At 63.2% G+C, this 45,836-nt stretch carries 58 protein-coding genes and 1 pseudogene (1 of these 59 running past the window's edge); 25 read left to right on the top strand and 34 right to left on the bottom strand.

Translation table 11 applies throughout. The annotated features are described in order from the left end of the window. The coding region (locus tag OXQ95_RS10755; protein WP_267381548.1) for a DUF736 domain-containing protein at positions 1 to 361 on the bottom strand (361 nt) is incomplete at its 3' end. A gap of 835 nt (positions 362 to 1,196) precedes the next feature. Further along, positions 1,197 to 2,912, bottom strand: coding sequence for a hypothetical protein (locus tag OXQ95_RS10750; RefSeq protein ID WP_267381547.1), 1,716 nt, complete (start codon positions 2,910 to 2,912; stop codon positions 1,197 to 1,199). 121 nt (positions 2,913 to 3,033) lie between these two features. On the opposite strand from OXQ95_RS10750, the gene OXQ95_RS10745 reads away from it, so the two are divergent. The 4 genes from OXQ95_RS10745 (at position 3,034) to OXQ95_RS10725 (ending at position 6,765) form a co-directional block, all read left to right on the top strand. Further along, positions 3,034 to 4,023 (top strand): serine protease, encoded by a 990-nt coding sequence (locus OXQ95_RS10745; protein ID WP_267381546.1) that lies wholly within the window; start codon positions 3,034 to 3,036, stop codon positions 4,021 to 4,023. A gap of 234 nt (positions 4,024 to 4,257) precedes the next feature. Further along, entirely contained in the window at positions 4,258 to 4,716 is a 459-nt protein-coding gene (locus OXQ95_RS10740; protein ID WP_267381545.1) for a hypothetical protein, read from the top strand. A 400-nt stretch (positions 4,717 to 5,116) separates the two neighbouring features. Continuing rightward, positions 5,117 to 6,304 carry a hypothetical protein gene (locus OXQ95_RS10730; protein WP_267381544.1) on the top strand — a complete coding sequence of 396 codons (1,188 nt, stop codon included), beginning with the start codon at positions 5,117 to 5,119 and terminating at the stop codon, positions 6,302 to 6,304. Further along, positions 6,304 to 6,765, top strand: a complete 462-nt coding sequence (locus OXQ95_RS10725) for a hypothetical protein (RefSeq protein WP_267381543.1) — start codon at positions 6,304 to 6,306, stop codon at positions 6,763 to 6,765. The genes OXQ95_RS10730 and OXQ95_RS10725 overlap by 1 nt, the downstream gene beginning before the upstream one ends. A gap of 117 nt (positions 6,766 to 6,882) precedes the next feature. Here the strand turns inward: OXQ95_RS10725 and OXQ95_RS10720 are convergent, their stop codons facing one another. The 7 genes from OXQ95_RS10720 to OXQ95_RS10690 all read right to left on the bottom strand — a co-directional run bounded on the left by OXQ95_RS10720 (position 6,883) and on the right by OXQ95_RS10690 (position 9,716). Next, complete coding sequence (locus OXQ95_RS10720; protein WP_267381542.1) at positions 6,883 to 7,374, bottom strand: GNAT family N-acetyltransferase; 492 nt, start codon at positions 7,372 to 7,374, stop codon at positions 6,883 to 6,885. Next, positions 7,371 to 7,661 (bottom strand): DUF1778 domain-containing protein, encoded by a 291-nt coding sequence (locus OXQ95_RS10715; RefSeq protein WP_267381541.1) that lies wholly within the window; start codon positions 7,659 to 7,661, stop codon positions 7,371 to 7,373. Before OXQ95_RS10715 ends, OXQ95_RS10720 begins: the two co-directional genes overlap by 4 nt. Positions 7,662 to 7,686: 25 nt before the next feature. Beyond that, positions 7,687 to 8,250 carry a hypothetical protein gene (locus tag OXQ95_RS10710; RefSeq protein WP_267381540.1) on the bottom strand — a complete coding sequence of 188 codons (564 nt, stop codon included), beginning with the start codon at positions 8,248 to 8,250 and terminating at the stop codon, positions 7,687 to 7,689. Continuing rightward, positions 8,247 to 8,441 (bottom strand): hypothetical protein, encoded by a 195-nt coding sequence (locus tag OXQ95_RS10705; RefSeq protein WP_267381539.1) that lies wholly within the window; start codon positions 8,439 to 8,441, stop codon positions 8,247 to 8,249. The genes OXQ95_RS10710 and OXQ95_RS10705 overlap by 4 nt, the downstream gene beginning before the upstream one ends. 388 nt (positions 8,442 to 8,829) lie before the next feature. Then, positions 8,830 to 9,009: a hypothetical protein gene (locus OXQ95_RS10700; RefSeq protein WP_267381538.1), complete on the bottom strand. Its 180-nt coding sequence runs from the start codon at positions 9,007 to 9,009 to the stop codon at positions 8,830 to 8,832. 112 nt (positions 9,010 to 9,121) lie between these two features. Then, positions 9,122 to 9,352, bottom strand: a complete 231-nt coding sequence (locus tag OXQ95_RS10695) for a hypothetical protein (protein WP_267381537.1) — start codon at positions 9,350 to 9,352, stop codon at positions 9,122 to 9,124. Between the two features lies 1 nt (position 9,353). Continuing rightward, entirely contained in the window at positions 9,354 to 9,716 is a 363-nt protein-coding gene (locus OXQ95_RS10690) for a DUF3768 domain-containing protein (protein ID WP_267381536.1), read from the bottom strand. 174 nt (positions 9,717 to 9,890) lie between these two features. Between OXQ95_RS10690 and OXQ95_RS10685 the strand changes: the two genes are divergently transcribed. Together OXQ95_RS10685 and OXQ95_RS10680 are read left to right on the top strand one after the other, a co-directional pair. Next, entirely contained in the window at positions 9,891 to 10,136 is a 246-nt protein-coding gene (locus tag OXQ95_RS10685; protein WP_267381535.1) for a hypothetical protein, read from the top strand. A 21-nt stretch (positions 10,137 to 10,157) separates the two neighbouring features. Further along, complete coding sequence (locus OXQ95_RS10680; protein ID WP_267381534.1) at positions 10,158 to 10,583, top strand: CPBP family intramembrane glutamic endopeptidase; 426 nt, start codon at positions 10,158 to 10,160, stop codon at positions 10,581 to 10,583. 177 nt (positions 10,584 to 10,760) lie between these two features. On the opposite strand, the gene OXQ95_RS10675 is transcribed toward OXQ95_RS10680, so the two are convergent. Further along, a complete protein-coding gene (locus OXQ95_RS10675; protein ID WP_346731931.1) occupies positions 10,761 to 11,168 on the bottom strand; it encodes an Rrf2 family transcriptional regulator in 408 nt (135 codons plus the stop codon). Positions 11,169 to 11,280: 112 nt separating this feature from the next. On the opposite strand from OXQ95_RS10675, the gene OXQ95_RS10670 reads away from it, so the two are divergent. Then, positions 11,281 to 12,060 (top strand): class I SAM-dependent methyltransferase, encoded by a 780-nt coding sequence (locus tag OXQ95_RS10670; RefSeq protein ID WP_267381533.1) that lies wholly within the window; start codon positions 11,281 to 11,283, stop codon positions 12,058 to 12,060. A gap of 119 nt (positions 12,061 to 12,179) precedes the next feature. On the opposite strand, the gene OXQ95_RS10665 is transcribed toward OXQ95_RS10670, so the two are convergent. Continuing rightward, positions 12,180 to 12,995 carry a helix-turn-helix transcriptional regulator gene (locus OXQ95_RS10665; protein ID WP_267381532.1) on the bottom strand — a complete coding sequence of 272 codons (816 nt, stop codon included), beginning with the start codon at positions 12,993 to 12,995 and terminating at the stop codon, positions 12,180 to 12,182. Positions 12,996 to 13,092: 97 nt separating this feature from the next. On the opposite strand from OXQ95_RS10665, the gene OXQ95_RS10660 reads away from it, so the two are divergent. Together OXQ95_RS10660 and OXQ95_RS10655 are read left to right on the top strand one after the other, a co-directional pair. Continuing rightward, the gene (locus OXQ95_RS10660) at positions 13,093 to 13,983 is read left to right on the top strand and encodes an SDR family oxidoreductase (protein ID WP_267381531.1); all 891 of its coding nucleotides are present in this window, start codon (positions 13,093 to 13,095) and stop codon (positions 13,981 to 13,983) included. Beyond that, positions 13,980 to 14,735, top strand: a complete 756-nt coding sequence (locus OXQ95_RS10655; RefSeq protein WP_267381530.1) for a siderophore-interacting protein — start codon at positions 13,980 to 13,982, stop codon at positions 14,733 to 14,735. Before OXQ95_RS10660 ends, OXQ95_RS10655 begins: the two co-directional genes overlap by 4 nt. A 20-nt stretch (positions 14,736 to 14,755) precedes the next feature. On the opposite strand, the gene OXQ95_RS10650 is transcribed toward OXQ95_RS10655, so the two are convergent. The 5 genes from OXQ95_RS10650 to OXQ95_RS10630 all read right to left on the bottom strand — a co-directional run bounded on the left by OXQ95_RS10650 (position 14,756) and on the right by OXQ95_RS10630 (position 19,163). Beyond that, positions 14,756 to 15,280, bottom strand: a complete 525-nt coding sequence (locus tag OXQ95_RS10650; RefSeq protein WP_267381555.1) for a hypothetical protein — start codon at positions 15,278 to 15,280, stop codon at positions 14,756 to 14,758. Between the two features lie 71 nt (positions 15,281 to 15,351). After that, the gene (locus OXQ95_RS10645) at positions 15,352 to 15,774 is read right to left on the bottom strand and encodes a hypothetical protein (RefSeq protein ID WP_267381529.1); all 423 of its coding nucleotides are present in this window, start codon (positions 15,772 to 15,774) and stop codon (positions 15,352 to 15,354) included. Between the two features lie 28 nt (positions 15,775 to 15,802). Continuing rightward, positions 15,803 to 16,300 (bottom strand): nuclear transport factor 2 family protein, encoded by a 498-nt coding sequence (locus OXQ95_RS10640; RefSeq protein ID WP_267381528.1) that lies wholly within the window; start codon positions 16,298 to 16,300, stop codon positions 15,803 to 15,805. A gap of 4 nt (positions 16,301 to 16,304) precedes the next feature. Beyond that, on the bottom strand, positions 16,305 to 17,840 hold the full coding sequence (locus tag OXQ95_RS10635) for an FAD-dependent monooxygenase (RefSeq protein ID WP_267381527.1): 1,536 nt from the start codon (positions 17,838 to 17,840) through the stop codon (positions 16,305 to 16,307). A gap of 378 nt (positions 17,841 to 18,218) precedes the next feature. Continuing rightward, the gene (locus tag OXQ95_RS10630; RefSeq protein WP_267381526.1) at positions 18,219 to 19,163 is read right to left on the bottom strand and encodes a helix-turn-helix domain-containing protein; all 945 of its coding nucleotides are present in this window, start codon (positions 19,161 to 19,163) and stop codon (positions 18,219 to 18,221) included. Positions 19,164 to 19,237: 74 nt separating this feature from the next. Here OXQ95_RS10630 and OXQ95_RS10625 point away from each other — a divergent pair, with 74 nt between their 5' ends. The 3 genes and pseudogenes from OXQ95_RS10625 (at position 19,238) to OXQ95_RS10615 (ending at position 20,796) form a co-directional block, all read left to right on the top strand. Next, entirely contained in the window at positions 19,238 to 19,444 is a 207-nt protein-coding gene (locus OXQ95_RS10625; protein WP_267381525.1) for a hypothetical protein, read from the top strand. 313 nt (positions 19,445 to 19,757) lie between these two features. Next, positions 19,758 to 19,868: pseudogene (locus OXQ95_RS18815) on the top strand (ClpX C4-type zinc finger protein); the annotation flags it as partial. Between the two features lie 475 nt (positions 19,869 to 20,343). After that, positions 20,344 to 20,796, top strand: coding sequence for a VOC family protein (locus OXQ95_RS10615; RefSeq protein ID WP_267381524.1), 453 nt, complete (start codon positions 20,344 to 20,346; stop codon positions 20,794 to 20,796). Between the two features lie 125 nt (positions 20,797 to 20,921). Here the strand turns inward: OXQ95_RS10615 and OXQ95_RS10610 are convergent, their stop codons facing one another. From OXQ95_RS10610 to OXQ95_RS10595, 4 genes are all read right to left on the bottom strand, one after another. Then, entirely contained in the window at positions 20,922 to 22,382 is a 1,461-nt protein-coding gene (locus OXQ95_RS10610) for an efflux transporter outer membrane subunit (RefSeq protein WP_267381523.1), read from the bottom strand. Beyond that, the gene (locus OXQ95_RS10605) at positions 22,382 to 23,926 is read right to left on the bottom strand and encodes a DHA2 family efflux MFS transporter permease subunit (protein ID WP_267381522.1); all 1,545 of its coding nucleotides are present in this window, start codon (positions 23,924 to 23,926) and stop codon (positions 22,382 to 22,384) included. Before OXQ95_RS10605 ends, OXQ95_RS10610 begins: the two co-directional genes overlap by 1 nt. Position 23,927: 1 nt before the next feature. Continuing rightward, entirely contained in the window at positions 23,928 to 25,175 is a 1,248-nt protein-coding gene (locus tag OXQ95_RS10600; protein ID WP_346731947.1) for an HlyD family secretion protein, read from the bottom strand. Positions 25,176 to 25,266: 91 nt separating this feature from the next. Next, positions 25,267 to 25,893: a sigma-70 family RNA polymerase sigma factor gene (locus OXQ95_RS10595; protein ID WP_267381521.1), complete on the bottom strand. Its 627-nt coding sequence runs from the start codon at positions 25,891 to 25,893 to the stop codon at positions 25,267 to 25,269. A 313-nt stretch (positions 25,894 to 26,206) separates the two neighbouring features. Between OXQ95_RS10595 and OXQ95_RS10590 the strand changes: the two genes are divergently transcribed. The 5 genes from OXQ95_RS10590 to OXQ95_RS10570 all read left to right on the top strand — a co-directional run bounded on the left by OXQ95_RS10590 (position 26,207) and on the right by OXQ95_RS10570 (position 29,956). Then, the gene (locus OXQ95_RS10590; RefSeq protein ID WP_267381520.1) at positions 26,207 to 26,878 is read left to right on the top strand and encodes a TetR/AcrR family transcriptional regulator; all 672 of its coding nucleotides are present in this window, start codon (positions 26,207 to 26,209) and stop codon (positions 26,876 to 26,878) included. 602 nt (positions 26,879 to 27,480) lie between these two features. Further along, complete coding sequence (locus tag OXQ95_RS10585; RefSeq protein ID WP_267381519.1) at positions 27,481 to 27,864, top strand: PadR family transcriptional regulator; 384 nt, start codon at positions 27,481 to 27,483, stop codon at positions 27,862 to 27,864. Then, entirely contained in the window at positions 27,861 to 28,469 is a 609-nt protein-coding gene (locus OXQ95_RS10580; protein ID WP_267381518.1) for a hypothetical protein, read from the top strand. Before OXQ95_RS10585 ends, OXQ95_RS10580 begins: the two co-directional genes overlap by 4 nt. A gap of 13 nt (positions 28,470 to 28,482) precedes the next feature. Continuing rightward, positions 28,483 to 29,358, top strand: coding sequence for a CPBP family intramembrane glutamic endopeptidase (locus tag OXQ95_RS10575; RefSeq protein WP_267381517.1), 876 nt, complete (start codon positions 28,483 to 28,485; stop codon positions 29,356 to 29,358). Positions 29,359 to 29,389: 31 nt separating this feature from the next. After that, complete coding sequence (locus OXQ95_RS10570; protein ID WP_267381516.1) at positions 29,390 to 29,956, top strand: recombinase family protein; 567 nt, start codon at positions 29,390 to 29,392, stop codon at positions 29,954 to 29,956. Between the two features lie 60 nt (positions 29,957 to 30,016). On the opposite strand, the gene OXQ95_RS10565 is transcribed toward OXQ95_RS10570, so the two are convergent. The 4 genes from OXQ95_RS10565 to OXQ95_RS10550 form a co-directional block, all read right to left on the bottom strand. Continuing rightward, complete coding sequence (locus OXQ95_RS10565) at positions 30,017 to 30,352, bottom strand: VOC family protein (RefSeq protein ID WP_267381515.1); 336 nt, start codon at positions 30,350 to 30,352, stop codon at positions 30,017 to 30,019. 10 nt (positions 30,353 to 30,362) lie between these two features. Next, positions 30,363 to 30,710, bottom strand: coding sequence for a TfoX/Sxy family protein (locus OXQ95_RS10560; RefSeq protein ID WP_267381514.1), 348 nt, complete (start codon positions 30,708 to 30,710; stop codon positions 30,363 to 30,365). A gap of 24 nt (positions 30,711 to 30,734) precedes the next feature. Next, on the bottom strand, positions 30,735 to 31,691 hold the full coding sequence (locus tag OXQ95_RS10555; RefSeq protein ID WP_267381513.1) for a YafY family protein: 957 nt from the start codon (positions 31,689 to 31,691) through the stop codon (positions 30,735 to 30,737). A gap of 65 nt (positions 31,692 to 31,756) precedes the next feature. Further along, positions 31,757 to 32,236: a MarR family transcriptional regulator gene (locus OXQ95_RS10550; protein WP_267381512.1), complete on the bottom strand. Its 480-nt coding sequence runs from the start codon at positions 32,234 to 32,236 to the stop codon at positions 31,757 to 31,759. A gap of 22 nt (positions 32,237 to 32,258) precedes the next feature. Between OXQ95_RS10550 and OXQ95_RS10545 the strand changes: the two genes are divergently transcribed. From OXQ95_RS10545 to OXQ95_RS10535, 3 genes are read left to right on the top strand one after another with little or no spacing between them, the layout of a single operon-like run. Continuing rightward, positions 32,259 to 33,356 carry a hypothetical protein gene (locus OXQ95_RS10545; protein ID WP_267381511.1) on the top strand — a complete coding sequence of 366 codons (1,098 nt, stop codon included), beginning with the start codon at positions 32,259 to 32,261 and terminating at the stop codon, positions 33,354 to 33,356. 3 nt (positions 33,357 to 33,359) lie between these two features. After that, complete coding sequence (locus tag OXQ95_RS10540) at positions 33,360 to 34,349, top strand: amidohydrolase family protein (protein ID WP_267381510.1); 990 nt, start codon at positions 33,360 to 33,362, stop codon at positions 34,347 to 34,349. Between the two features lie 11 nt (positions 34,350 to 34,360). Beyond that, positions 34,361 to 35,356 (top strand): hypothetical protein, encoded by a 996-nt coding sequence (locus tag OXQ95_RS10535; protein WP_267381509.1) that lies wholly within the window; start codon positions 34,361 to 34,363, stop codon positions 35,354 to 35,356. Positions 35,357 to 35,650: 294 nt separating this feature from the next. Here the strand turns inward: OXQ95_RS10535 and OXQ95_RS10530 are convergent, their stop codons facing one another. From OXQ95_RS10530 to OXQ95_RS10510, 5 genes are all read right to left on the bottom strand, one after another. Further along, positions 35,651 to 36,055: a hypothetical protein gene (locus OXQ95_RS10530; RefSeq protein ID WP_267381508.1), complete on the bottom strand. Its 405-nt coding sequence runs from the start codon at positions 36,053 to 36,055 to the stop codon at positions 35,651 to 35,653. A 38-nt stretch (positions 36,056 to 36,093) separates the two neighbouring features. Continuing rightward, positions 36,094 to 36,315, bottom strand: a complete 222-nt coding sequence (locus tag OXQ95_RS10525) for a helix-turn-helix transcriptional regulator (protein WP_267381507.1) — start codon at positions 36,313 to 36,315, stop codon at positions 36,094 to 36,096. Between the two features lie 2 nt (positions 36,316 to 36,317). Next, on the bottom strand, positions 36,318 to 36,839 hold the full coding sequence (locus OXQ95_RS10520; RefSeq protein ID WP_267381506.1) for a DUF2975 domain-containing protein: 522 nt from the start codon (positions 36,837 to 36,839) through the stop codon (positions 36,318 to 36,320). A gap of 165 nt (positions 36,840 to 37,004) precedes the next feature. Further along, positions 37,005 to 37,535, bottom strand: a complete 531-nt coding sequence (locus OXQ95_RS10515; protein WP_267381553.1) for a GNAT family N-acetyltransferase — start codon at positions 37,533 to 37,535, stop codon at positions 37,005 to 37,007. An 835-nt stretch (positions 37,536 to 38,370) separates the two neighbouring features. After that, complete coding sequence (locus tag OXQ95_RS10510; protein WP_267381505.1) at positions 38,371 to 39,198, bottom strand: IS5 family transposase; 828 nt, start codon at positions 39,196 to 39,198, stop codon at positions 38,371 to 38,373. 128 nt (positions 39,199 to 39,326) lie between these two features. On the opposite strand from OXQ95_RS10510, the gene OXQ95_RS10505 reads away from it, so the two are divergent. Then, positions 39,327 to 39,710 (top strand): hypothetical protein, encoded by a 384-nt coding sequence (locus OXQ95_RS10505; RefSeq protein ID WP_267381504.1) that lies wholly within the window; start codon positions 39,327 to 39,329, stop codon positions 39,708 to 39,710. A 196-nt stretch (positions 39,711 to 39,906) separates the two neighbouring features. After that, positions 39,907 to 40,329, top strand: coding sequence for a hypothetical protein (locus OXQ95_RS10500; RefSeq protein ID WP_267381503.1), 423 nt, complete (start codon positions 39,907 to 39,909; stop codon positions 40,327 to 40,329). Positions 40,330 to 40,442: 113 nt separating this feature from the next. Here OXQ95_RS10500 and OXQ95_RS10495 read toward each other — a convergent pair whose 3' ends face one another. Beyond that, positions 40,443 to 40,769, bottom strand: coding sequence for a putative quinol monooxygenase (locus OXQ95_RS10495; protein ID WP_267381502.1), 327 nt, complete (start codon positions 40,767 to 40,769; stop codon positions 40,443 to 40,445). 120 nt (positions 40,770 to 40,889) lie between these two features. On the opposite strand from OXQ95_RS10495, the gene OXQ95_RS10490 reads away from it, so the two are divergent. Beyond that, positions 40,890 to 41,246, top strand: coding sequence for a helix-turn-helix domain-containing protein (locus tag OXQ95_RS10490; protein WP_267381501.1), 357 nt, complete (start codon positions 40,890 to 40,892; stop codon positions 41,244 to 41,246). Positions 41,247 to 41,393: 147 nt separating this feature from the next. Here OXQ95_RS10490 and OXQ95_RS10485 read toward each other — a convergent pair whose 3' ends face one another. Together OXQ95_RS10485 and OXQ95_RS10480 are read right to left on the bottom strand one after the other, a co-directional pair. Further along, a complete protein-coding gene (locus OXQ95_RS10485; protein WP_267381500.1) occupies positions 41,394 to 41,792 on the bottom strand; it encodes a lysozyme inhibitor LprI family protein in 399 nt (132 codons plus the stop codon). Positions 41,793 to 42,007: 215 nt separating this feature from the next. After that, a complete protein-coding gene (locus tag OXQ95_RS10480; RefSeq protein ID WP_267381499.1) occupies positions 42,008 to 42,208 on the bottom strand; it encodes a hypothetical protein in 201 nt (66 codons plus the stop codon). Between the two features lie 243 nt (positions 42,209 to 42,451). Between OXQ95_RS10480 and OXQ95_RS10475 the strand changes: the two genes are divergently transcribed. Next, positions 42,452 to 42,679 (top strand): hypothetical protein, encoded by a 228-nt coding sequence (locus tag OXQ95_RS10475; protein WP_267381498.1) that lies wholly within the window; start codon positions 42,452 to 42,454, stop codon positions 42,677 to 42,679. 301 nt (positions 42,680 to 42,980) lie between these two features. Here the strand turns inward: OXQ95_RS10475 and OXQ95_RS10470 are convergent, their stop codons facing one another. Both OXQ95_RS10470 and OXQ95_RS10465 read right to left on the bottom strand, forming a co-directional pair. Further along, positions 42,981 to 43,832, bottom strand: a complete 852-nt coding sequence (locus OXQ95_RS10470) for an alpha/beta hydrolase (RefSeq protein ID WP_267381497.1) — start codon at positions 43,830 to 43,832, stop codon at positions 42,981 to 42,983. 572 nt (positions 43,833 to 44,404) lie between these two features. Beyond that, positions 44,405 to 45,004, bottom strand: coding sequence for a TetR/AcrR family transcriptional regulator (locus OXQ95_RS10465; protein WP_267381496.1), 600 nt, complete (start codon positions 45,002 to 45,004; stop codon positions 44,405 to 44,407). A gap of 127 nt (positions 45,005 to 45,131) precedes the next feature. On the opposite strand from OXQ95_RS10465, the gene OXQ95_RS10460 reads away from it, so the two are divergent. After that, a protein-coding gene (locus tag OXQ95_RS10460; protein ID WP_267381495.1) for an FAD-dependent oxidoreductase crosses the window boundary here: on the top strand, positions 45,132 to 45,836 show its 5' end (the start). 918 nt of this gene lie beyond the right edge of the window; 705 of the gene's 1,623 nt are visible here — the first part of the coding sequence; it begins with the start codon at positions 45,132 to 45,134; the stop codon falls past the right edge of the window.

The following is a 45,836-nucleotide window of genomic DNA, read 5'->3' as shown; positions in this document are numbered from 1 at the left end:
TGCGGCTCGCCTTGCCACGGCTGCCGTCGAGGTTTTCGCGGCGGGCAACCGGCCGGTTCCACGCCACCCGATAGCCTTCCTCGGCGTCACCAAAGAGCATGATCGGCAGCGGCTCGGGCAGGCTCGGGTCGTCCAGCTTGCCCTGATAGAAAACCTCGCCGGTCGAGTTGCTGGTCTGCTCCCAAAGCGCGCCGATCTGTACCCAGCGGCGGGCGGGGTTCAGCGTCATGATCTCGAACGCGGGGGCCTTGTCGTTGGTGCTCTGGATCGGGCGGAGGCCCAAGCGGGGGAGGTCGATCGTCGCCGTCGCAACCGAACCGATCAGCTGGCCATTGGTGCTCTTGAAGGAACCGATGTTCATGGTCGTTACTCCGTCTAGGTGGGGGCCTGTCCCCCTCTTGTCTGGGCTCGGGGCCTATCCCCTCCCGACAAGTCTGTTCTACTCTCTCCCCTCTAGGTATTGAAGCGCATTGATTTCTTGACAGTATTTCATCGTACCTGGTGAGTCCGAGCAAAGAAAAGAGCCCCGACTAGGGGCGTAAACAAACAACAAACAACGCATTGACCGCCCAAGCGGTCAATTCTTTACAGCCGCAGCGTTAAGCGCGGCTCGCCCTCGATTTCATCGCACCCGGAGCCGTCCTCGCAGGGTCGCAAGTGGCGGGCACGTTCGGCGCGGGCAACATGAATGACGGAGGCTCCGCCCCGCTTGCGGGGTGGAAACCGTAGGGCTCGCTTGCGAGCCCGGCATTCTTGTTGAGGCATCCCAAGAACAAACAAGCGCTCGGCCGCGGTAGCGGCCGATCCACAGCGGGATGCCGACCGCGGCGGGCGGGTCTGGCACGCAGGGACACTGAGAGGCGGCGAAGGGGGCGATGAAATCGCGGGCTTACAAGCAGCCATCCTGCGCGATAGCGCAGGATTCATCAGCCGTAGGCTGCATGCGATGGTTGCGGTGCCAGGCGTGACGCTGGGGGAGGGGAGTGTCGCTCGCTGCCGGCCTCTTCCACCCTTCCACCCGCGAGAATGCCCGCCAAGGGCTCGTGGAGCGGCGTGCATAGCTTGGGCAAGGGATCGTCACCCGGTAGGGCGGAGACCCGCCTTGGCGGGGCTCCGGGAGGCTTTAGCCGACTAGAGCCCGGTCCCGCCCGAAGGTCGGGATGCCGCGTCATCCTCCCCTCGATCGGTCGAGTTCGCTACACTGACGCGATTGCGACCGTTGCTGTCGCCGTCGCCGGAGACATCGGCAGGCCTGCCAGGGCGGTTTGTCGCGCTAGGTGCGCATGGGTCATCGCGGCCGCGGCCATCAGCGCTACAAATAGGCGTTCCAGCTCGATCTGATCGTCTTCCGGGAGCGGGACGTGTACCGCACCCCGCAGGCGATGAGCGGTCACGAGCGTCGCCGCCACGGCGTGGGACTCGCCGCCAGCCGCCAGGGCGGCGATCTGCACCTTCAGGGCAGGCCAGTCGTGCATCAGCGCGGCGTTGCGCGCGAGCTGAGCGTTCTTCTTAAGCAGCGGTTCGACGTCGGTCCCGGCCCACAGCTGCTTGAACATCTCGTAGAGTTGATCCTGGCTGCCCCCCATCGCCCGGACGACATGCTCGACCGCGACCGCCATGCCTTGCAGGTCGCTTGCCATGCCTGTCATTGGCGATGGCGCATCGCTGTCGAAGGCATTGCTCTCGAAGGAGGCAAGCCGCAGGAAGAACGCGTCCTGCCGCTCGTCTTCCAGAAATTGAGCAAACGCCGCCAGCTCAGCGTCCGAAACCGCGCCCGGACCGTTCGTCGGGAGGGACGGCCGCAATGTCATCGTCACGCGATCGCGCTGCTCAGCCGCCCAGTCTGGCCAGACCTCCCGCAGAAGGCTGACGTCCACCCGCTGGCCCTCACCGACGGCTGCCGCCACCTGCTCGAAGGACAGGTCGAGGGCGAGTTGGAGCAAGCGCACGGCTGCTGTGAGATGGATCCGATAACCCTCGGCGATGAGCGGTCGGCCGTCCCGGTCCCAAGCGACCCACCGTTCGGCGAGGAAACGGCACAGCGCCACGATCTCGCCTTGAGAGACGCGGTAGCGGATGAGGGCGGTCTTGGCGGCCGCTATACGGTCCTCATGATACTGCGCTGCGGCGGCCTCACCGAGCCGCACGCGACCGCCGCCAAGCCCTCGCGCTGCGCGCACGAGTGCGATTTGGCCCTCCTCCGACGCCCAGATCGTCGCATCCAGAGCCGGGCGATGCTCTCGCAGCCCGTTCAGCGCCTCGGTCGGGGCGAACAGCTCGAAGGCCGGCCCGTCCGGAGCGCGGCCGTCGGTAAGCGCGTCGTGCGCACCGTAACGGACGTCGTCGTCGGTCATGTCCAATCGGATCAAAACCCCCATCTCGGCGATCTCCGCCGCCGCAAGCACCTGCCAGGCCGAATAATAGTCGCGCACATGCCCGCGATCGTAGAGTATCGGGTCGCGCGCGTTGCCTACCGGGTAACGTCGATCCGCTCGGCGGACATAGACCTGATCGGCCTCAAGCTGGACGAAGGCCTCCCATTCCGGCTCGGGATCGTCCAAAGGATGCGGGGCATCCCCATGTGCGCCACGAATGCCGACGCGACCGAGGTTCCGGGCGAGCGCCACGGCGGCGTCGAGACGCGCGCCGTCCGGCTCGACCGGGTCGTTCATGGCTCCGGCATAGTCGTGACCGTCATGCCACCACCGACGCGCGATCGGCTCGGGCCAGGTCACCCGCACGGCCGGTCGCACCAGTCCGGTGCGCTCCCACCAATCGAATAGATCGTCACCGAGGTAGTTGCCGCGATAGACCTTGAGCTGCAGCAGCTCGCGGCGGAACTCCACCTCGGTCAGATAGCGGCGGAGGTTGAGGTTGACGCGGTCCTTCATGCCGCGAATGTAGGTCGGCACCGGTCGACCTGCGAGCAATCCTGCGGCGGCACCGTCCTAAGTCGGGGGGCCCTCTCCCTCGCCATCGCCGACGCAGGGGACCGGCAAGGTGCGGCGCCATGGATCATCGCGGGAGGTAGGCGTGGATGCGAACGAAACGATAGCTCTCCACGACGCGGATGGCGTCCTGGTTGAGGGGTATATTCCGTCGCAGCCCTTCTCCTTCGTGGAGGGTACCAAGTTGTCGCACCAGACGATCGGCCTTCCCCCGGCGACCGCGCCGGAGCTTCGACTGCTGACGCGAGACGGGGAGTTCAAGGGCGCGCTGCTCGGGCTTTGGTCGACTAAGCCCGAAGGCGGCGTCGTTCAAGGCACGGCCTTCCTCGTAGCGCCGGGCCTGGCGCTCACCGCGGCTCACGTGATCGACGAATATATCGACCAGCATGGGCTTGCCGACGGAAAGTCGAGCCTGATGGCGGTCGGCACGAACGACGGCGAGATCGTGGCCTGGGTGGTAGATGAGGTGGTCAAGGCGGAGAACAGCGACGTCGCGATCCTGTCGATGACGCTGTATGCGCAGCCGACCGACCATCTTGTTATCGCGCACTTCCAGATCGGCACCCGGCTACCGGTCGCGGGGGAGTTCGTCCGGCTGCTCGGGACGCACTCGCCAACGGCGGGGGGTCGGATCACGGTGTCCGAGGAGCGGGATCGGGTGGGCAGGGTCGAGCTTGCCACCGTGCTTAGCTCCGGTCCGGTGCTGGAAGCGATGCCGCACGGACGCGGCTTCATGCTGCCGAACCCGGGCTTCGTCGCCGACCTCACGGTTTTGGGAGGCATGAGCGGCGGCCCAGTTTTCGATCAGACAGGACGTGTAATAGGATTACTGACGGCTGGGCACTTCAACGCTGAGGCACCCGCCGACAAGTACGCCCTCGTATCGCTGTTCTGGGCTTCTCTTTGGGCGGACTTCAATTGTTCATGGCCACCCAAATTCTATCCGCAGCCGTCCAAGCTCCTCGACGTAATCGAGCCCTATGAAGCGGCGCGCGTGCAGCCGGATGGCCAAGGGCGATTGGCCTATCACGATTTCGCAATGAACGATCCTTTGCCCGGTGCGCCACCGGCGTAGTGCTTAGCCGCGGCGACATAGGCCACAAGCGGCCCCAGGCGCACGATCCACTCCGGCAACCGCGCCATCGATCGGCGCAGCGCCTTGTTCAGTAAGATGTACGACGGACATACGGATGATCCAGTGTTCTATCCGCGGTTCCCAAGGAACTCCTTCTGCATGAGCAGGCCGGTCGCACAAAAAGCCTTGCCTGGCCCGTTCGCGTTATGTTCAATGCTCGCGAGGAGAAAGACGATGAAGCTGGCCGACGCCATGAAGAGCTACGATTACGACCTGCCGCTGCTGGATGCGCTCAACGATCGCGCGCTCTCGCCTGATCGCCGGGTGCTAGCCGGTGCGCTGATCGGCGAAGCTTTGGACAAGGCGTACCTGTCCGTGGGTGAGATGGAGGAAGCGTTTGCGACGCTCGCCAACGAACTCGCGCGCAACGTGCGCGATGGAGAGGGCAGGGCGATGATCGAGGCGATCCTTAGCGATCGGGTGCCGCTACAGATGCGCCTCTGGTATGTGCTGCATGAAACGGAGCTGACGCAAGCTGCGCAGGATCTCGCCTGGCTCAAAGCGTTGTCCTACCGGCGTGGGCGGATGACCGCGGTGATGCAGCAGGCGAGCCTGCCGCCGCGGTACTGGACGACGGCTGAAGGGCGCAGCGGTCCGACTGCGGCGGAGATCGTCGAGACAGCCGCCGTGTAAACGCGTTCGTCACGCGACGAGCGCCAGGACCTCCTCCGGATGGCCGGGTTCCTGGCGCGAGACGCGGAAGGGTTGGATGCTATTGCCCGTCCGGATCACTAGTTGCTCGGCGCCGGTCGCTTCGCGAAGTTGGACGGCTACTGCATAGGCGTGATCGAACGAGGCAAGGGCACCCCGCCGGCTGGATAGGCGCATCGAAACCACGGCGGGTCCTTTCGGGGTGCGTTCATGGAATGGGAAGAAGTTTTCGCCTATCTGGATGGGCACCGGTCGAATGTACGAGCGTTCGGCAGGTAGATCCCATCAAGTTGGGGTTTCCTTCAAGGGTTGGGGTCGGCGCCGCTGCTACGGGGCCGGCCCCGATTTCGTTTAGACCTGCTCGTCCTTGAGAGCAGGGCCGTTGACCGTGCCCGTCGAGGATACGGAGGCGAGTTTTGCGTTGGCGAGCTGGTCCGGCCGCTCTACATCGGGCGGAGCCATGGCTGACGATAAGACCTTCACGCTACGATATGTCGGTGCCCGCTATGCAGGTGCGCGGCTGCCGGTGAATGTGCTGTCAGATCTTCCGGCCTTTCGTGACCTCTTGGTTTCGTTCGCGAAGGACGAGTGGAAAGCGCGTCATCCCGACCGGCAGAGGGTGCCAAAGGGCTTCGATGCGAGCCTGACCCTCGACCTCACCCAGATCGAGGAAGGCAGCGCGCGGCCGAACTTGGTCTGGAGCCGGGAGGTTGCCCAGCAGACGTTGCCCGGGTTTGAGGACGAACTCGCGGAGATCGTCGAGGCCTCCTACACCGATATCGTATCGCTGTTTGACGGGGTGGCTGCCGACCGACCGGTTCCTGATCTCAGCCCTGAGAAGGTGCGCGCTCTCGACAAGTTCGGTGCGAGCCTTCGACCCGACGAGCAGATCGAGCTGACTCCAGTGGCGGGCGGGAACGTCGTGTTCCTCGATGTCGCTCGCCGTAAACGACTGATTACGTCGGTCCGTGAGACCTACAACGTTCGCCTCACAGGCGTGGGAACGCTGGCGTCCAACTCCGTCTACGGCCAGATCATCATCCGCACCGAGAGTGGCGACATTTCGATCCCGATCGATCCCGATGAGATCAAGGAAAACTTCGACGGTAGCCTCGACCAGGCAGTTCAATACGACGTTCTCGTTGAGATGGACGGCAACGAACACATCCGGAAGGTGCTGGACGTATTCGACGTGGCGGTCGTCGATGCCAGCATCGAGGCGGGGATGATCCGATCCTACCAGCGGCTCGACGAGCTTTCCAAGCTCCGGCCAGGGTGGCTCGACGGCCGAGGCGACGCCGTCGAGGACGTGGCGCTGCGCTCTGCACAGCAATTTGTCGATGCCAGAGTCGTTTTAGCCGGAGCGATGAGGATATACCCGAACGAAGGGGCTGGCGTTCTTATCGAGCTCGAGGCGGGGCGCTGGGACATGTCGCTTGAGTTCGGCTCGGACGGATCTGTGGAGCTGTATGGCATCGAGCTCGACGGTGATGGCGAGATGGAGCCGGAGCGTTTCGAGGACGTCGGCGAGCAGCTTCTGACCGCCTTCGATGCGAAGGTGCGTGCCTGATGGGCGCTAAGTTGGTGGACGGCCAGGAAGTCCTCTTTCGTCAAATCCATCCCGACCTCGTGCAGGATGGCGAGCCCTCAAGTAGTAGCTTCCGACCCAAGGAGGCCGACGAAAACAAGCTTAGTGTTGACCGCGGCTCGATGACGACGCCGGCAGACGCCTTCGCGCTTTACACCAGCAACGGCTTCAAGTCGGTCGCTGTATACGGCGTCAGCGTTCGCGGGTTCGGTGACAATGGCGTTCCTTGCGAGGAAGATGCGCTGCTCGCTACCGAGACATTGGCCGCGAACCCGGCGCACGCGCTTGCGAGCTTCGATGCCTATAACACGAGCAAGCAGAAGGTCGTGGCCAAGCGCATCAAGAAGGTCGCGATCGCGCGCGGCATACTCCACAATCCATCAGCGCCTGCCGCACTATCAGCTGACGACGACAATGGCGCCTCAAGCAGCTCGACCGAATGACGTAACGCGCACGCATGCTAAGTCGTTGATTTTACATAAGATATATTATCGATCCGGAGCCGTAACGACCCGGAACCGGCTAGTGGTCACGCGTCGGTCGGCCGAAAGCGACCTGTCTCACAAGCTGGCTCGAAGGTCGTCTAGGGTCACGAACAACATCATCGGGTCGATCGAGGATGGCTCGAAGCCGAGGCGTTCGTAGAACGCCTTGGCCTCGTCCGAGAGCGCGTGAACGAGCATGCCACGGATGCCGATCGTATCGGCCGCTTGGATGACACGCATGGCCGCGTCCCTGACCAGTGCGCGGCCGAGGCCCTTGGCCTGTTGCTCCCGATCAACCGCAAGCCTCCCGAGCACAACCAACGGGATCGGGTCGGGCATGTTGCGGCGAAACCGGCCAGGTGCCTGTGCTACCGTCACAGCGCTCGACGCCAACGCGTAATAGGCGATGACCGTGCGGTCCTCGCACGCGACGAAGGTGCGTGACGCGCCGGTTGTCTGGTTCTTCAGCGCCCTGCGCTTCAGCCAGGCATCCAGCCCATCCACGCCCGACACGAAGGCTTCGACCTCATGCTCCGCTGTCAGGGGCACGGGCGCGGAGATGGTCATGCCGGTTTCCAAGGTGGCGACGTCCGCATCGTCTCCAGGAGGCGATCGTTCGGTTGGGGCGGCAGGTCGAGGCGCGCCAAGAACGAGGCGTAGGCATCGGGATCGACGGCGATCAGACGCTGGTCGAGCACAACCTCCTCGGCTGCGAGGCGGGCGGCTTCGAGCACGAAGTCGGTGCGCGTCTTCCCACGCACGCTGGCGGCCCGGTCGATCAGGTTGCGCTCTTCGGGCTTGATCCGGATGTTGAGGGTGTCGCGTTTGGGCGAAGCGGTAGCAGGCGTGGGCATCGTGATCTCCGTCGGTCGCACCACCTTAGCAGTTCGTAGTGCCAATGTCATTACAAGGAAGCAGGATGCGTCGAAACCGCTCCTCCCGGAGACGCTCCACGAGCCCTGCATCAGGGTGGCTCTGGATCAGTCGATCGAGAGCTTGCTGGGGAAGGCGGGCGATATCGAAGCGTGCTCCCTTGGCCTTGGGCGCGGCGCGACCGAGCTCCAGCAGCCGGCGTCGGTTGCGCACCTCCACCAGCAATTCCCCCCTCTCCGCTCGCGTGAAGGCTCGGTCCAAACCGTAAAGCCTGCCAGAGCGTGCTTCGATCAGCATTTGCTCGACGCGCGCGAGATCGTCGTCGTGGCGACATTCGCGGACGCGAGCGACGGTCAACTCGCGGGCGGTCTCGCGGGAGCGGCGATAATGGTCGCTGCTCGGCGCCTCGAGGGCGAAGAGCCGGTGCATCAGGCGGACCCAAGCCCCCATGCTCTCCCATGCGAAGGCCTTGGGCGTCGACCATGTCGCTGGACGATACGCGCGGTCTGGCCTGAGCGTCCGCTGCGGCTGCTTCTCGCCGCAAAAGAGGTCCGGTTGCCGCCAGCTCATCGGAGTGGCTCCAGGTCGCGCAGCTCCACGAACTCGACTTTGGCGGTCCGCTCGCCGCCCACGGGATCGAAGAAGACGTAGCAGTGATCCGAGAAGGATCGGCACAGGCGCCAGACGACGCCCTCTCGACCGAGGAACCGCTGGATGCCGTAGGCGGGGTCGACGGCGCCGGGGGCGTCGACCAGGCGCACCCGCTGCCTGACGCGGAGCCAGTTGGCGGCACGGGCGACGATGTCCGCCCGCTGCTCCTTGGTCAGGATGGCCGGACGATCGGACCTGGGCGACCCGAAGGTGGCGAAGGGGTCGCCGACGATGCGTTCCAGCTTCGCCTCGATTGTCTCGGGCGGTTTGTGATCCCACGATGGTGCCGGTCGGTGACGGTGATAATGGGTGACCGCCTTGGCGGCGAACAGGTCCTGCTGGTAGCCGACGACGCGGCGCTGTCCTGCTCGGCTTGGTAGTCCCGACGCCAGCGATCATCCTCGCTGAGAGGACGGTCGCTTTCCGGTGTCGGCCGGAGGATCGCCATCAGCTCGTCAAACTCGCGGGCCGACACGGTCGCGATGCGCGGATCGTAGATCATCGCAGCACGCGGGCGAGATGGCCGGCATAGACCGAGACCGCCTTCCAGTAGGCCGCCATCGGCGCCTTGTGCCGGCGCCAGCTGTCCTCGGCGCGCGTCCGGGCGTCCATGGCGAGATCGAGCAGCACGCCGCGGAGCAGTTCCCGCGTGTGCGGGTCGAGCTGGAGCAGCCGCATCGTAGCCGGCAGCGCGAGGATAGGGTTACGTACCTCGGGCGACGCATGGCGTGTCCCGTTACGGTCATGTCGGCCCAGTGGGGCATCTCCGTGGAAATGGTCGCCTGTCGCGTCAGAGCATCAGGCGCTCGGGATCGGGGGACCGGGCGGCCGCGTCGAAGCCGCGTTGCCAGGCAATCCGGAGGCGTGACCCGCGACGATAGGATGGCTGGTGGATACCCATGACGAAGCACCGCCAGCCGGCCTTCTCTGCCCCCCAGAGCGGGTCCGGTCTGGTCGGACCCAGAAGCACGGTGAGGTCGAGCTTCACGGGCAGGCGATCGGACGATCGGCGCGCGATCATGTCACAGGTCCTGCGCCAGCATGATCGTCAGCACGCGGGTGGTGACGCTGGCGTCGGCCGGATCCTGGGAGCCATATTCGAGCGCCAGGTCGTAAGCGTCGATCTTGAAGTAGACCGCCTTGCCGCGGAACATGAACTCGCCCGCTTCCCGCAGGGCGGCGTCGGCGCCGACGAAGACATGCGCCCCGACCGCCCTGACCAGCTGAACCTGTGCTGCCAGGCCGTCGGCGGTTGACCCGTTGGCGAACTCGGCGAGGCAGCTCCGGGTAATCAGCATGCGCGCTGTCGGATCGCGGCCCAACCGGCAGAGATCATTCAGGCGGGCGATCGCCTCGGCGCGCGTCTCGCTGCTGGTGTCGGGCATGGCCTGCCTCCTCGAGTTACGTGGTCGCTCTCCCCTGCCCTCTCTCCTCCTGGTCGTGGCGTGCGCCTCGTTCGCGTCGATCGGACTGGACGTGTGCGAGCGGGTTGGCATGATCGTCGTTTGAAAGGACGGTCACATGAGCAGCGCCGCCACGAGATTGTGAGGGTCGGTTCCGTGTCGGCCGCACGCAGGGCGGGCGTGCCGTCGCCTTGGTTGGTGGCCGGCCTCCTGCTGCTGCATCAGCTTGTGCTGACGCTCATCCACTACGGCGTCGCGCCCGCGCTCGGGATCGGCCTATTGTCGCCCGCATCGGTCATCGTCACCATCGTCGGGGCGGCGGCGATCACGTTGGCGATTGCCGCCGTGGATCTTCGCAGGCCCAATCGAGCGCGAGCGGTGCTGGTCACGATCCCGCGATGAAATCGCGGCACGTTTGGAGTGATGCTGCTTGCGTTGGTGATCGCGCAGCTGCCGCTCGTCTACCTTGCGGCCTCGGGCAAGACGGTCTGGCAGTCCGGTGCGGGCAGTCACCTTGCCGCCGGTGAGGCGCTGCGCGCATCGCTCTCAACCGTGAGCGGCCTCGGGCTGCTGGTCGCGACGGTCGTGGTAGCGCCCTTGGTCGAGGAGCTGCTCTACCGGGGTTACCTGCTCGGCGGTCTCGTCGCGCGTACCCCGACAGCGGTCGCGGTGATCGTCTCGGCCCTGCTGTTCGTGACGTTGCACGACGAAGCTGCAAACTTCGTCGCGGCGTTGTGCCTGGGCCTGGCGACGGCGATCTGCGCGGTGCGCACGCGTTCGATCCTGCCCGGGCTCATCGTCCACGTCGCCAGCAATTCGTTCGGGATGTGGTATGCGACCCTCGGGTAGGCCGCATTCTCGAAATGCTTACCAGTACGTCCCGCTTTCCCATGTCGGATGCCGAGTTTCGGGAAAAGGCAATCGGGAACAGATTACGGGAAAGTAGGGCTTCGCGCTCCCGCCCGGCACTGCGTGACCGCCTTAGCCGTCCCGCTGGCCGCTCCCAATCGGGAGGAACTATTCCGGTCAGACGTTGACAGAGCCGCGCCGTTCATCAAACGTCCGGATGAGTGCAGCGAGGCTGATTGACTCCAGACGTTCGACCAGGAGGCGCTCGGCTTCTTCCAGCGCGTCGCTCACCGCCTCGTTGACAACCGTAGCAATCTGGCAACCCGGCTCGGGACGATCGATCCCGATCGCGGACAGGCGGGGGCTGCCGACGGCCCGATGCACGTCCAGCAGCGTCACCGTCTTCAAATCGGCCGAGATAGCCCAACCACCGCCATGCCCCTTCTCCGACCGGACATAACCCGCATCGCGCAAGCCGGCCATCGTGCGGCGGATCAGGGTTGGATTGGTGCCGAGCATCCGGGCAATCGCTTCGGAGGTCATCGGCCCATCGTGCCGTGCCATGTGGATCAGCACGTGCAGCATACGCGAGAGGCGACCATCATTCCGCATGGCACCACTTTCATCGGATGCATCCTCTTGGCAAGTTTGCACCATCACGATACCTGACAGGTTGCATGATTCGGGAGCATGGCCGGTGCGTGACTTCAACAATGCCGATCACTGGGACAACGCGGCGGAGCGGTACGAGAAGGCGGCACATCCTTACACCGCCCGCTATGTCGATGCCGCGCTCGCCCACGTGCCGCTAACGCCCGCGTCCCGCGTGCTGGACGTGGCTGCCGGAACCGGCGCGCTTGCGCTCGCCGCCGCGGCGTCCGGAACCAAGGTCCTGGCGACCGACTTCTCGCCGGGCATGGTCGCGCGCATCGCCGCCCGGGGGCTACCGAACGTTGAGGCGCGAGTGATGGATGGCCAGGCGCTTGATCTGCCCGATGCCAGCTTCGACGCGGTATTCTCGATTTTCGGCGTGTTCATGTTCCCCGACTGGCGCAAGGGGCTGGCCGAGATGGCGCGGGTTACGCGACCCGGTGGCTATGGCGTCGTGGCTGTCTGGCAAGACCGCGGTGCCGGTGCCTTCCTGTTGCTTGGCCGATTGATCCGCCAGCTGTTTCCAGAGCGCGAGCTTGCGGACATGCCGCAGGCGATGGCGATCCTCAGCACGGCCGATAACCTTGCAGCGGAGCTGGTCCAAGCAGGCTATCGTGAGCCTCACATCGAGCATGTGACCCGCGACTTCGATCTCGACATGGCGGCGCTGGACGACCTTGATGGGCTGTTTGGCCCATCACCCGATTGGGCGAGCCTGGATGACATGCAGAAGGGCAGGATCATCGCCGAACTGCGCTCAATGGCTGGCGAGCGATCGCGTCTTCCTATCCCCTCCACTGCGCTGATCGGTGTGGCACGGCGGTGAACATCCTCAACCGCGAATAAAAGGCAGGCTGCCAATTTCCCGAAACTCGTTCCCAATCGGGAAAGTACGGCACTGCTTGGCAGGCCTACACCCGCAGAAAGATTTTACCACGTCAGATGCTACACCATTGATACTATTCGAGCGATAACAGAGGGATCGACCGGGTTGTAGACGATCATCCCGAGATCAGGCCGGCCATCGACGGCAAAGCCCGAGTATTCGAGCTCGATCCGGCCCAGAACAGGATGGAGCAGGCGCTTGCTGCCCTCGCCATGGAAGCGCACGTCATTGTCCGCCCACAATGCCGCAAATTCCGGACTGGTGGCGCAGAGTTCGGCGACCAGTTGGCTGACCTCCGACACCGCACCGGCGCGCGCCGCGTCGGCCCGGAAGGCACCGACGACGAAGCGCGCCGTGCTTTCCCAATCCTCCTGTGAGCCGCGCACCCGATCGTTGCGGAAGACAAGCCGCAGGATGTTGCGCTCGTGCGGGGCCAGCAGACCATAGTCGGTGAGGACGAGAGCCGCCGCCCGGTTCCAGGCGAGAACGTCCCAGGTTGCGGTCTTGATGATCGCCGGACTCGCCAGCATCGCGTCGAGCAGGCGTTGCAGCCGCGGTGTCACGCTGTCGGCCGCCTTGTACCGCACCTCGGGCGGACGACCGAGCGCGAGCATGAACAGGTGCTCGCGCTCAGCGTCGGTCAGCATCAGCCCACCAGCTATCCGGTTCAGCACGTCCGGCGATGGTGCCCCGCCGCGCCCCTGTTCGAGCCAGGTGTACCAGGTGGGACTGATATTGGCGCGCTGCGCCACTTCCTCGCGGCGAAGACCCGGCGTGCGACGGCGTTGCGCGGGATAACCGAACGCGGCCGGATCGAGGCGGCCGCGGCGGTCACGCAGGTAGGCGCCGAGCGGAGACTCCGGGGTAGTGGCCATCTCTGTTCCTGTTAGTGCTGGTACTAGGAAAAGGTCACTACTTTTCCACGATCCGGTGTTCCCCGATTGAGACGGCATCTGCAATGGAGAATGATCGATGCGTGTCTTCCTCACTGGTGCCAATGGGTTCATCGGCTCCAACATCGTCCAGGATCTGCAATGGCACGGCCATCAGGTCGTCGGCCTGACCCGTTCCGACGACGGCGCCGGTGCCTTGGTCAAGGCTGGTGCCGAAGCGTTCCGGGGTGATATCGAGGATTTTGAAGGCCTCGCTCGTGGTGCCTCGTCCTGCGACGGCGTGATCCACACCGCCTTCGATCACGACTTCTCAAAGTTCGTCGAGAATTGCCAGAAGGACGCACGTGCGATCGAAGCGCTCGGTTCGGCGCTCGTCGGAACGGACAAGCCGCTCGTTATCACCTCCAGCACCGCGATGGGGTCAGCCCGGCCGGGTCAGACCGCCACCGAGGATTGCTTCAACGCCGACAGCCCGAACCCGCGTGTGGCATCCGAGCTGGCAGGACGCGCCTTGTCGGATCGTGGCGTCAACGTCTCGGTGATGCGCAACTCGCAAATCCATGATCGCTACAAGCAGGGTCTCGTGACGAACGTGATCGAGCTTGCCCGGCAGAAGGGCGTCTCCGCCTATCTCGACGATGGCGTAAACGCCTGGTCGGCCGCGCACGTCCTCGACACCGCGGCTCTCTATCGGCTTGCCCTCGAACGGCATGAAGCGGGCGCGCGCTACCATGCGACTGCCGAAGAGGCGATCGGCTTCCGCGAGATCGCAGAGATGATCGGAAAGACCTTCGGCCTTCCCGTCCAGTCGATCGGTGCCGACGATGCCGGCGCGCATTTCGGGTGGCTCGCGGCATTCGTGGGCAAAGACATGTCAGCATCCAATACGCTGACGCTGGAGCGGTCGGGCTGGAGACCAGCCGGCGCCGGCTTGCTTGCCGACGTCCAGGCGATGGCTAAAGCGGCATGACCATGCGCGAGCGCCGGATCGAGCGCGTCCGCCACGATACTCGCCGACGTTCGCTCACCGTCGAAACCGTCGTGAGGCTGACCCCGCACATGCTGCGGATCGGCTTCACGTCGGACGACCTCGACGGATTCATCAGCCTGTCCTTCGACGATCATATCAAGCTGTTCCTCCCTGTCGAGGATGGCGGACCGAGCCAAATGCGCGACTATACCCCGCGCCGGTTCGACGTGGCGACGGGCCGTGTCACCATCGACTTCGCCCTGCACGATGCGGGTGTGGCCACGAGCTGGGCGCGGGCCGCTCGGCCGGGCGAGCGGGTGGATATCGGCGGCCCCCGCGGGTCCGCCATCATACCAGCCGACCTGGACTGGTATTGGCTGATCGGCGACGAGACCGCCTTGCCGGCGATCGGTCGCTGGGTGGAAGAGGCGGCATCAAGGCAAGCAGTCACGACTTTCGTGGTCGTCGAGCAGGACGCGGATCGGCAGGTGCTCCAAACTCAAGCCGAGTGGACCGGCCGATGGGTGGTCCGGACCGGCGACCAGGGCGACGCGGCCCTGCTAAGAGCCCTGCTCGCTGCGCACCACCTTCCGGTGGGTGACGGCTTCGTCTGGATCGCGGCCGAGGCAAGCGTCGCGCGAATTCTTCGTGACTGGCTCGTCGCCGAGCTCGGTTACCCGCGCGAACGGATCAAAGCGGGTGGCTACTGGATCAGAGGCAGGGCCGACGCTCACGACAGGCTCAGGGACTGAACCGTCCTGCCGCCAGCTTCCTATGCGGTGGTGAACTGGAACAAGGGAAGCGTGTGATGCACGATGAAGCCAATGGTCAACGCGTACAGCACGGTGCCCAGACCCACTGAACCGCCGAGGGTCCAGCCGACCGCGACTACGGTCAATTCGATCATGGTCCGTACAAGCTTGATCGGAAAGCCTGTTTGTCGGCAGAAGCCCGTCATCAATCCATCGCGCGGCCCTGGTCCAAGGCCTGCGGCGATGTATGCGCCGCCCGCGATGCCGTTGATGCCAATTCCCAGGACGAGCAGTGTCAGGCGGACGACATAGCTCTGGGGCGCAGGGATCAGCGCCAGCGCAATGTCCGTGACCGTCCCGATGATCACGATGTTGAGCACCGTCCCCAAGCCGGGCCGTTCGCGTAGCGGGAACCAGAGTGCGAGGATTGCAACGCCAACGGCGTTGACCGTGAGCCCGAAGCTGAGTCCCAGTCGAGGAGCAAGCCCCTGATGCAACACGTCCCAGGGATCGAGCCCGAGATGGGCGCGGACCATCATGGCCATTGAGATACCATATAAAATCAGACCCACGACGAGCTGGGTTACTCGCCTCGGATAGCGGGTCGGCACTACGATTATCTGTCCTTTTCGATAAGCCAAAGTCTCGCCTCTTCAAGGGTGGCAAAGGTTCTGCGGTTGTCTGACCCAAGACGTTTCACTTGTAGCGTCTGCAAACTCGAATTTACGACAACAGCAATCTTTGTAGTTTTCGGGTTGAGGCCACTCAAAAGCCCTTGGATGGCATTGATGGTCTCAGCCGACTGAACATCGGAAGCCCGACGATCAACAAGGATTTTTAACATAAAAGGAGAGCGTACAGCTGCTGCTGCGGCAAACTCCCGCTTAAAAGAATCGGTTGCCGCTCTGTCCCAAAACCCATTTACGGTGATGGACAATATGCCTAAAGCATTATCAAACGAGAATGTATACCTGTCTTCCATCGATCCTGAGCCATGAATTGTGAGCGAATATTGAGAGGTAGGCTTGACCACCCGCATTGTTCATCCGACGGCTAAGAAAAGATTGTTAGATGCTGTTTAGGGCCGACGCTTTGGCCACGCTCGCCGTTTGTGCAAGTGGGACTGTTCCGCCAATGGATAGCGTTACTTCCGCGATACGCCAGTCGGAGGTTTGTCGGATACAAATCACATGCAGGCGCCCAAGCACAAGGCGTGTTTCACCTTGCCGCTCGGAGACGATCCACATCTTCCAATCGCTGGTCGCCTCGTCGCCGTCGATTACGATCACTGGATCGGCCAGCGAGTGTTGGGAGAAGGTAAGGTCGGACGTTTCGGCAATCAGGCTGGCCTTGATCGCGTCCAGACCCTCGACCCTGACGCCTAAAGCCGGCAGATCGTAGGTCGCATTAGGCATAAAGATACTGTCGAAGGCATCGGGATCGAACGTGTCGGGAAGCCAGCCCCTATCGATGCAGGCGACGTAGCGGGCCACCAGCAGACGAACGTCCTCCTTGTCTACGAGATGGGAGATGTCTGTCGATGAAGGCGTTAGGGGCTGGTCCATAATTTCAGTAGCTCGCCGCGATCAGCTGGGCGATCCAGGCTTCCTCCTTCGGGTGTGGCATCGCTTGCGAGCGCCAGGCGACGATGCCGTCCGGCCGGATCAGCGACGCGCCTTCCGCACGGACCCCGAAGCCGATCGCGAACGACGGAGTTTCCGGGAACACGAAATCGCAGCCGATGAGCACGGGCTGAACCTTCAGCCGGTGTGCCGTGTCGATCCACTCGGGATTGGCCGAGAGCAGCACGTAGTCCGACCCGAACAGGTCCAGCGTCGACCGCCCTCCTTCTACGCCGTCTTCCCAGACGTGCGGTGCACGGGTGCCGGGCTGACCTGCCCATACCATTGGCGTCGCTGCTGCCGGCAGGTTCAGACCGGCACCGATGACCGCCGACGACCGATAGAGCTGGCCGAACTCCATCGCATCGTTACCGATCAAGGGCTCTGGTGCGAACGAGGCCGGCGCCCATTGGGCGTAATCCGGACGCGAGAAGGTCTGCTGGTGTCGGAGCCAGCCGATCGGGCGACGTTCGTCATCATAGGTGTCGAGAAGCGCTGGCTGCGCCCGACCGCTGACCACGGCCCCCAGCTTCCAAGCGAGATTCCAGGCGTCGTCGATGCCGGTGTTCGCGCCGAAGCCGCCGCGGGTCGGCGGGAGCTGGTGAGCGGCATCGCCAGCGAGGAACACACGCCCCTTACGGTATCGGTCGGCGATCCGACCGGCCAGCTCCCATCGACCGGTCGTGATGATCTCGAACGGCAGCTCTCGCCCCAGTCCTTGCAACACGGCCGCCCGCAATTCGCCGGTGTCGCGCTCGCGGTCGTCGTCGAACATCAGCACCCAACGGCCATCGCCATAGGTGGTGAGGAACGCCTTGAAGCCGGTCTGTTCTATCTCGAACTGCTGCGCGCCGCGGTCCAGCACGACATCGGCGTCGGGGCAGCGGAACAGCACGCTGCGCAGCGTGCGAAGGTGACCGACACCGCTTCGGGTGATGCCGAGCCCTTCGCGGATCGTACTGTCAGCCCCGTCGCAAGCGATCACCCAATCCGCTGAAATGGTTTCTTCCAAACCACTATCGCGGTTGCGCACTCTGGCGGTCGCGCAGATTTCGTCCTGATCAAGCGCGACCAGCTCCACGCCCAAGTCCATTTCGGCACCAGCTTCGACCGCCGCTGTTCGCAAGATCGGCTCCAGCTTGTCCTGTGCGATCGCAGCGCCGGTACAGGGTGACAAAGCCGCGCTACGGTCGGCGGGTTCGCCGGGCGTCCATTCGCTCTCGGCGATCCAGTCGCTGAACAGGCTATCGACGCGAACGCGGCGTAATCGGGCGCTGGGATCGGCCTGCGGGATGCGGTCCGCAATCCCGCAGGCACGGTAATGCTCCATGGTGGTCTCAGTGAACCCCATGGCGCGTGGATGAGGGGCGCTGCCCCGATGTTTGTCGATAAGCAGATGCGGAACGCCATGGTGGCGCAAGAAGACGGAGGCAGAAAGGCCGACGAGGCTTCCGCCGACGACGAGTACAGGCACATGGCGCATGGTGAGCGTCCTTGGTCACGATGCCGCGGGCACGGCGTGAGGACGATTGCCGAACCAGTCCACAAGCTATGGCAGCAGGCTCAACACCTGCTTGACCGAACCTGCGGGGAAGGAAGGCAAGCGTCCACCCCGTCGTGGTCCGCGGCCCTTCGGGCTGGAATTGTACCCAACGTCACACGCTGAGTTGACCGGGGCTCACCACGCCGGTCCACCTTTCTCGACCTCTATGAGGTACAGCGAGCAGAACGATCTTGCAACGGACGTTCGCTTCTCGACCTGCCACCTTACCTGCTTTTCCCGATTTACCATCCCAAACGAGCCCGCTCGCGCCGTCCCTCTGCTCGCTCGCCGGGGACGGTACAGCAGCCTAGCAGGCAGCTATTCCTGTCCCCGGCGAGCGATGCGCCGGAGCGCCTGCGGCGGCAGGCCATATAGCCGAACATAGGCTCGGCGCATCCGCTCGGGATCGCCGAAGCCGACAGACCGGGCCACCTCTTCGATCGGTTCGACGCCCTCTTCAATCCGGCTGCGTGTCGCCTCGACCCGGAGCCGTTCGACTGCCTTGGCTGGCGTTTCGCCGGTTTCCCGCCGGAACGCACGCCCGAACTGGCGAAGGCTGAGGCAGGCGGCCTCCGCTAGCCGCTCCGCCGGCAGCGGCTCGGAAAGATGGTCGCGGGCGAAGCGCAGGGCGTCGCGAATGCGATCGGTTTCACCGTCAAGCTCAGAGAGGGTGGAGAATTGCGACTGACCGCCGCTGCGGCGATGATAGACGACCAACTCTCGCGCCACTGCACGCGATGCCGCCAGGCCCAGATCGTCTTCGATAAGGGCAAGCGACAGGTCGATGCCAGCGCTAATCCCTGCCGAGGTCCAGACCGTCCCGTCGTTCACGAAGATGCGATCGGGCTCGACGATCGTGCGGGGATAGTCGCTCTGCATCTTCGCCGCGAGTCGCCAGTGTGTCGTCGCTTGGCGTCCATCGAGCATCCCTGCCGCCGCCAGCATGAAGGCGCCTGTGCAGACGCTCGCCACGCGCCTCACCCGCGCCGCAGCCGCGGTGAACGCGCTGAGTTGCTCCTGTTCCAACATCGGCGCGATGTCGCCCCCGACCATCACCAGCGTGTCGAGCGTCACGCTTGCCACATCGCCCGCCGTGACGCCGATACCCGAGTTACCGACAATCAAGCCGCCCCCTGCCGACAGGGCATGAACGCGGTAGGCAGGAGCACCGTCGTCCCTTGCGGCAGTTTGGAACGCGCAAAGCGGCCCAGCAAGATCAAGCATCTGGTGTCCGGGGCATACAAAAAAACCGATGGTGCGCATGTGGCGCATTATGAGGGAACAATGTCGTTCACGCCACACCGCGCTTACGGCATCGTGGCAGAAAGGAGATTGCAATGGCCGACCTCACCACGATCCTGATCCCGATCTACGACGGCGTGACGCAGCTCGACTTCACCGGGCCACACCAGTTCCTCGTTCGCACCCCCGACACCCAGATCATCGTGGCGTCGGTTGCGGGTAAGCCGATCACTTCACACGGGCTCGTTTTCGCCGAGTTGGCGGACTTGGCGAAGGTTGAGCACTGCGACGTGCAGAGGTAGCACAGTCCATCCAGCTCGCCCTCGAATATGCGCCCGCTCCCCCGTTCGATGCAGGCCGACCGGACCTCGCCCCGGCGTCGGTCCTCACAGCGGTCACGGCGCAGTTGGCCGCAAGCAGGGACATGAACCGTCCACGGGTCGCAAAAATCGCAGAACGCGTCATTGCACGGACGTGATTGGTTTTCCCGTAATTCGATCGATTCCGAGAACGCCCGCGCCGTCTCGCTGGCCGTTCCAATCGGGCACGCCCAAGCCACTTGACTCCCGTCAGGCCAGACCTGACAGTCAGGGTGAACCTGACAGGAGAGTCGATGTGGACGCGATCGTATGCTGCTCTTTCTGCGGCAAGTCAGAACAGGAGATTATCAAACTCATTGAGGGGCCAGGTGGCGTCCACATATGCAACGAGTGCGTCGAGCTATGTCGTTCCGCGATGGGCGACCAAACCGCCGCACCGCCCGATTTCCATCCGGCCATGTGGCCAACCGAACGCCTCCTGGCCGCCCTTGGACCGCTTAACGCGACGGCAGAAGCGCACCGGCGTCATTTAGGCGACGTGGTGGATGTGCTTCGGACGCGCAACGTAAGCTGGGCAAAGATAGCTCATCCCCTCGGAGTGTCGCGGCAAACAGCCCATGAGCGATTTGGGTAGGCGTTCCCGATCAACGATCCCTTACGAGACGGGTGGGGGTAGGGCTCCCGTCCTTTTTCAACAGCCCCAGGCGTTTCCGGCCAAGTCGGGTAGCTAGCCAAGGGCCGATCCGATTGGCGTCCAAGCTCGCGTCCCTTTTTCAACAGCCCCGATCGTTGATCGGGAAAGGCCAGCATTGGTGAAAGCGGAAGTTGCAGACGGCCGCGTTTCCGCGCACCTTGGCGGAAAGGGGAACAGGAGGATGGGTATGCTCAAGATGTTCGCCCGCTTCGTGGCGGCGGTCGCGCTCACCTTCACTTGTCAGGGATACGTCATGGCTGAGCAGGCAGGTCACGTCACCGGTGTCGGCGGCGTCTTCGTCAAGAGCAAAGACCCGAAGGTGCTCGCGCAGTGGTATCGCGAAGTGCTTGGCCTTGATGTCAAACCATGGGGCGGAGCGGCATTGCCGTTCGATGCTCCGGGCCACCCTCCGAAAGTGTCCTGGACGGCCTTTCCAGACTCCAGCGACTACATGAGCCCTTCAAACCGGGAGTTCATGATCAACTTCGCGGTCGACGACATGGATGCAATGATCGCGCGGCTGACCGCGCACGGCGTTCCAATACTGAAACGTGATGACGAGGACGCTTTCGGTCGGTTCGCCTGGATACAGGACCCGGATGGCACCAAGATCGAACTCTGGCAGCCGAAGCGGAGCTAACGAAGGCCCGTGCCTTTGATCATCGCCTTCATACAAGCTTCCTCGTTTAAAAAACTAGCAACGGTCTGTAGAACGCGCTCATCGCTCCGCCGATCAGAATGCCTGGATTTCGGGATGAGAAGCGTTCACCGTGACCCTCGAGCTGGGTCGCTCCACCCCAGGCCGAGCGCCTTTTGGACGGTGATGTAGCTGTTGGTGAACTGAGCCGTCGCCTGCGCGACCGAGATGGTGGCGGAGTAGCGCTGCCGCTCGATGTCGAGCTGGTCGATGGTGGAGCTGGTGCCGCCCTGGACGCGCAGCGCGTTAAGTCGGGCGGACCGCGCGGCGGACTGCTCCGCTTGAACGAGTTGGGCAAGCTGCTGGCGGTAGTTGCCGAACTGCGACAGGCTGTTCTCCGCATCCTGCAATGCTTGAAGCACCGCCTGACGGTACTGCGCGTCCGCCTGGTCGCGCTGTGCCTCCGATTGGCGCACCATCGCCCGGTTGCGCCCAAAGTCGAGGAACGACCAGCTCAGCTGCGGGGCGAGCAGCGCGCTGAACTTGTTGGGATCCACTACGTCGCGGAGCGCGGTGCCACCCAGGCCCAGGATGCCACGGAAGCTGAGGCTCGGAAACATCTTGGCCTTGTTGACGCCGATCTGCGCGGTGGCGGCGGCAAGCGCGCGCTCGGCCGAGCGCACATCCGGGCGATGCGCGATCAGCGTCGCGGGATCGCCGATCGGCACGGCGGCGGGCGGCAGCGGCACCGGCGCGGCGGTGGACAGCGTATTGTCGAGCGCGCCGGGCGTGCGCCCGGTCAGGACCGCGAGCTGGTCGCGATATTGATCGATCTGCGCGCCGAGTGGCAGGTTCTGCGCGTCCGTCTGGTTGAGCTGCGTCTGGAGCCGCTCGACGTCCAGCTTGGTGGCGGTTCCGCCGGCGTAGCGCGTGCGGGTGAGCGCGAGCGCCTGCTGCTGGAGTTTGGTCGATTGCCGGTTCAGGTCCGCCCGGTGCTGCACGTCGCGTAAGTTGACATAGGCCTGAGCGACTTCGGCCGAAAGCGACACCTGCGCGTCGGCGAGATCGGCGAAGCGCTGCGCCAGGGTAGCGCGCGCGCCCTCAACCCCGCGCCGGCCGCCGCCGAACAGGTCGGGCTCCCACGAGGCGGTGCCTCCCAGATTGTAGAAGTTGAAAGAAGTCGACGTGGCGCCGCTCCCCGTCGTTGTGGTCGTGCCAGAGCCCTGTGCGTTACCGATGTCGATGCCCGGCAGCTGGGCATGGAGGTAGCTGGCAGAGGCGCTGACGGAGGGTAGCTGGTTGACCTGCTGCGAGCGGAGCTGCGCGCGCGCTTGACGGATCGTCGCCTGCGCTTCGTCGATGCGTGGACTGTGCGCGAGCGCGTCGTCCACCAGCGAGTCCAGTGTCGGATCGCCCAAAGCTTCCCACCAGCGCGCGAGACCGGGAGCGGGCGTGAGCGCCGGGTCTTGCGCGCGCACGAAGGTTCCGCGCGCAGCCGCGTCGGCGGCGGTGCGTGGCGGCCCGGCGTAGTTCGGCCCTACGGTGCAGCCCGCGAGCAGGACGAGGGAGAGGGGAAGGAGCTTCTTCATCAGTGCATCGCCGCCGGCTTCGCATTTTTGGGCAAGGGGCGCAGGAAGAACACGAGTGGCAACACCGCCAGCGTGCCCACGCCCATCAGCCAGAAGATGTCATTGTAGGTCATCACGTATGCCTGGTTCATGATCTGCTGTTCCAGCTGCCCGGCTGCCGGCATCAGCCCGCCATTGGCGCCGACGTAATGCTGCACCGTGTAGGAATTGGCGTTCAGCGTTTCTTCGATGCGGCGCTCGTGCAGCCACAGGCGCTTGTCCTGAATGATTGAAATGCCCGCCAGCGCGAAGCTTCCGCCCATGTTGCGCATCGCATTGAACAGCCCGGAGGCATCACCCGCGTCTTCGCGCGGCACCGACTGCACCACCGCCTGACTAAGGAACATGAAGCTCAGGATCTGCCCGAAGCCGCGCAGCAATTGCCCGTCGGTGAAGTCGTGCCCGACCGACAGGCTGTTCAGCCGCGCGTTGAGAAGGGCCGAGCCGCCCATGAAGAGCAGGCCCATCGCCACCGCAAGTCGGATATCGAGCCGCTTCAGCAGCACGGGTACGATCGCCATCAAGAACAGGCTGGGGATGCCCGAGATCATGACCACCAGCCCCGATTGCAGCGCGTTGTACCCCGATACGTTGGCGAGGAACTGCGGTATGACATAGGACGTGCCGTAGAGCGCGATCCCGACCACCACGCCCATTACCGACACCGACCCGAACTGTCGGTCGAGCAGCAGTGACAGCTTGATGACCGGCCGTGAGGCGAAGCGCTGACCCGCGAACAGGCAGATGAAACCGACCACGCTCAGCGCCGTGGTGATCTGGATGAGCGAGGAGTCGAACCATTGCACCCGCTGGCCTTCCTCCAGCACCACCGTCATGCCGCCCAGCCCGAGGGCTAGCCCGATGATACCGAGCCAATCGGCCTTGGCGAGCTCGCCCAGGTTCGCCTTCTGGTGCGGCAGGCCGACCAGCAGCAAAATCACCAAGGCGACGCATAGCGGCACGTTGAGAAAGAAGGCGTAATGCCAGCTGACATTCTCGGCCAGCCAGCCGCCGATGACCGGCCCGACCACCGGCCCCATGATCGCGACCACGCCGAACAGCGCGGTGCCGATCGGCTGCTGCTCGCGCGGCAGCCGCTGGGCGATGATGGTCTGCGCGGTGGGGATCAGCGCGCCGCCGGTGATGCCCTGCCCCGCCCGCCCGACGATCATCATGCCCAGGCTGTTGGCCGAGCCGCAGATGATCGAGAAGCCGGTGAACAGCACGGATACGCCGAGCAGCAGCGTGCGCAGGCCCAGCACGCGCTCCAGCCAGCCCGAGAGCGGAATGATGATGATCTCCGCGATCAGATAGGCGGTGGAGATCCACGTGCCTTCCGTGCCGCTCGCCCCGATCTCGCCCTGGATGGTGGGCAGCGCCGAGTTGACGATGGAGATGTCCAGCGTCGCCATCAGCGCGCCCAGGATGCCGGCGATAACGGCTAGCCACGCAGCAGCGTCCGCCTTCTCCCCGCCGCCCGATGATGTCGCGCCCGCCACCGCCATGTCAGTTCCGCCGGTCCAGCTGCTTCTGCTCGTCGGCAATGTGCTTCAGGTCGCCCTTGGCCGCGATCGTATCCACGGTCACGTTCACCGAAAGACCTGGGACGAGCAGTTTCCACACATCCTGCGTCGCTTCGATGGAAATGCGTATGGGCACGCGCTGCACGATCTTGGTGAAATTGCCCGTCGCGTTGCTGGGCGGGATCAACGAGAACTGCGCGCCCGTCCCCGGCGACACGCTTTCCACGCGGCCGCGCAGGCTGACGCCCTTCAGCGCGTCCACCTCGATGGTGGCGGGCTGGCCGACGCGCATCAAACCGACCTGCGTCTCCTTGAAATTGGCGGTGATGTAGAGCCGGGTGAGTGGCACCAGCGACATCAGCCGCGTTCCCGACTGCGCATACTGGCCGACCGTCACTGTTTTGTCGCCGATGCGCCCGTCCACCGCCGCGCGGATCAGCGTCGCGCCGACGTCAACGTTGGCCGACGCGAGCTGGGCGCGCGCGCCTCGCCCCTGCGCCTGCGCCTGGCGGATCTGGGCGAGATAGGTGCCGATCCGGCGCTGCTGCACCACCACCTGTGCCGCCGTCGCGCGGGCGTTGTCGCTCGACTGCCCGGCAGTCGAGCGGAGCTGCGCAAGCTGCGTGCGCGTCTCGGCGCCGGCCGCGGCCAGCGGCGCGTAACGGTCGACCTCGCTAGCGTCATACGCCGCCTTGACCCGGTTCGCGGCGAGCTGGGCGCGAGTCTGCGCGACCGTCGCATATTGTTCGCGGATGGAAGCGCGAGCGCTGTCCGCGCTGGCGTTCGCCTGGGCGATTTGCGCCTCGGCCTGCGCCGCTTGCGCTTGGTAGTCGCGCGCGTCGATCCGCACCAGCGGCTGACCTGCCTTCACGTCCTGGTTGTTGGCGACGAACACCTCCGCGACGTAGCCGTTGACCTTGGGCGCGATCGTCACCGCGTCGACCTGCACATAGGCGTCGTCGGTACCCTGGAGATATTTGCCGCGCGTCTGATAGTGGATGAACCAGATCACCACTGCGACCAGTACGACGACGCCGATCAACAGCAGAATGATCTTGGTGCGACCGCTCATCTTCTTCTTGGGCTTGGCATTCCCATCGCCCTCAACCTTGCCGCCGCCGGAGCCCTGGCCACCGGCATCACTTTGGCCGCCGCGCTCGGCGGTCGACGGATCGCCTTCCGGTTGGCCGCCCTTGCGGGCTTCGTCGGCGTTGGAAGAGCTGTCGGTCATCGGGTCACTCGGTTCGAGGTTCGGCTTGTCGGCAAGACGGTTTGATCCGGGCATCAGCGCGACATCGTTTACGGACGGCTACGCACCGGCCTCATCCGATCATCCGCGAGCCCGACGCCTTCCACGCGGCGTAGACGCCGCTGGCGTGCGTGTCGCGAAGAGGAGGCGCGGCAGTGGCCGGTAATGCGGGCGGCGGCTTGGCATGATCCAGACGCTCCAGCACGGCTTGGCGGGCGCGGTGCGTACGGCTGCGCAGTGTGCCGGCGGGGATGCCCAGCCGCTCGGCCACTACGTCCACGCCGGCATCGTCGCTCCCCACCGCTATCAGCGCCTCCGCTTGGGCGGGCGGCAACGATGCAACGACGCGATCGAGGTCGCGCATGTGAAGGCCCGCCTCCTGCGAGGCGGGCTCGCTCATCAACTGAATCAAAACCTCCTCGGGCAGGTCGACTTGCCACCTGCGCCGTCGGATGCCCGACAGGAAGGTGTTGCGCGCGATCCGGAACAGCCAGGCTCTGAAGCTGGTGCCGGCCGCGAACCGGTCGCGGGCCGCCCATGCGCGCAGCAACGTGTCCTGCACGAGGTCGTCCCGCGCGCTTTCGGTGGCCGTTAGCCGCTGCGCATAGCGCAGCAAGGCGCCTCTGGTCCGGACCGTTTCGGCCACGAAGTCGTAGTCGAGTTCACCTTCGCCGAGTGCGGCGGCGGCTGCGATTGCCATAACTGCCTCTGATGGAGCAAACGCTTTAGCGTCATGTACACAACGTCGTCTACTTAATGCAGCCGAGTAGGTCAAGGCTCAGACTGCCTGTCGACGATGGCGACAGACCAAGGTCATAAGCGGGGCAAGTCAAGGTTGTTCTGGTATCCTGGATCAGATACTTCGAGTTGCACTTGGCAGGACGCGGTTAAGGAGAGGGTCTGGCGGGCTCACTGCGGGTTGCTCCGCAGTGTCCCGGTGGTCATGCTTCGCCGGAACGCTAAGTTTGGTCGGCGAATGTCGGCGTGGCGTGCGTGGGAGAGAGGAAACGCAGATGGATGTGCAGGTACCCACGCGAAGGCACGGGCGTCCGACGCTCGATCAGGCGGTGGCTATCCGGGAAGGCTTCTTGAATGAGGCTTTCGTCATGTTGTCCGAACGCGGGGTGCACGGTTTCTCGATGGACGCCCTTGCCAAGGCGAGCGGCGTGACCAAGCGGACCATTTACCGCCAGTACGAAAGCAAGATGGCGTTGATCGAAGCCGTGGTGGAGCGCGAGGTCCTTCGGTTGTCGAACAATGACGGATTGTCAGACGAGGGCGAAGTGCTGCCGCTTAACCGGCTGCGGCGGTGGGCTCGGCGACTGTTCGGTTACTTGTCACGGCAGGATACCCAACGGCTTGCGCTTTTGCTGCGGGTCGCCAGTCTTACGGAGCCTTGGGCGGCCGAGATGCTGGGCGTGTGGAGCGAACGCTTATTAGACTCGGGTCGCCTTCTCGTCGTCGCGTCGCAAAACGCCGGCGAGCTTCGCGATTGCGATCCGCAGGATATGATCGAACTGTTGCTAGACCTGATTGACCGGTTCTCCAACCGCAAGCGGCATCTCACAGGCGAGGCGATCGCGGGTGCTCCAAATCCAGAACATTGGTTTGACCGGCGCTGGAGGGCATTCCTACATCTGGCGCGGCCGGACTGGTCTCGTCCCATCGCAGCGGACGATCAGTAACAACTTAATCCTTCTGACATCGCACAGCTCAGCGCCACGAGGCTACGCCGCGCATCGATCGAGTCGCCAGTCAACGACATGAGGCCCATCTAAACGGTCTGCTCTAAGCAGCGCAGTCCAGTGGTCATGAGAGTGAACGAAGGTCCGATTACGCTACAGTGCGAACAGAAAGCGGCCGGGCCGTAATCTACCAATCTGCTCACGATTTCGGTCGAGATGGAGTCTAACTGGGCGAGAGCGCCGGCGTTAACCAGTTGGCTATCCGCACCGGCGACACCGTCCAGCCCTTCCGCGTCTCAGTTCTAGCAGGGCGTCACGTTTCATGGCTAATCCAGTACCTTGCGCCCATTTTGCCGTTCACGACCCGTAGAACAAGCTCGGACAGAGCAAAACGGTTGAAGAGAGGTTCCACCAACGGTTGAGAATGCCGCTGTCGCAGCTGCCAAGGGGCAGTTTTAACCTTCTCAATTGGGAACGGCGGTCGAGAAGACCGGGACGTTCTCAATTGGGCATTGAATTGAGAGGTCCGCCGTTGATCGCCCTGCCAGGGCATCAGCAAGTGACCGGCGCGGCACCTGCAAACCCTTGCAATGCAAGCTACGTTGAGCCAATACCCTTGCATGACAAGGCAATCAGATGATTCGCGTGATGCGATCAGCAGGTGGGAGGTCCAGCTGCGCAAAGGCGTGCTGGAGTTCGTCATCCTGCTGTCGCTGGGCGAACGGGAGCAATATGGCTTCGAGCTGATCTCCGGCATTGCCAAGCGCGCAGCGATCGATGTGCCGGAAGGAACGCTCTACCCGCTGCTGCTGCGGCTTGCGAAAGACGGATTGATCTCGTCCCGCCTGGCCGAGGGTGATGGAGGTGCGCCGCGCAAATACTACGCCCTGACACTCCAGGGCCAAGAGCTTCTGCAGGGCATGATCCCATCATGGTCGAAGCTCGCCGCCTCGGTCGATCGTCTCCTGCCAGGAGTGCCCGCATGACCCCCGCTTTCACCGATCCTGCCGCGCGGCGTCGCTGGAATGCCTATTTCGCCGACGTGAGGCGCTCGCTTGCACGTACCGGGGCCGACCCCGCCGAGTTGCAGGGCGACCTGGAAGCGCATGTCGTAGACAGCATGGCGGCTGCTCCGGGCGGCAGCGAACTGGAGCGGCTGGATCTGGCCTTGTCCCGTCTCGGGCAACCCGCGGACTATCTGCGCCCGCTGCTCGCCGACCAGCTGATCGAACGTGGAACGCGGACCTACAGTCCCGTCACTATCGCTCGCGGCCTCTCCCATTCCGTCCTGGCGGGCTCGCGCCGTATGGTGATCGGGCTCGGCTTTGGTCTTGGCTACCTGTTGCTGGCCATCTTTGCGGGCATGGCCATCCTCAAGCCGCTGTGGGGCGAGCATGTGGGCGTGTTCCGCAACGCCGACGGCACGGTCAGTGCCGGCATCGTCGCGGGCGCCGATGGAGCCCAGGAACTGCTTGGCTGGTGGTCGATCCCGATCGCTCTGCTGCTGGCGGGGCTGCTCTACATTGTTCTGACAAGGGTCTGCGAGTGGTCCGCCATCGACGGTAATCGCTTGCTCGAAAACCTCGTATAACAAGGAAAGTGGAATGGCTGATCTGACGGCCGGCCGCGCGCGGCCGGGTGCGATGGCGTTCGTCCTGCTGACGGTGGCATTGAGCTGGCCGGTCTGGATCATGGCGTGGCTCTCGACGGGCCGCCCGGCCACGACGACGGCATCGTCGGGGATGATCGCGGCCATCTATGCTGGATCGTTCGCGCCGGGCATCGCTGCGGCCATCCTGTCAGCCGTGGCATCACCGGGATCGCGCAAGGAGTGGCTGTGCGGGTTCGTTCGCTTCCGGTGCGGCTGGCGCGCCTATGCGGCTGCGCTGCTGCCTCTTCCTCTGGTGCTGCTCCTGCTGACGTTTGCCCTCGGCTACACGCCGCGCCTTGCAGGTCTTCATGGCCGGCCAGCGATCCTCCTGTACCTGACCATGTTCTCCGTCTCGATCTTCAACGGGCTGGCAACGGCGAACCTAGGCGCTGGACCCCTCGGGGAAGAAGGCGGCTGGCGCGGCTATCTGTTGCCCCGCCTGCTGGAGCAGGGCGGTGAGATGCGCAGCTCGCTCGTCACTGGCGTCGTCTGGGCGCTCTGGCATCTGCCTATCATGGCCATGTTCGCCGACTGGCGCAGCGGCGTGCCTCTCGTCGCCTATTTCCCGCTCTACACGGTCGGCGTCATCGGGCTGTCGTTCGTCATGTCGCGGGTCTGGTTGATCGGCGGGGGCAGCCTGATTCCGTGCATCTGGCTGCACGGGCTGGTAAATGCCGTAGGTGGCATCGCCTTCGACTCCCGCGTCTGGACCAGCCGTTGGTCCGCCGAAGCGGCCACGGGCCACTTTGCCATTGCCACAACTCTCACGGCCGCGCTGCTGATCGTGGGACGGAGGCGTCGGTCGTCGAAGAAGCACCGGCGCAGCTAGGCGGACGAACAGCAGCGGAGACGCGATAACGATGCTGATCGGCTACGCCCGTGTATCGACCACCGACCAGGATCTGACCTTGCAGATCGAGGCGCTGACGAAAGCCGGCTGCGAGCGGCTGTTCACCGACAAGGCGAGTGGGGCGAAAACCGTTCGGCCGGGCCTGACGGACGCCCTCCACTTCGCGCGTGCGGGAGACACGCTCGTGATCTGGAAGCTCGATCGGCTCGGCCGTTCCATCCGGGGCCTTATCGAACTGGCGGCAGGTCTGTCCGCCCGAAAGGTGGATTTCAGGTCACTGACCGACGGTTTCGACACTTCCACTCCTTCCGGTCGCCTCCTGTTCCACATTCTTGCCTCGGTCGCCGAGATGGAGCGAGAGCTGGTGAAGGAGCGCACGATCGCGGGTTTGGCGGCAGCTCGGGCAAGAGGCGGGACCGGCGGGGGCCGGAAACCGGCGATGACGCCTGACAAGATCGACACCGCACGCAAGCTGCTCGCGGCAGGGGACAGTCCCGCCAAGATCGCCAAGTTGCTACAAGTCGGCTTGTCGACATTCTACCGCTACTGCCCCGGCGGCGAACCGCCAGCCGCCTAAGCCAGCTCCTCGCGACCGTCGTGGCCCTTGCCGATTGGGATGGTATTCTGGGAAGCTCGATCAGTCCGCCTGCATGATCGCCAGCTCAAGCCCGTTGGGATCGAGGAAGTGAAAGCGTCGGCCGCCGGGGAATGCGAAGATCGGCTTGGTGATGATCCCCCTGGCCCCCTCAACAGTGGTTTGGATCGCTTCAAGGTCGTCCACCAGCACCACCGGCAGGGGCATAGTCGGCGCTTCGCTCATGTCGCCCTGTAGCCCGAGGTCGACGTTGCCAGTCATCGTGCATGAGTAAGTGGGGCCGAAGTCGGTCAGTTCCCACCCGAACACGGCCGAGTAGAAGGCCCGTGCCGCCCCGAGGTCGCGCGCAGGAAGTTCAATGAAGTTGATGCGTGCCATGGGTAATCTCCTACGCTCGCTTACGAACGCGCTTGGCGGGGAGGCTCGAAACGCTGCGGATCACCCACGACCTGAGTTGGTCCGGCTCCGACAGCATCGGTTCGGGAATGACGACATATGACTTGCTAGCCGGCTGATCCGGTTCGTAGCGAAGCGGTGCGGCACCGGGCAGCGCCAGCATCGCGTCGCGCTCGCTGCCAGCGAACTTCAAGGCCAGCCCGATGTCGGAAAGGGAAGCGAACGGCTTGCCATCTGCATAGGCGATGATCCCGCCGAACATGGGCCGAAACGCTACGTCCAGATTGAGAGGGGCCGCGCCGGCCAAAATCGGCTGCAACAGCTTGGGATCGTGCGCCATGCGGGTTCCTTCCGTGTTGCGGTCCTATAGCACACTCTCCTGACACCTCGTGTCAGCATCGTGCTGCTCGGCCGCAATCTGCTGCTGGCAGCGCTGCAACAGCACTGCCCGCCGTTCGGAATACTTGGCACCCACGTCAGCATTGGCGATCCGTTCCAGATGGAAATATCGGAATGCCCCCCGCAACTCGCACCAAGCCATCACGGCCCGCCCCTCTTCCATGAAGGCGAGCCCGATCGGCCACACCGTCCGTTCAGTCCTGACGCCGTTCGCGTCACAATAGGATATGCAGACTTTTCGGCATCCCCGGACCGCACCGCGAAACAGCTCGGTTCCGACCGTCTCCACTGGTTGCGGCAGATCAGGCCCTACGAACACACCCGGCGTATCAGCGATATCTTGCGCCCATCGCGGCAGCACCGCCTCGATCTTTGCCATCGCATCCACTGCGGCGCGGGCCATGCTGGGATCGGCGCGCTTCTCTACCCATTTGAGCCCAAGCAGCACGGCGTCGAGTTCATTGGTCCCGAATGTAAGCGGCGGCAGGAAGTAGCCGGGATCGAGAACGTAGCCGACGCCGGGTTCTCCCCTGATTGGCACACCGCGAGCGATAAGCGCCGCCACATCGCGATAGAGCGTCCGCATGGAGACGCCGAGTTCACCTGCAAGCTCGGCCGCCGTGGTCGGCCCGCGCTCCCGGCGAAGGTATTGAACAACTTCAAAGAGGCGGCCGGCGCGGGACATGCTGCTACCGTGCCTGATCGATCCCGTTCGGTCGATCGACGTTCCCACAAAGGAACGACCAGCGAGACAGCGCGGGCGTTCTCGGAATCGATCCCAATCGGGATGGCAGATATCGACCAGAATACGACAGTCAGCTAGCGAATGGCGGACAGCCGCTTCTGCCGCAAAGGTCGTAGACGGGCGCCGGTAATGTATGGTGCGGCCAAGCCCCGCAATCTGGCTGATCCCGATGGCCATGTCTGGGAAGCGGTGTGGATGGATATGACCGCCGCGCAGGACTGAGCCCCCGCGCTTGGTAGTCGTCATTCATCCCGGGAATCGACTACGCGAAGCGCCTCGAGCAGATTGCCTTGTGATCCACCGGCGGCGCCAAACATTTCCTCTTGAATCGCGATGACGATCGGGAAGGCGACGCGCAGGGCTTCCACGCCCGCAGCGGTGATCTCGACCTGGCGCGTACGCGTATCTTCGGTCGAGCGCGGCCGTTCAACCAGGCCCTTGGCGTCGAGCGCTTTCAGCATCAGCGAAATCTGCATTGGATGGATGTCCGCTTCTCGCGCAAGCTCCGCCTGCGTGGCCGCCTTGTCGGACCGGCACATCCAGCCGACCATTGCCAGCGTCGTGAACTGTAGATGGGTAAGCCCGTGCGGCTTGAGCGCGCGCTCCACCGCGCGCTGATAGCGATGCATGACGCGCCATAGGACGAACCCAACGGCATCGTCCGGGCTACCCAGCGAAGTGGTGGCGTACAGGTCCCTCAAGGCCTCGAGATCCATGGTCATCGTCAGTCTCTAGCGCATCGAATTGCAAACGCGATGCAACCTCCAAACCATAAACGCGTTTATGATGTGCCGCGTTCCAATGCGCGCTGTAACCTCCGACGAGACGGGAGACGTTCCGATGAGCGACGCAAAACTTGACATAGCCTTTTGGGATTATGACCGCACGCAGGCGCTGCGCGACGGCACGGTCAAGATAGAGGGTGTCGATGCCACCTATCACAGCGGCCGGATCGTGACCGACGTATTCGAAGGCATGGTCAAGGACCGGGCCTATGACGTGTCCGATCTCGGCATCTCGTATTTTCTTCGGACGATGGACTTCGACGAGCCGCCGTTCCTCGCGCTGCCGGTCTTCACATTGCACATGTTCCGCCACTCGGCGATCTACATCAATACGAAGGCCGGGATCAAAAAGCCCGAGGATCTGGTCGGTAAGCGGATCGGCGAACTGGCGATGTACGGTCATGACGCCGGGGTCTGGCCCAAGGGTATCTTGTCGGACGAGTTTGGCGTGAAGCCCGAGCAGTCGCGCTGGTTGATCGGAGGGATCGATTTCCCGCTGAACCCAATCGACTGGATTCCGCAGCCGCATCCGACGGGGATGGAGGTCGAGCAGGCCGCCGCCGGCGTCGATCTCGGTGAGCTGCTCGTCAAGGGCGAGATCGACGCATTGATCTCTGCGGATGCGCCTAAGGCGTATCTGGAGGGCAACCCCGCCGTCGCCCGGATGTTCGAGAATTATGTCGACGTAGAGCGGGACTATTTCCGCCGCACCAACATCTTTCCCATGATGCACCTGATCGTCGTGAAAAAGGAACTCGCCGAGCAGCAGCCTGAGGTGGTGAAGGCGGTCTATGAAGGCTTCAAGCAGGCCAAGCAGGTTTGCGAGGACAAGATCGTGAAGGGCATGACGTTCAACAATATGCTCACGATGATCCCGTGGCTGTCGGCGCTGATCGCGGAGGATCGCAAGGTGCTGGGCGACGATTGGTGGCCTTACGGCGTCAAGCGTAACCGCGAGGCGCTCGATACCTTCCTACGCTATCATTACGAGCAGGGCCTGTCGAAGCGCCTCATGACGGTAGAGGAAGTGTTCGTCCCCTATCTGCTGGAGGACTGAGCCATGCGCGTGATCGCCACTGAGGAGCACATCGTCACGCCTGACGTGATCGCGGCTTGGCGCAAGCTTGATCCGAGATGGCAGGATGTCGGCTTCCATGACTCGACGAGCGGAGCGCCCGGTGCTGCGCTGCTGGCAATGAGTGAGCAGCGCATCGCGGCGATGGACGAAGCTGGCATTGACGTGTCGGTCCTGTCGCTAACGACGCCGGGCGTCCAAAACCTGGAAGCGGGCGACGCGGTTCGCCTTCAGACACAGGTCAATGATCTGCTGGCTGAGACGGTGCGCGCCCAGCCCGACCGGTTCCAGGCCCTCGCAACGCTTGCGACGCCCGACCCGCAGGCGGCGGCGAAGGAACTGGAGCGCGCGGTCACGACGCTCGGGCTCAACGGCGCGATGGTGTTCGGCCGCACGCGCGACCGCAACATGGACGATCCGGCTTATTGGCCGATCTACGAAGCGGCGGCAGCGATGCGGGTGCCGCTCTACCTCCATCCGCAGTCGGCGAGGCTTGAAGTCTGCGCGGCACTGTATGAGGGCTTCGATCCCGATGTGAGCCGGCTGTTCGCGATCAGCGGGATCGGCTGGCATTACGAGGCCGGCGTGCAGGCGATCCGCCTGATCCTGTCGGGTGTGCTCGATCGCTTTCCCGATCTCCAGATCATCCTCGGCCATTGGGGCGAGGTGATGCTGTTCTACCTCGAACGGCTCGATCTGCTCGCGAAGGCCGCCAGGCTGCCACGGACGTTCCAGCAATATGCTCGAGACCAGTTCCATGTCGGCCCGAGCGGGTTGTTCAGCCAGCGCTACATGCGCTGGGCGACAGAGGTGATCGGGATCGACCGCATCCTGTTCTCGACCGACTATCCGTTCGGCGGACGCGATGCGGGCGAGGTGCGCCGCTTCCTCGCCGAGGCCCCGTTTTCTGACGATGATCGGGCCAAGGTGGCGGGCGGCAATTGGGATCGTATCGTTGCCGGCATCCGGCGCTGACGGAGAGAGAAATGACGACACTCGACATCGCCGTTTCGCGCTATGACCATGTGGCGGGCTTGTTCAATGGCAGTATCGCCGTCGCCGGCGCGAATTTGCGGATGCACACAGCCGATATACCCTCGGACATTTTCAGGAAGATGCTGCGTGACACCGCTTACGACGCGGCGGAGCTCGGGCTTACCTACCTTCTGCGACTGCTGGATGAGGGCGACGATCGCTTCATCGCGTTGCCTGTATTCCTCGCTCGTGTGTTCCGCCACTCGGCGATCTACATCAACACGCATGCGGGTATCGAGCGACCGCAGGATCTTGCCGGCAAGACGATCGGCGAGTTCGGCATGTACGGCCATGATGGCGGCGTCTGGCCCAAGGGCATCCTGTCCGACGATTTCGGCATCACGCCCGACCAGAGTCGTTGGATGACCGGGGCGACCGACTGGTACATGCCACCTTTCGACTTCATCGCGCAGCCCCACCCCGAGAACGTCGACGTGCAGCCGGTGCCCAAGGGCGGCACGCTGAGCGATATGCTCGACAGCGGAGAGATCCAGGCGCTGATGTCCGCCCGCGCGCCCATGTGCTTTGTCCAAGGCTCGCCCAACGTGGCCCGGCTGTTTCCCGACTATGAGGCAGTCGAGCGCGATTATCATGCTCGCACCGGCGTCTTTCCGATCATGCATGTGCTGGTCGTTCGCCGTGCATTGTTGGAGAAGACGCCCGAGCTTGGTCGTGCGATCTACGATGCGTTCGTCGCGGCCAAGACGGCTGCACTCGACCGCTACGCCAAGCAAATGGTCGAGATGAACTTCAAGACGCCGATCCCATGGCTGACGCCGCTGCTGGACCATAACCTCAAGGCGTTGGGGCAGGATTGGTGGCCCTACGGTGTAGCGGCCAACCGCACCACGCTCGACGCGTTCTGCCGTTATTTCGCCGAACAGGGCCTCAGCAGCCGCCGGTTCGCGGTGGATGAGCTTTTCGCGGCGAATTTGGTCGACACCTGACAGGTCGGCCGTCCGCAGCGCGCCGACCCGACAATCACCGGCACATGGTTCGTAGCGGCCTTGATCGCGGCCGCCACGGCACGGGCGCACTCGCTACGATCAAGATGGGCTAGCTTCCGGTGCTGCCGAGCAGACCGATTGAGTCGACACCCGCGCACGCCAAGCGGTCAATCAGCACGCCGAGCGCGTTCGCATCGACGATGTCATCGCCGTTGGCGGGGGTATCCGGCCGTATGGCCGGTTTCAGGAAGCCATTCGCGTTCCCATTGGTCGATCCTAATCGGGAAAGCTGTCCTACCGACGCCACCGCTCCGCTGGCGCAAGAATGTAGGCGCGCAGCACATGGTCCCACGGAATGACCAGCGCGATCAGTACCGCCATCAGGCACTCCATCGCCGTCTCGGCCGCAGCCGGATCGAGGCGACCGGCTGACCACAGCGGCAAGGCGACGCGCAGCAGCCAGAGCGCCTTCCATGTGACTTCCCAGAACAGCAGCGGCAGCATCCTCACGGGATGACGCAGGCCCACGAGAGCGAGTAGCGACAGCGCGCCCAGCATGGCGACGATGACACCGCGATCCGGTGCCCACGTCTTCGCCGGATTGATGATGGAGGGCCAGACGGTCAGGCCGAGGCCGACGATCAGCAGGAGGTAGCCGGCGCGCAGCAGGTTAGCGCGCCAAGTGGCGAGTTCGGGCACGGTGGATCGCTCCGGTATAAGGGACCGCCGCGTTGCCGTCAGCGGCCGGGTGGTTCTTCAGGCTGGAATGAGAGGAGGTCGCCCGGCTGGCAGTCCAGCACGGCGCAGATCGCCTCCAGGGTAGAGAAGCGGATCGCCTTCGCCTTGCCGGTCTTGAGGATCGACAGATTGGCAAGGGTGATATCGACCGCCTGCGACAAGTCGGTAAGCGACATGCGCCGTCGTGCCAGCACGTCGTCCAGATGCACGGTGATCGGCATCGTCAGACGGTGCCCGACAGATCATCGCGCATGAGCGATCCGGTGGCGAACACACGAGCCAACACGAATACCATCAACGTAGCCAGCCATCCGCCTACCGAGATACCGCCGGCGGGTGCTGCCGAACCGAGGCTCGGCCAGTATCTCGCCAGTAGCGTGCAGGGGAGATCGAGCAGTTGCAGGGCGAGCAGCGCCCAGCCGATCCGCCGCAGTCGGTCGGCGTTGTTCGGAATGAAGGGATCGCCGTGCCCGGCACTCGCTATGACGCCTGCCAAGGGAACCAGCAGCCGGTCGGTAGCCATCGTCATGGCGACACCAATCAGCATGAGGAGCCGGATGCCGGTGAGGGCAGCGGCCACGTCAACCGCAGGGTCGGCCCTGACCAGCGTGTCGCGGTAGAAGCCGGGTGAAATCCATGTCCCGACCAGCCCGGCCGCGATGGCGACGAAGAGCAGTCCGTTCACAGCACGGCCGATGCGAACGATCGCTGCCGCACCTCGTACCAACTGATCCTGCTGCCGCATCGACGCCTCCCTTATTGATATTCAATAAGGAGCGCTGCCAGTCGAGTCAATCTAATTTATCGAAAAACAATGTGTCAGGGTGGGTTGCCAGCTCCGGGGAGCCTACATGCCCTAATCCAAAAATCCGATCCCAAGCGGGAGGCCTATCGCCGCCCGGAGCCGATCCTATGTGGCGCGTGACAGCTTCATCCGTACCGCTGGCACCTCCCCGCCGGCAGCGAGGCACGGCCGCATAGCTCGACCTATTTCGACAAACCCAAGCTTTCGAAGCACGCGGCCCGAGGCCGGGTTATCCTCGAAATAGCCAGACGTGAGAACGGGAAGGCCAAGGCCGTCGAAGCCATAAGATACGACGGCTCTTGCGGCTTCGGTCGTGATCCCCAGCCCCCAAAGCGCAGGAGACAGCCAATAGCCCAACTCGGCGGTATCGGCACCTTCCTCCGGGGTGAGACCGATCGTACCCACAAGCGCATCGGAGCCTAGCAGGGTGACAGCCCACACCCATCCGGTAGGAACGACGTGCTCTAGAAAGAAGCGAGCGTCGGCAGGACCATAGGGGTGCGGTACACGCCCGAGGCGACGGGCAACCTCCCAATCCCCGACGATGCTTACGATGGCGTCCACATCGCCGTTGTTGGGATGCCGTAGAGCGAGGCGTTCAGTAGTGAGATCAGGGCGTTCGCTGAGAGGTAACACGTTGCTCACCCGCCATGACTAGCGCGTGATCGGCGGGTACAACAGTCATCGCGTTCTCCCGATCAATGATCGTTGCGGGAAAGCCGAATGGGCCTATCGTCTATCTGGCGAAGGGAGAAATCCATGAAGGCAGAGTGCCAGTGCGGCCAGCTAACAGTAGAGCTTCCCGGCCCCACCCCCGCCGTCGTCGCGTGTCATTGCATCGCTTGCCAGCGGCGTAGCGGATCGCCTTTTGGGTTGATGGCCTACTACCCCGCCGGTCGACTTACCATCGACGGGGAAGCTCGACGCTACGAGCGATCGACCGATGAGGGCAACACGTTCGAGACGTTCTTCTGCCCGACATGCGGCTCGACCGTCTATGCCCGCGCCGGCAAGCACCCGACTATGGTAGGTGTCGCAGTAGGGGCCATCGCCGATCCCGAGTTCCAACCGCCTGTGCGATCCGTGTGGGAGCAGACGATGCACCGCTGGATCACGGTGCCCGGCGATGTGCAGCACTTCCCGAAGGGACGAGGATAGCTTTCCCGATCAACCATCCCAATGGGAAAGCCTCGGCCGCCTCGCTGACCGTTTTCAATCGGAAAGACTTGATCCGCGATAGCACGAAGCAGCTGCTCCCACTCAACAACAGCCATCCATAGCAATGGAAGTGCCCAATTGCAGATAATGATCGGGTGTGCAGAATGGTGCGGATTATGGGGGTGTTGCAATGGAATTGAACGCTGCGCAGAGCGCAATGCGTAACGCGCACGTCGGCGGTGCGCCGGGCGTTCTCGTCTCGGGCATTGTCTGGGTCGTTGCCGGGCTAACATGGTTGCGCTTAGTGCCCGACTCATAATTCGAGTTTGGCGATGCGTCGGGTCATTCGCCTGATGGATGAGACGACCATCCACGCCTCGGAAGATGCGATCGAGGCTTCCCAATCCTTGGCGAGGCGCCGGCACCGGTTGAGCCACGCCAGGGTGCGTTCGACAACCCAGCGCCGTGGCAGAATGACAAAGCCCGTGATGTCGGACCGTCTGATGATCTCGATCGTCAGCCGGTCGATGTGCGCGACCGCCGCTTCGAGCTTCTGTCCGGCATAGCCGCCATCGGCGAACAGCCTGGCGATCAAGGGATAGGCGTCCCGGCAGCGTTCGATGAGCTCCGGCGCGCCGTCACGATCCTGGATGTCGGCAGGACGGACCAGGGCGTCGAGCATGTTGCCGAGCGTGTCGGTCACGATGTGGCGTTTACGCCCCTTGATCTTCTTGCCCGCGTCGTAGCCACGCGGCCCACCCGCCTCGGTGGTCTTGACCGACTGGCTGTCGATGATGGCCGCGGTCGGCGCCGGTTCGCGACCTTCTGCGACCCGCAGCCATGCCACCAGCACCGCATTGACGGCGTCGAGCAGGCCGTTGTCGCGCATCCGGTAGAAATGGTACTGCACCGTCGTGAAGGGCGGAAAATCTCTGGGCAGTTGCGCCCACTGACACCCCGTTGCAGCGATATACTGGATCGCGTTCCATAGATGCCGCGACCGGTGCAGGCGCGGGCGGCCCACCTTCGTCGTCGGCGCCAGCAGCGGGGCGATGATCGCCCATTCTTCGTCCGTGCAGTCGCTTGCATAGCGCAGGCCGCTTCTGTCATGTTCGCGGCGAGCGGTTTCGGTCCAGCCCATGTGATCCTCGTGGTCTTCGCAACCCCCGGTGAATCACAAGCTACTGAAATCGCTCAACTCAATTTTCGGTCGGGCTCTTAGACGTGCCTCACGCCTTTACGGTTTTATTCTTTGGCGGGATGGCAATCGTGCCCGTGGCCCTCTTAATAGCGCGCGTAATGTTGCGCGCGCCGAGGCCTTTCAGCGAAAACCCGCTCGACCGGCTCGGGCTTGAAAGTACGGTGTTCCTATTTGCCGGACTGCTGATTGCCTACACGTTGCTGCACCTTAATCCCGCTGCCGTATTCCCAATTATGGTGGTTACCATCGGTGCTCGATATTTTACGTTTCGCACGATATATGGAGATGCGGTTTATTGGTACCTTGGGGTGGCGTTGATCGCTGTTGGCACTAGTGCACTGCTAAGATTTGTCGCTTGGCCGATTAATGTTGCCGTTGTGGCAGGCTTGGTTGAAATCGGCTTTGCGGTATTATTCTTTGTTCGGCGTAACAAATTTGAGCCACGAAGCTGACCTACCACTTTTCATCAAGCTCGACCATTCCCGCAATTGGATCCCAATGGGAATGCCCCGGCCGTCTCGCTGGCCGTTCGTTTTTAGGAAGGTCGCGAACGGATATGCACTGTTGTAGGCTAATGACTGCATCTTGTTTCCAAGTCGCTAATCATCCAATCTGCGGCGCTGCCTTCCCGAGCCAAGGAGGATTGAAATGCTTGCTCGCTTTACTATGATTGCACTCGCATCAGCGTCAGCAATTACAGTATGTAACGCTCAAAGTATTGTGCTTGGTGATTCCGCACCGCCAGCAGCTGCGATGCACACCTTCTCCGAGACATGCGGAGGGGCGCACCACTACAGTTTGGAGATATCCTCGACAGCAGCAGGAGAGCGCGTATCTGCTCATGCTGATGCGAACGGCTCGAAAATCAACGCTCCCAACCTACTTGGCCAAATCCACGGCTATGATTTGTATTCCGTCCGAATGCATTGTGTAACGAGCGGCGGACTTTTCCTCATCAACGTCCGCAAAGAGAGCGGTCAGTTTGCCGAGCAAACTATTACTGTCCACGACGACGGCATCGCATTGGTGGGAGCTACGCGCATATCGAAGCGCATCGCTAAGTCGGGATAATAGCAGGTGAAGGTATCAGCGTTCCCAATGAACGATCCGTTTTGCGAATGCCTTAGCGTTCTCGCTCACCGCTCGTTTTCGGGAAAGCCTTGTGCTCCCGGCCGTCATTCCGGTCAGGACGGCATGTCGAGCGCCGCTCTGCCCGAAATCGAATAAGCGTCAGCCTGACGGTCGATGATGCCGAGCTTTCCAGCTTCCTCGAATAGCGACTGGAAATCGGGCGTGGAGATGTGCGCGTTCAACGCAGCCTGATCTCGCCAGGCTTCGATCAGCCGGAACGTGCCGGCGGCACCTACTTCTTCCGTAACGTCTAGAAACACGCAGCCGTCCCGCGGCCTGGCCGCATTCGCCATGCGCGTAGCGACATCCCGGAATGCTTCCACGTCGTTGGGCTGGATGCGATATGTCGCATAGATCAGAATGGTCGGCGTGTCAGTCATGTCCAAGCTCCATTGTTGCGACGAAAAAGATGATCGATCCCGTCGAGCACGTTTCCGGGATATGGACCGACACTGGTAAGGCGGGTAGAACTGACCTAAAGGTAAGTATCAAGAGACCTGATGAACGTTCTCCGATCTGCTCCCCCAACTGACTGTGGCCTTGATGTCGCGCTGGCCATCATGGGTGGCAAATGGAAGCCGCTGATCCTGTATCACCTTCGCTCGGGTCCGAGGCGGTTCAGCGATCTCAAGCGGGCGGTCGCCGGCATCAGCGAGAAGGTGCTGATCCAGCAATTACGTGAACTCGCCTCGGCAGACGTCTTGGTTCGTCACGATTATGGCGAGGTGCCGCCCAAGGTTGATTACACCGTCACGCCATTCGGCATGACGCTGATCGAGGCTCTGCTGCCCTTGTGCGAGTGGGGCGTGAGGAACCGCACCCGCGGTTCGGCCATAATAACATCCAGAGCAAGCTAGAGAGCCGCGAGACCGTGTCTAGTTGATCGGATTTCCAGAACTCGATCCCAACGCGAAAGCTCTGGCCGTCTCGCTGGCAGCTCCTATCGGGAGGGCTGGATGCGGCCACTTCCGCCCCCAATAGCGGCCATTCAACGCCAAATCGGCTCAATGACTCATGCCATCCAATACCGTCTTCAGCTCCGCGGTACGTTTGCGGTCCAATTCGTTGACGCATTTGCCGTCCGCTTCGTCCTCATAGGCTCCGCCACGATAGCCGAGGCCAACGGTCTCGCAATGTGCGTCGCGATAGGCGAGCCAGTTGCGTTCGGCAGCGAGCAGTGCCGCCTGATAAGTTGGGTGACCATCGGGCTTACTGCTTCCGTCTTTCAAGCCGACCTCGCGCTCCTTATCGGCCAGCGCCATCGCCGCCATCGTACGATGATATTGCGCGTTGAGCGCCGTGTCGGCCAACCGACCCATATGTTGCACATGAGCATCTTCGGCAGTCTGCGCCAGCACACTGGCCGGTACGAGCAAGAGAGCCAGAACGGCCAGCGTCTTCATGAGATTGTCTCCGTCGCAGTGAAGGGCAGGACGTGTTCAGCGAAGCGGCCTTGGCCGCCAAAGGAAAGCGACAACGAACCAGCAAAGGCCGGTGAAAGTCGCGGCGAATGAGACAAAGCCGCTCTCGCCGCGATGGAGTCGACCAATACCGACAGCCAACCAGATGACGCCCATGATCGTGTACAGAACCGTGCGCCAAGTGAACGCAAAGCGGTTCACCGTCCGCCCCGGAACGAGCGTGCAAGGCGGCGCAACGCGAGCGCGAACAGCGCTCCCGTAATCAAAGTGGCGAGCGCGAACTGGAGGATCAGGGGATGCGGACGGCCCACCAGCATCCTGCCGATATCCAAAATGAACCCGCAGGCGCCGATGCCGAAGAAAGCCGCCGCGAGCGGATAGCCGGCATTGTAGGCCATCAATCTGAGAGTCTTCATGCACAGACACTCCTCTACGGGTTTCCATAGCACAGGCTGTAAGGGGCTGCGATCATGCGAAGGTTCGGACCGGCTCCCACTTGGAAGGGCGGGCGTTTCGCTTGTGACCGCCGGCAAATTCAACAAAGCCGTTCGTTCCCGGTCCACCATCCCTGCGGGACGGCTTCGATCGTCCCGCTGACCGCTCCTCTGCGGGAAAGCTAGTAACGGCATTAAAGACGGTCCATGGCCACGACATTTTCCGTGCCCGGCGCGTCAGGCACCGCGACCTTCTGGCGGCCGGTGGCGCACGTTGCAGGGCTGAACGGCGTGTTCCTCGCATGGCCAGGGCTGGGAGCAGAGCCGGCCGATGCAGGCGTGAACAGCATCGATGATCTGGAAGCGTTGGCGACAAGCTACGTCACGGAACCGGTCAACATCGTTGTACTTCGATGGGCGGCGTGGTCGCGATAATGCTCGCCCTCATGTTCCCCGACCTTGTGAGGCGCTTGGTGTTGGCCGTTACCTCCGGCAGAGTACCTGTAGTCGATCTAGGAGGTCGGATTGGCGTACTGACTATTTAGGGTCGGTACATAGAACGAGCCCAGAACACGCAAGGCGTCGCGTCAAAAAACTAAAATACCTGTTTGTCGTTATTCACTGCTTTCCCCATGAGCTAATGAGCCGGGCAAGACTTACATTGTCGGCCTGGCTACATACGTTAGCAGAAGCCTTTGTAGTCAAAGGTGTTTAAAAGCTTCAATACGGCCCAAGCCTACGATTCGTATGTCCGCGCGATCGCATCGCGGATAGCCTGCAGCGAACGTTCGCGGAAGGCGCGTGCGACATTGGTCTTTGCGAACAGGTCGAAGCCATGAAAGGCCCCTTCAACAACGTCAAGCTGACAGGCGACCCCGGCTGCGCGGAGCCGATGCGCATAGGCGATATCTTCATCATAGAAGAGGTCAAGCTTGCCCACTCCAATCCATGCCGGGGGGAGGCCGGACAGGTCTTGTCGCCGCGCGGGCACAGCATGATCGGGCGCCGCTTCCGCGACCGGCGGCCGTCCCAGATAGCTCGTCCACCCGTACAGATTGGACTTCTCCGTCCAGATCAGCTGGCCCCGGTTCGCGGGAGCGGGCCGCAACGTCGTACGATCATCAAGCATGGGATAGATCAAGAGCTGGAACAGCGGCATCGGATCACCACTATCGAGCAGCCGCTGACAGAGCGCGGCCGTCAGGCCCCCGCCGGCGCTGTCCCCCGCGACGACTATCTTCGCAGGGTCGACATCAAGCACCGCGGCGTTGGCGAGCAGCCAGAGATATGCGGCATGCACGTCGTCCAGCGGGGCGGGAAAGGGGTTTTCCGGCGCGAGGCGGTATTCTGTGCTTATGACCACCAGCCCGAGATCGCGCGCATAGGCAGACACTGTGGCATGGTAGCCTGCGGCGGATCCCACGATCATGCCGCCACCATGTGTAAAAAGCATGACGGGACCATTCGCAGCCGCGTTGACAGGCCGGTAGGTGTAAGTCGTCACTTCCGCCCCATCGGCTGATCGTATCCGCTCAACTTGGAGATCGACGCCATCGACGGGTGCGCTGGCCGGGGCAAGGCGAGCCATCCGCGTCAACGTTGGACCGAACGAGGGTGAGGCGACCCGCAACAAGACAGAGCGAAGCTCGGGGTCGACCGTGTTGAACCCACGCGTTCGCCGCGCATAAGCCAGCGTAGCCACTCCGGCACCGACAAGAGCGGCTGACCATAATCCGACTGAACGACGATCCATTGCCTGCTTTCCTTGAACGAGAGGCGTAATCATGCCTGCAAACCTAAACGCAGCATCCTATTCCACCAGATAGGCCACATCACAATCAGCACCCTCTCCGTCAAGGCTTCAATTCCGGAGATCGGCGCATTGCGCAGAGAGGGACGTTCCGATCGAGACGACAATTGGTGGGGGACACTGCGTAGCCGCAAAGGCAAAGAACTTACCGATTATTTGGTAGCAAATTACGCACTACGGTGCATATCCGCCTATCCGGGACGGCGATGCGTTCCACCCGACGTGGCTTAGCACTGCTGAACCGCGCGCGGGATCGTTCAGGTGTTTGCGGCACAGGCAGAAACATCGAAGCGGCTGGACGTCAGGCACACCTCGCGGAACATAGCCGCTAGGATACTGCCATAATCCGGCTAGATTTGGTTGTCGGCGCTGGAATGCACTGCATCCTGCTCAGCCAGATAGGCAGCCAACGCGGCAGGAAGGCTGGTGATAACAGAACCTCGCTCAGCCGCAGGCAAGTTCTGCAGGTACAGCAGCGTTCCCGTCGAAATCGCGACCAGAGTCCGTGCAATTGTGGGCGCGGCCTCCTTTTCCAGTCGGAACGTCAATGCTACCTCGACCACGGCTTCGAAATCGGGAAAGCGCGGGTTCTCCTTGAGCGACAACAGCGACAGCGCATCGGCGTTGACCGCGAAGTAGCTAAAGGCATAGCCGAACAGCCGGTCGACCGCTTCGCGCGCGGACATGTGACGCCAGAGCCGGGCGTCCTCCAGCGCGTAGGATGGTGCTAGGCGACCGAGGGCATCCGTGTGTCGGCGGAACAAAGCCTCAAGTAACTCCTCCCGGTTGCGGAAAAGGTGGTACATCGACCCCGTCGACGCGTTTGCCCGCGCGGCAACCGAATGCATCATCACGCCGCGCTCCCCCTGCTCTAGGAGCAGGCCAGCGGCTGCATCCAGGATCTGGTCCCGGCGCTCGCGGCCGCGATCCTGCTTCGGCTGTTTCGCCACTAACTACATTCCCTCAACTATCTTTATCGTTCTTCGGGCCTTCAGTGGCGGCCGTGCAACCTTTTTGGTCTTGTGCGCTTATAGACACATATCTCTAAAAATACCTCACTTTCAGGCGGCTGCTACAATGACCAAAGCGATCACCGACCAGGGCTATGACTTCATCATCGTCGGCTCGGGTTCTGCCGGATCGGTGATGGCCGAGCGATTGTCGGAGAACGGGCGTCACCGCGTCCTGCTGCTGGAGCAAGGTCCTGGGGATAGCTGGATCAGCCGTATGCCCAAGGGCTATGGTATGCTGGTCGGTGATCCGCATCGTGCTTCTTTCTTCCCCATCCAGCATGATGCCGCGTCCCTTTACCCGGCGGAGACCTGGGTGCGCGGCAAGATGCTGGGCGGCTCCAGCGCCATCAACGGGATGGTGTGGATCCGCTCGGGGCGCGAAGATTACGACCGGCTGGAGGAGATGGGAATTTCCGGCTGGAATTGGGACACGATGCTGCCTTACCTTCGCAAGCTCGAAGATCACCAACTCGGTGCCAACGAATATCGTGGTGCTGGAGGGCCGGTGGAAATCAACACCAACCCTTATAGCAATCGTCTTGCCGACGCCTTCGTTGCGGCGGGTACGGAGAAGGGGTTGCCGTTCAAGGCGGACCAGAACGGTCCCGAACTGGAGGGCGTTGGTTATGCGCAGTGGAACATCGATCGCAGCGGACGCCGCGTCAGTTCGGCGCGCGCTTTCCTGAAGAAAGCCGCTCAGCGACGCAACCTGACGGTGCACACCCATGTCACGGTCGAGCGCGTGATGATCGAGGGCCGTCGTGCGATC

The sequence above is a fragment of the Sphingomonas sp. GC_Shp_6 genome, from assembly GCF_026540835.1.
Lineage (GTDB): Bacteria > Pseudomonadota > Alphaproteobacteria > Sphingomonadales > Sphingomonadaceae > Sphingomonas.
Note: the sequence above shows the minus strand (reverse complement) of the source record. Positions and strands in the feature narration are given on the sequence as shown.

Excerpts from the sequence above, each read along its gene's own strand:
- OXQ95_RS10740 (WP_267381545.1), top strand. The coding sequence starts at position 4,258 with ATGAAGCTGGCCGACGCCATGAAGAGCTACGATTACGACCTGCCGCTG.
- OXQ95_RS10725 (WP_267381543.1), top strand. The coding sequence starts at position 6,304 with ATGGGCGCTAAGTTGGTGGACGGCCAGGAAGTCCTCTTTCGTCAAATC.
- OXQ95_RS10720 (WP_267381542.1), bottom strand. The coding sequence starts at position 7,374 with ATGACCATCTCCGCGCCCGTGCCCCTGACAGCGGAGCATGAGGTCGAA.
- OXQ95_RS10715 (WP_267381541.1), bottom strand. The coding sequence starts at position 7,661 with ATGCCCACGCCTGCTACCGCTTCGCCCAAACGCGACACCCTCAACATC.
- OXQ95_RS10710 (WP_267381540.1), bottom strand. The coding sequence starts at position 8,250 with ATGAGCTGGCGGCAACCGGACCTCTTTTGCGGCGAGAAGCAGCCGCAG.
- OXQ95_RS10700 (WP_267381538.1), bottom strand. The coding sequence starts at position 9,009 with ATGCGGCTGCTCCAGCTCGACCCGCACACGCGGGAACTGCTCCGCGGC.
- OXQ95_RS10695 (WP_267381537.1), bottom strand. The coding sequence starts at position 9,352 with ATGATCGCGCGCCGATCGTCCGATCGCCTGCCCGTGAAGCTCGACCTC.
- OXQ95_RS10690 (WP_267381536.1), bottom strand. The coding sequence starts at position 9,716 with ATGCCCGACACCAGCAGCGAGACGCGCGCCGAGGCGATCGCCCGCCTG.
- OXQ95_RS10680 (WP_267381534.1), top strand. The coding sequence starts at position 10,158 with ATGCTGCTTGCGTTGGTGATCGCGCAGCTGCCGCTCGTCTACCTTGCG.
- OXQ95_RS10675 (WP_346731931.1), bottom strand. The coding sequence starts at position 11,168 with ATGCTGCACGTGCTGATCCACATGGCACGGCACGATGGGCCGATGACC.
- OXQ95_RS10665 (WP_267381532.1), bottom strand. The coding sequence starts at position 12,995 with ATGGCCACTACCCCGGAGTCTCCGCTCGGCGCCTACCTGCGTGACCGC.
- OXQ95_RS10660 (WP_267381531.1), top strand. The coding sequence starts at position 13,093 with ATGCGTGTCTTCCTCACTGGTGCCAATGGGTTCATCGGCTCCAACATC.
- OXQ95_RS10655 (WP_267381530.1), top strand. The coding sequence starts at position 13,980 with ATGACCATGCGCGAGCGCCGGATCGAGCGCGTCCGCCACGATACTCGC.
- OXQ95_RS10650 (WP_267381555.1), bottom strand. The coding sequence starts at position 15,280 with ATGGCCATGATGGTCCGCGCCCATCTCGGGCTCGATCCCTGGGACGTG.
- OXQ95_RS10645 (WP_267381529.1), bottom strand. The coding sequence starts at position 15,774 with ATGCGGGTGGTCAAGCCTACCTCTCAATATTCGCTCACAATTCATGGC.
- OXQ95_RS10640 (WP_267381528.1), bottom strand. The coding sequence starts at position 16,300 with ATGGACCAGCCCCTAACGCCTTCATCGACAGACATCTCCCATCTCGTA.
- OXQ95_RS10635 (WP_267381527.1), bottom strand. The coding sequence starts at position 17,840 with ATGCGCCATGTGCCTGTACTCGTCGTCGGCGGAAGCCTCGTCGGCCTT.
- OXQ95_RS10630 (WP_267381526.1), bottom strand. The coding sequence starts at position 19,163 with ATGCGCACCATCGGTTTTTTTGTATGCCCCGGACACCAGATGCTTGAT.
- OXQ95_RS10625 (WP_267381525.1), top strand. The coding sequence starts at position 19,238 with ATGGCCGACCTCACCACGATCCTGATCCCGATCTACGACGGCGTGACG.
- OXQ95_RS10615 (WP_267381524.1), top strand. The coding sequence starts at position 20,344 with ATGCTCAAGATGTTCGCCCGCTTCGTGGCGGCGGTCGCGCTCACCTTC.
- OXQ95_RS10610 (WP_267381523.1), bottom strand. The coding sequence starts at position 22,382 with ATGAAGAAGCTCCTTCCCCTCTCCCTCGTCCTGCTCGCGGGCTGCACC.
- OXQ95_RS10605 (WP_267381522.1), bottom strand. The coding sequence starts at position 23,926 with ATGGCGGTGGCGGGCGCGACATCATCGGGCGGCGGGGAGAAGGCGGAC.
- OXQ95_RS10600 (WP_346731947.1), bottom strand. The coding sequence starts at position 25,175 with ATGACCGACAGCTCTTCCAACGCCGACGAAGCCCGCAAGGGCGGCCAA.
- OXQ95_RS10595 (WP_267381521.1), bottom strand. The coding sequence starts at position 25,893 with ATGGCAATCGCAGCCGCCGCCGCACTCGGCGAAGGTGAACTCGACTAC.
- OXQ95_RS10590 (WP_267381520.1), top strand. The coding sequence starts at position 26,207 with ATGGATGTGCAGGTACCCACGCGAAGGCACGGGCGTCCGACGCTCGAT.
- OXQ95_RS10580 (WP_267381518.1), top strand. The coding sequence starts at position 27,861 with ATGACCCCCGCTTTCACCGATCCTGCCGCGCGGCGTCGCTGGAATGCC.
- OXQ95_RS10575 (WP_267381517.1), top strand. The coding sequence starts at position 28,483 with ATGGCTGATCTGACGGCCGGCCGCGCGCGGCCGGGTGCGATGGCGTTC.
- OXQ95_RS10570 (WP_267381516.1), top strand. The coding sequence starts at position 29,390 with ATGCTGATCGGCTACGCCCGTGTATCGACCACCGACCAGGATCTGACC.
- OXQ95_RS10565 (WP_267381515.1), bottom strand. The coding sequence starts at position 30,352 with ATGGCACGCATCAACTTCATTGAACTTCCTGCGCGCGACCTCGGGGCG.
- OXQ95_RS10560 (WP_267381514.1), bottom strand. The coding sequence starts at position 30,710 with ATGGCGCACGATCCCAAGCTGTTGCAGCCGATTTTGGCCGGCGCGGCC.
- OXQ95_RS10555 (WP_267381513.1), bottom strand. The coding sequence starts at position 31,691 with ATGGCCATCGGGATCAGCCAGATTGCGGGGCTTGGCCGCACCATACAT.
- OXQ95_RS10550 (WP_267381512.1), bottom strand. The coding sequence starts at position 32,236 with ATGACCATGGATCTCGAGGCCTTGAGGGACCTGTACGCCACCACTTCG.
- OXQ95_RS10540 (WP_267381510.1), top strand. The coding sequence starts at position 33,360 with ATGCGCGTGATCGCCACTGAGGAGCACATCGTCACGCCTGACGTGATC.
- OXQ95_RS10535 (WP_267381509.1), top strand. The coding sequence starts at position 34,361 with ATGACGACACTCGACATCGCCGTTTCGCGCTATGACCATGTGGCGGGC.
- OXQ95_RS10525 (WP_267381507.1), bottom strand. The coding sequence starts at position 36,315 with ATGCCGATCACCGTGCATCTGGACGACGTGCTGGCACGACGGCGCATG.
- OXQ95_RS10520 (WP_267381506.1), bottom strand. The coding sequence starts at position 36,839 with ATGCGGCAGCAGGATCAGTTGGTACGAGGTGCGGCAGCGATCGTTCGC.
- OXQ95_RS10510 (WP_267381505.1), bottom strand. The coding sequence starts at position 39,198 with ATGGGCTGGACCGAAACCGCTCGCCGCGAACATGACAGAAGCGGCCTG.
- OXQ95_RS10500 (WP_267381503.1), top strand. The coding sequence starts at position 39,907 with ATGCTTGCTCGCTTTACTATGATTGCACTCGCATCAGCGTCAGCAATT.
- OXQ95_RS10495 (WP_267381502.1), bottom strand. The coding sequence starts at position 40,769 with ATGACTGACACGCCGACCATTCTGATCTATGCGACATATCGCATCCAG.
- OXQ95_RS10490 (WP_267381501.1), top strand. The coding sequence starts at position 40,890 with ATGAACGTTCTCCGATCTGCTCCCCCAACTGACTGTGGCCTTGATGTC.
- OXQ95_RS10485 (WP_267381500.1), bottom strand. The coding sequence starts at position 41,792 with ATGAAGACGCTGGCCGTTCTGGCTCTCTTGCTCGTACCGGCCAGTGTG.
- OXQ95_RS10480 (WP_267381499.1), bottom strand. The coding sequence starts at position 42,208 with ATGGCCTACAATGCCGGCTATCCGCTCGCGGCGGCTTTCTTCGGCATC.
- OXQ95_RS10475 (WP_267381498.1), top strand. The coding sequence starts at position 42,452 with ATGGCCACGACATTTTCCGTGCCCGGCGCGTCAGGCACCGCGACCTTC.
- OXQ95_RS10470 (WP_267381497.1), bottom strand. The coding sequence starts at position 43,832 with ATGGCTCGCCTTGCCCCGGCCAGCGCACCCGTCGATGGCGTCGATCTC.